This window comes from Pseudooceanicola marinus, from assembly GCF_002786295.1.
Taxonomy (GTDB): domain Bacteria; phylum Pseudomonadota; class Alphaproteobacteria; order Rhodobacterales; family Rhodobacteraceae; genus Pseudooceanicola; species Pseudooceanicola marinus.
Window position 1 is genome coordinate 167,240 of record NZ_PGTC01000029.1, and the last position, 56,017, is coordinate 223,256.

Annotated in this window: 52 protein-coding genes (2 of these 52 cut by a window edge); 20 read left to right on the top strand and 32 right to left on the bottom strand. The window is 67.8% G+C overall.

The genetic code is table 11. The features are described 5' to 3' along the window. The 7 genes from CVM50_RS20185 to CVM50_RS20210 all read right to left on the bottom strand — a co-directional run. On the bottom strand, positions 1-34 hold the 5' portion of the coding sequence (locus CVM50_RS20185; protein WP_085887190.1) for a type I secretion system permease/ATPase. 2,102 nt of this gene lie to the left of the window's left edge; only the first 34 of its 2,136 coding nucleotides appear in the window; the start codon lies at positions 32-34; its stop codon lies beyond the left edge, outside the window. Between the two features lie 37 nt (positions 35-71). Continuing rightward, positions 72-1,244, bottom strand: coding sequence for a TolC family protein (locus CVM50_RS20190; RefSeq protein ID WP_232618324.1), 1,173 nt, complete (start codon positions 1,242-1,244; stop codon positions 72-74). A 1,008-nt stretch (positions 1,245-2,252) separates the two neighbouring features. Next, a complete protein-coding gene (locus CVM50_RS20195) occupies positions 2,253-3,827 on the bottom strand; it encodes a hypothetical protein (RefSeq protein ID WP_157792251.1) in 1,575 nt (524 codons plus the stop codon). Between the two features lie 515 nt (positions 3,828-4,342). Further along, positions 4,343-4,510, bottom strand: coding sequence for a hypothetical protein (locus CVM50_RS21850; RefSeq protein WP_198431954.1), 168 nt, complete (start codon positions 4,508-4,510; stop codon positions 4,343-4,345). Beyond that, on the bottom strand, positions 4,507-5,631 hold the full coding sequence (locus CVM50_RS20200; protein ID WP_085887192.1) for a YeeE/YedE family protein: 1,125 nt from the start codon (positions 5,629-5,631) through the stop codon (positions 4,507-4,509). The genes CVM50_RS21850 and CVM50_RS20200 overlap by 4 nt, the downstream gene beginning before the upstream one ends. Next, positions 5,628-6,536 (bottom strand): sulfurtransferase, encoded by a 909-nt coding sequence (locus tag CVM50_RS20205; protein WP_085887193.1) that lies wholly within the window; start codon positions 6,534-6,536, stop codon positions 5,628-5,630. The genes CVM50_RS20200 and CVM50_RS20205 overlap by 4 nt, the downstream gene beginning before the upstream one ends. Positions 6,537-6,853: 317 nt before the next feature. Further along, positions 6,854-8,302 carry an aldehyde dehydrogenase gene (locus CVM50_RS20210; protein WP_085887194.1) on the bottom strand — a complete coding sequence of 483 codons (1,449 nt, stop codon included), beginning with the start codon at positions 8,300-8,302 and terminating at the stop codon, positions 6,854-6,856. 256 nt (positions 8,303-8,558) lie between these two features. On the opposite strand from CVM50_RS20210, the gene CVM50_RS20215 reads away from it, so the two are divergent. The 6 genes from CVM50_RS20215 to CVM50_RS20240 all read left to right on the top strand — a co-directional run bounded on the left by CVM50_RS20215 (position 8,559) and on the right by CVM50_RS20240 (position 17,785). Further along, positions 8,559-9,017 (top strand): response regulator, encoded by a 459-nt coding sequence (locus tag CVM50_RS20215; RefSeq protein ID WP_157792252.1) that lies wholly within the window; start codon positions 8,559-8,561, stop codon positions 9,015-9,017. 3 nt (positions 9,018-9,020) lie between these two features. Beyond that, complete coding sequence (locus CVM50_RS20220) at positions 9,021-10,985, top strand: sensor histidine kinase (RefSeq protein WP_085887196.1); 1,965 nt, start codon at positions 9,021-9,023, stop codon at positions 10,983-10,985. A 122-nt stretch (positions 10,986-11,107) separates the two neighbouring features. After that, positions 11,108-11,398 (top strand): hypothetical protein, encoded by a 291-nt coding sequence (locus tag CVM50_RS20225; protein WP_085887197.1) that lies wholly within the window; start codon positions 11,108-11,110, stop codon positions 11,396-11,398. 284 nt (positions 11,399-11,682) lie between these two features. Next, complete coding sequence (locus CVM50_RS20230; RefSeq protein WP_085887198.1) at positions 11,683-12,678, top strand: hypothetical protein; 996 nt, start codon at positions 11,683-11,685, stop codon at positions 12,676-12,678. A 191-nt stretch (positions 12,679-12,869) separates the two neighbouring features. Further along, positions 12,870-15,704 carry a hypothetical protein gene (locus tag CVM50_RS20235; RefSeq protein WP_157792253.1) on the top strand — a complete coding sequence of 945 codons (2,835 nt, stop codon included), beginning with the start codon at positions 12,870-12,872 and terminating at the stop codon, positions 15,702-15,704. A 203-nt stretch (positions 15,705-15,907) separates the two neighbouring features. Beyond that, a complete protein-coding gene (locus CVM50_RS20240) occupies positions 15,908-17,785 on the top strand; it encodes a monovalent cation:proton antiporter-2 (CPA2) family protein (RefSeq protein WP_085887200.1) in 1,878 nt (625 codons plus the stop codon). Between the two features lie 90 nt (positions 17,786-17,875). Here the strand turns inward: CVM50_RS20240 and cobT are convergent, their stop codons facing one another. Further along, positions 17,876-18,886, bottom strand: a complete 1,011-nt coding sequence (cobT, locus tag CVM50_RS20245; protein ID WP_085887201.1) for a nicotinate-nucleotide--dimethylbenzimidazole phosphoribosyltransferase — start codon at positions 18,884-18,886, stop codon at positions 17,876-17,878. A gap of 61 nt (positions 18,887-18,947) precedes the next feature. Here cobT and cobS point away from each other — a divergent pair, with 61 nt between their 5' ends. Then, entirely contained in the window at positions 18,948-19,691 is a 744-nt protein-coding gene (cobS, locus tag CVM50_RS20250) for an adenosylcobinamide-GDP ribazoletransferase (RefSeq protein ID WP_085887202.1), read from the top strand. A gap of 74 nt (positions 19,692-19,765) precedes the next feature. Here cobS and CVM50_RS20255 read toward each other — a convergent pair whose 3' ends face one another. The 5 genes from CVM50_RS20255 to CVM50_RS20275 all read right to left on the bottom strand — a co-directional run bounded on the left by CVM50_RS20255 (position 19,766) and on the right by CVM50_RS20275 (position 24,816). Beyond that, entirely contained in the window at positions 19,766-20,275 is a 510-nt protein-coding gene (locus CVM50_RS20255; protein ID WP_085887203.1) for a CarD family transcriptional regulator, read from the bottom strand. A 265-nt stretch (positions 20,276-20,540) separates the two neighbouring features. Continuing rightward, a complete protein-coding gene (fdxA, locus tag CVM50_RS20260; RefSeq protein WP_085887204.1) occupies positions 20,541-20,879 on the bottom strand; it encodes a ferredoxin FdxA in 339 nt (112 codons plus the stop codon). 50 nt (positions 20,880-20,929) lie between these two features. Further along, entirely contained in the window at positions 20,930-21,295 is a 366-nt protein-coding gene (locus CVM50_RS20265; RefSeq protein WP_085887205.1) for an RNA-binding S4 domain-containing protein, read from the bottom strand. A 24-nt stretch (positions 21,296-21,319) separates the two neighbouring features. After that, positions 21,320-24,223, bottom strand: coding sequence for a helicase-related protein (locus CVM50_RS20270; protein WP_085887206.1), 2,904 nt, complete (start codon positions 24,221-24,223; stop codon positions 21,320-21,322). 29 nt (positions 24,224-24,252) lie between these two features. Further along, entirely contained in the window at positions 24,253-24,816 is a 564-nt protein-coding gene (locus CVM50_RS20275; protein ID WP_085887207.1) for a tetratricopeptide repeat protein, read from the bottom strand. Between the two features lie 71 nt (positions 24,817-24,887). On the opposite strand from CVM50_RS20275, the gene CVM50_RS20280 reads away from it, so the two are divergent. The 5 genes from CVM50_RS20280 to CVM50_RS20300 all read left to right on the top strand — a co-directional run bounded on the left by CVM50_RS20280 (position 24,888) and on the right by CVM50_RS20300 (position 29,736). After that, complete coding sequence (locus CVM50_RS20280) at positions 24,888-25,184, top strand: SCP2 sterol-binding domain-containing protein (RefSeq protein ID WP_085887208.1); 297 nt, start codon at positions 24,888-24,890, stop codon at positions 25,182-25,184. Positions 25,185-25,341: 157 nt separating this feature from the next. Beyond that, positions 25,342-26,301 carry an alpha/beta fold hydrolase gene (locus CVM50_RS20285; RefSeq protein ID WP_085887209.1) on the top strand — a complete coding sequence of 320 codons (960 nt, stop codon included), beginning with the start codon at positions 25,342-25,344 and terminating at the stop codon, positions 26,299-26,301. Between the two features lie 93 nt (positions 26,302-26,394). Next, the gene (locus CVM50_RS20290) at positions 26,395-28,245 is read left to right on the top strand and encodes a M3 family oligoendopeptidase (protein WP_085887210.1); all 1,851 of its coding nucleotides are present in this window, start codon (positions 26,395-26,397) and stop codon (positions 28,243-28,245) included. 31 nt (positions 28,246-28,276) lie between these two features. Further along, complete coding sequence (locus CVM50_RS20295; RefSeq protein ID WP_232618325.1) at positions 28,277-28,477, top strand: hypothetical protein; 201 nt, start codon at positions 28,277-28,279, stop codon at positions 28,475-28,477. A gap of 71 nt (positions 28,478-28,548) precedes the next feature. Then, positions 28,549-29,736 (top strand): dipeptidase, encoded by a 1,188-nt coding sequence (locus CVM50_RS20300; protein WP_085887212.1) that lies wholly within the window; start codon positions 28,549-28,551, stop codon positions 29,734-29,736. Positions 29,737-29,851: 115 nt separating this feature from the next. Here CVM50_RS20300 and rpoH read toward each other — a convergent pair whose 3' ends face one another. Further along, complete coding sequence (rpoH, locus tag CVM50_RS20305; RefSeq protein ID WP_085887213.1) at positions 29,852-30,748, bottom strand: RNA polymerase sigma factor RpoH; 897 nt, start codon at positions 30,746-30,748, stop codon at positions 29,852-29,854. Positions 30,749-31,041: 293 nt separating this feature from the next. Then, a complete protein-coding gene (locus tag CVM50_RS20310) occupies positions 31,042-32,106 on the bottom strand; it encodes an RluA family pseudouridine synthase (protein ID WP_100148562.1) in 1,065 nt (354 codons plus the stop codon). Between CVM50_RS20310 and CVM50_RS20315 the strand changes: the two genes are divergently transcribed. Then, the gene (locus CVM50_RS20315; protein WP_085887214.1) at positions 32,105-32,419 is read left to right on the top strand and encodes a DUF6476 family protein; all 315 of its coding nucleotides are present in this window, start codon (positions 32,105-32,107) and stop codon (positions 32,417-32,419) included. The genes CVM50_RS20310 and CVM50_RS20315 overlap by 2 nt on opposite strands. 149 nt (positions 32,420-32,568) lie before the next feature. Here CVM50_RS20315 and sthA read toward each other — a convergent pair whose 3' ends face one another. From sthA to CVM50_RS20325, 3 genes are all read right to left on the bottom strand, one after another. Further along, positions 32,569-33,960 (bottom strand): Si-specific NAD(P)(+) transhydrogenase, encoded by a 1,392-nt coding sequence (gene sthA, locus CVM50_RS20320; RefSeq protein ID WP_085887215.1) that lies wholly within the window; start codon positions 33,958-33,960, stop codon positions 32,569-32,571. Positions 33,961-34,152: 192 nt separating this feature from the next. Beyond that, on the bottom strand, positions 34,153-34,296 hold the full coding sequence (locus CVM50_RS21635; RefSeq protein ID WP_157792254.1) for a hypothetical protein: 144 nt from the start codon (positions 34,294-34,296) through the stop codon (positions 34,153-34,155). A 30-nt stretch (positions 34,297-34,326) separates the two neighbouring features. Next, positions 34,327-34,863, bottom strand: a complete 537-nt coding sequence (locus CVM50_RS20325) for a helix-turn-helix domain-containing protein (RefSeq protein ID WP_085887216.1) — start codon at positions 34,861-34,863, stop codon at positions 34,327-34,329. Between the two features lie 138 nt (positions 34,864-35,001). Between CVM50_RS20325 and CVM50_RS20330 the strand changes: the two genes are divergently transcribed. Further along, on the top strand, positions 35,002-36,177 hold the full coding sequence (locus tag CVM50_RS20330) for a benzoate/H(+) symporter BenE family transporter (RefSeq protein ID WP_085887217.1): 1,176 nt from the start codon (positions 35,002-35,004) through the stop codon (positions 36,175-36,177). A 37-nt stretch (positions 36,178-36,214) separates the two neighbouring features. Here CVM50_RS20330 and CVM50_RS20335 read toward each other — a convergent pair whose 3' ends face one another. From CVM50_RS20335 to CVM50_RS20345, 3 genes are read right to left on the bottom strand one after another with little or no spacing between them, the layout of a single operon-like run. Continuing rightward, positions 36,215-37,087 (bottom strand): isocitrate lyase/PEP mutase family protein, encoded by an 873-nt coding sequence (locus CVM50_RS20335; protein ID WP_085887218.1) that lies wholly within the window; start codon positions 37,085-37,087, stop codon positions 36,215-36,217. A gap of 22 nt (positions 37,088-37,109) precedes the next feature. Next, a complete protein-coding gene (locus CVM50_RS20340) occupies positions 37,110-38,267 on the bottom strand; it encodes a PrpF domain-containing protein (protein WP_085887219.1) in 1,158 nt (385 codons plus the stop codon). Further along, entirely contained in the window at positions 38,264-38,953 is a 690-nt protein-coding gene (locus tag CVM50_RS20345; RefSeq protein ID WP_085887220.1) for a GntR family transcriptional regulator, read from the bottom strand. The genes CVM50_RS20340 and CVM50_RS20345 overlap by 4 nt, the downstream gene beginning before the upstream one ends. 208 nt (positions 38,954-39,161) lie before the next feature. On the opposite strand from CVM50_RS20345, the gene CVM50_RS20350 reads away from it, so the two are divergent. From CVM50_RS20350 to CVM50_RS20365, 4 genes are all read left to right on the top strand, one after another. Further along, positions 39,162-40,154 carry a Bug family tripartite tricarboxylate transporter substrate binding protein gene (locus CVM50_RS20350; RefSeq protein WP_085887221.1) on the top strand — a complete coding sequence of 331 codons (993 nt, stop codon included), beginning with the start codon at positions 39,162-39,164 and terminating at the stop codon, positions 40,152-40,154. 132 nt (positions 40,155-40,286) lie between these two features. Beyond that, a complete protein-coding gene (locus tag CVM50_RS20355; protein ID WP_085887222.1) occupies positions 40,287-40,751 on the top strand; it encodes a tripartite tricarboxylate transporter TctB family protein in 465 nt (154 codons plus the stop codon). Between the two features lies 1 nt (position 40,752). Beyond that, a complete protein-coding gene (locus tag CVM50_RS20360) occupies positions 40,753-42,267 on the top strand; it encodes a tripartite tricarboxylate transporter permease (protein WP_085887223.1) in 1,515 nt (504 codons plus the stop codon). 5 nt (positions 42,268-42,272) lie between these two features. Continuing rightward, positions 42,273-43,343, top strand: a complete 1,071-nt coding sequence (locus CVM50_RS20365) for an AbrB family transcriptional regulator (RefSeq protein ID WP_085887224.1) — start codon at positions 42,273-42,275, stop codon at positions 43,341-43,343. 21 nt (positions 43,344-43,364) lie between these two features. On the opposite strand, the gene CVM50_RS20370 is transcribed toward CVM50_RS20365, so the two are convergent. From CVM50_RS20370 to CVM50_RS20395, 6 genes are all read right to left on the bottom strand, one after another. Continuing rightward, positions 43,365-44,264 (bottom strand): 2-hydroxyacid dehydrogenase, encoded by a 900-nt coding sequence (locus tag CVM50_RS20370; RefSeq protein WP_085887225.1) that lies wholly within the window; start codon positions 44,262-44,264, stop codon positions 43,365-43,367. Then, positions 44,261-45,868 (bottom strand): ABC transporter ATP-binding protein, encoded by a 1,608-nt coding sequence (locus CVM50_RS20375; protein ID WP_085887226.1) that lies wholly within the window; start codon positions 45,866-45,868, stop codon positions 44,261-44,263. Before CVM50_RS20375 ends, CVM50_RS20370 begins: the two co-directional genes overlap by 4 nt. Continuing rightward, complete coding sequence (locus CVM50_RS20380) at positions 45,865-46,704, bottom strand: ABC transporter permease (protein WP_085887227.1); 840 nt, start codon at positions 46,702-46,704, stop codon at positions 45,865-45,867. The genes CVM50_RS20375 and CVM50_RS20380 overlap by 4 nt, the downstream gene beginning before the upstream one ends. A 2-nt stretch (positions 46,705-46,706) precedes the next feature. Further along, a complete protein-coding gene (locus CVM50_RS20385) occupies positions 46,707-47,684 on the bottom strand; it encodes an ABC transporter permease (RefSeq protein ID WP_085887228.1) in 978 nt (325 codons plus the stop codon). Positions 47,685-47,748: 64 nt separating this feature from the next. Beyond that, positions 47,749-49,293, bottom strand: coding sequence for an ABC transporter substrate-binding protein (locus CVM50_RS20390; RefSeq protein WP_085887229.1), 1,545 nt, complete (start codon positions 49,291-49,293; stop codon positions 47,749-47,751). 61 nt (positions 49,294-49,354) lie between these two features. Beyond that, positions 49,355-50,143: a class II aldolase/adducin family protein gene (locus CVM50_RS20395; protein ID WP_085887297.1), complete on the bottom strand. Its 789-nt coding sequence runs from the start codon at positions 50,141-50,143 to the stop codon at positions 49,355-49,357. Positions 50,144-50,323: 180 nt separating this feature from the next. Here CVM50_RS20395 and CVM50_RS20400 point away from each other — a divergent pair, with 180 nt between their 5' ends. After that, positions 50,324-51,040 carry a GntR family transcriptional regulator gene (locus CVM50_RS20400; RefSeq protein WP_085887230.1) on the top strand — a complete coding sequence of 239 codons (717 nt, stop codon included), beginning with the start codon at positions 50,324-50,326 and terminating at the stop codon, positions 51,038-51,040. Further along, positions 51,037-52,071: a histone deacetylase family protein gene (locus CVM50_RS20405; protein WP_085887231.1), complete on the top strand. Its 1,035-nt coding sequence runs from the start codon at positions 51,037-51,039 to the stop codon at positions 52,069-52,071. The genes CVM50_RS20400 and CVM50_RS20405 overlap by 4 nt, the downstream gene beginning before the upstream one ends. Positions 52,072-52,146: 75 nt before the next feature. On the opposite strand, the gene CVM50_RS20410 is transcribed toward CVM50_RS20405, so the two are convergent. The 5 genes in view from CVM50_RS20410 to CVM50_RS20430 are tightly spaced (at most 8 nt apart) and all read right to left on the bottom strand, a layout consistent with a single transcriptional unit that may run on beyond the window. Beyond that, positions 52,147-52,647: a GAF domain-containing protein gene (locus CVM50_RS20410; RefSeq protein WP_085887232.1), complete on the bottom strand. Its 501-nt coding sequence runs from the start codon at positions 52,645-52,647 to the stop codon at positions 52,147-52,149. 8 nt (positions 52,648-52,655) lie between these two features. Then, on the bottom strand, positions 52,656-53,432 hold the full coding sequence (locus CVM50_RS20415; RefSeq protein ID WP_085887233.1) for an ABC transporter ATP-binding protein: 777 nt from the start codon (positions 53,430-53,432) through the stop codon (positions 52,656-52,658). Then, positions 53,429-54,277, bottom strand: coding sequence for an ABC transporter ATP-binding protein (locus CVM50_RS20420; protein WP_085887234.1), 849 nt, complete (start codon positions 54,275-54,277; stop codon positions 53,429-53,431). Before CVM50_RS20420 ends, CVM50_RS20415 begins: the two co-directional genes overlap by 4 nt. Next, the gene (nikC, locus tag CVM50_RS20425; RefSeq protein WP_198431955.1) at positions 54,274-55,176 is read right to left on the bottom strand and encodes a nickel transporter permease; all 903 of its coding nucleotides are present in this window, start codon (positions 55,174-55,176) and stop codon (positions 54,274-54,276) included. Before nikC ends, CVM50_RS20420 begins: the two co-directional genes overlap by 4 nt. Next, positions 55,176-56,017 carry the 3' portion of an ABC transporter permease gene (locus tag CVM50_RS20430; protein ID WP_408634080.1) on the bottom strand. Its footprint extends 127 nt past the window's final position, so the window shows 842 of its 969 coding nt (coding positions 128-969); its start codon lies off the right edge, out of view; it ends in the stop codon at positions 55,176-55,178. The genes nikC and CVM50_RS20430 overlap by 1 nt, the downstream gene beginning before the upstream one ends.

Genomic DNA, 56,017 nt, shown 5'->3' on the forward strand with positions numbered 1-56,017 from the left:
GCACCAGGTGGTCTTGCGGAATGTCATCCTTCATCGGTCGCTCCCCTTCAGGTCGCTGCAATCCCTGCGCATCATTGGTTCGGTGCCGTGGCGACGATCAGCGCGCCCAGCACGCCCAGATCCCGCGCCGCCTGGTATTCGGTGCCCTTGCGTTCATCCCGAGTGTCGATCGCGTCGATCTGCGCGTCGTAAAGATCGCGCCCCGTGCTCAGCAGGTCGATCAGCTCTCGCTGGCCGGCTGAGAACTGGTTCTCATACGTTTCCAGGACCTTCTCGGATTCCACGAGTTGACGCTCCCGGCTGGCCTCGCTGCGGGCCAGGATGCGCAGCTGATCCAGCGCGGTCGACACCGCGTTGCCCAGGTCGCGTTCCGTGGCGCGCAGGGTGTTGCGCGCGGCCTCCGCCTCCATCGTGGCGGACTGGATCTGCCGCTGGCCGAACCCGCTGGAGCTGAGATTGACGCCGGCGGAAATCCCGATGGAGGTGCTGGAACGCCCCCCGTTCAGATCCTGCCGCCCCTCGGCGGCCAGCTCGATCGTCGGAAGGCGACGAGCCTTGGCGGTCCGAATGCCGGCCTCGGCCTCGTCCGCCTCGGCGCGGGCGCGGATGTAGTCGGGCGCCAGGCGCACCGCGGTCCGCACCCGCCCCGCATCTGCATAGCGGCCGGCAAAATTCAGGCTCGGTGGCGGGCGAACCGCGCTGACGGGCTGCCCCACCAGGAAGGCGATCTGCGACAGGGCGAGACTGCGGGTGGCGCGCAGTTGCGACAATTCATCCTCGGCCCGGGCGATTTCCAGCCGGGCGCGCGCCACCTCCGCGTTGTCCCCCACGCCAGCGCGCGCGCGATCCTCGGCCTGACCAGCAATGCGGCGGGCGAAGCGCATGTAGCTTTCGGTTCGCGCCAGCTTCAGGTTCATCGTCTCGACCTGCAGGAAGAACTCCGCCACCTCCAGCGTCACGTCCTCGATCGCCAGCTTCAGCTCGGCCACGGCCTGGGCGCGCACATGGGTCGCGGCCTCGATCCGGCTGCGGGTCAGGCCCCAGTCATAGAGTAGTTGCGTGACGCTGAGCGTCAGATCGGACCCGTCGCTTTCGCTGCTGCCTTCGCCCGACAGGCCGATGCTGGGATACCAGGCCTCTTTCTCCGCCTCGATGTCAATCGCGCGGCCCAGCACCTGCTGGCGCAGGGCCAGGACGCCCGGGTCGATCTGGGTGGATTGCAGGACGGCCTGCTGCAGGGACATTTGCGCGCTGACAGGCGCCGACAGGAGAAAGGTCCCGACGGCTGCAAGCAATAGTGGCCGTACCCCGCCCCCGCCACCAGGGCACGAAAATTTAAAACGGTGATTTAATGCAGGCACGCGACAGGCGGAAATTCGCCGCTTACGGATCATCTTTCCCATTCCACCGAGACGCCCGAAGGATCCGGTGTTCTTGCGTCCGGCATTTGACCCGCGGATCAAATTCAGCGACGCGGAAAATCTCTTAACAAGGGGATCGGGTTTCGTCTCCACTGGCCCACACACTCTAATCACAGCCCGAAGCCGTTCAGCGCGCCTGATTGGAAACGTGAAGCCCTCCCCTTTACCTGGGAGTCCGTGCCACGAGAACATTACAAAACAGCGCAGCCGAGAAAGGCCAGGGCGAAAGTCTCCTTCAAACCAGCGGTCGCGCCGACCATCGACACATCCGCACTCCTTACCAAGTACCTGATCGCTGGACAGCCGCCCCTTGCAAGTCCTTCACCGCAAGAAAGAAGGCACCAAAGCCCGACCTTCCCTGCAATTGAAGCCTCGCCAGCCACCTCACAACCCCACATGACCGGACGCCCCTGCACAGGGGGGCGAAGACGGCCAACCATAACGCACTCATCAAAACTACCACAGTCGCCCCACCAGCGGACCTAAAAAACTGCCTCTCAGGCTGGTGGCTTCCACGGAATCCCAGAAATTGGACCATGCAACCTCAGCGTCAGACACTCGACACGCCGGAAGCATATCCATGCGGACTTCACGTTGGAAACACGACCCTCCCAAATGTCAATGAAGAGCTCACAAACCGACCCCTTCCATAAAACCATACCATGCCGTTTGATAGTTGCAAACTAGAGTTACCTTTTCCTCAGAGCGGGCAAATCCCATCGGCTCTCGCCCCGGTGCGGTGATCCGAAAACGGCTGGAAAAACCATGCCATTTTTGCTCACGCCCGCCCGTCCTTCACCAGGGCACGACAAAGTAACGTTGCCTCTAGGGTCACACGGCATCATCCTCCCCCGCCCCCGGCAGCAGCCCGTCGATCAGCGTCCCGCCAAGATCCTCGACCGACCCGAAGAGCGTCCCAATTGCATTGTCGATGGCCGTATCCCCGAGAAGGCCGCCCTCTTCGCCCGCTTCGGACGGCGGGCCCTCCGGCGCCGCCGCCTCGCCCAGAAGCGCATCGAAGGCTGCGGATCCCCCCAGGATCTCGCTCGTGCCATCGCCCAGCAGATCGTTCAGCAAGGTGTCGATCTCCGGATCGGAGTCCTCTCCCTCACCGCCCACCAGGGTTTCCACGATCCCGTTTGTGACAAGGCTGCCGCTCAGGGAGCCGAGGCCATCGAGGCCCGCGAAGATGTCGCCAAGGGCCTCCTGAGGCGCGCCCGCATCTATGCCGAACACGTCCTCTTCGCCCAGCAGGCCATCCAACAGGTCCGGGGCCAGGCCCAGGCCATCCTCGTTCCCGCCGGAAACCAGCGTGTCGACGAATGCGTCGATCTCATCGACCACCGCCTCCCCGGCCGCCTCATCCTCCGCGGCCCCGCCCAGAAGTCCGCCGGTGCCCGCCAAAAGACCCGTGCCACCGAGCAGCCCGCCCAGCGGGCCCTCGTCGCCGACGAGACCGCCCAGCAGGCCGTTTTCACCGACGACGCCGTCCAGAAGGGAGCCGACAAGGCCATCTTCGCCCAACACGCCATCCACGACGGAGCCGACCAGGCCATCCTCCCCAAAAACACCGCCGACGACGCCCTCGACCACGCCAGTTTCACCGCTCAGCACATCCGAGACGGAATCCAGCAGGCCGCCGCCGCCTGCAAGGCCGTCGAGCAGCCCGTCCACCAGACCATTGTCACCGACGAGACCATCGAGAAGCCCCTCTGTCACGCTGACCACCAGACTGTCGTCACCGTAGATCAGGCCGAGAAGCCCGTTGTCGCCCACGACCACTTCGACCACACTGCCCAAGGCACTGTCGTAGTCGATGATACCGTCGAGCAGCCCGCCGGCCCCCAGCAAGCCATCGACGAGCCCGCCGTCGCCCAGAACGCCGGTGATGACGCCCTGAACCGCTCCGCCCTCTCCGAGCAGGTCATCCAGCAGGTCGTCGACCAGACCATCTTCGCCCAGCAGATCATCGACCACTCCGCCGTCACCGATCAGCCCGCCGACAAGGCCGGACGACGGCGCATCGGTCTCCGGCCCGTGCGCGGCGTCCTCCCCCCAGGATCCGGGCTCGGTCGCCGGCTGGATCCGCGTGTCCTCCGTCACACCGAGCGAACCGCTCGCCACGGGCAGGCTGCCCAGGGAGGTCACGGCACCGCCGTAGCCCTGAACGAAGGTACCGACGGCCTCGGCCACGGCTTCGGCGGCCTCATCAGCCGCGTCTTCCGGTTCGGAGACAGAAATATCCGTGTCGACAGGGGCCGCGTCCGGCCCGGCATCCTCCGGGGACGCAGAGGCGTCGGAGGGTACGGGCGCGGCATCACCCTGTTTGCCGTCCAGCGAGAGATCAGACGTGGCTGCGAAGGCGGCCATCCCATCGCCCGCCCCGCTCTGCATCGCCAAGTCCATGCCAATGGCCCCGGCCGCCGCCGCGGACACCGCAGAACTGGCCGGACGCGGCGCGTCACGCTCAACGCGGGCCGACCCTGTCACCCCGCTCGGCGATGCATCTGCGGCGCGCGCCGAGACGTCACTGCCCTTGATGTCAGTCTGCTTCGCCAAATGGGCCTCCGCGGAACGCCGACCAGCATGACTCACGGCTGACCGTCGACTGAATAGAAGAAGCGCTCGCAGAATCGAATTCTGTCAAACGCGTAAATTACATTCTATAGTATGTAACCCAGCCAACCAAGGCCGGCAATAGAGTAAAACACCCCCAAAGGTCTGGATCCAGACCACCGGCGCTCTCCGCTGGGGGGGGCTGCACCGCAATGGGGCTGAAAATAGCTGGATCGGCAGCGACCTCACGACAACGGCCCTCCGGCGCAGGCCGGAGGTTGCAGATTTGCTGCATTGTCGGGAGGGTCAACAGAAAGCCGGCCCGCCCGGTCCCGCCTACAGGACCGGACAGGCCGTGGGTCGTCTCAGTTCGGCAGAGCGCCGCAGAAGCCGCCCGTGGCCGCCTCGCCAGAGCCGAGGCCGAAGGCCGGCGGCGCCTGGTAGGGGTTCAGGTCCGAGGTCGCCTGGTCGAAGACCAGCAGCGCCGCCACGAAGACCAGCGACAGGGTCGCGGTGAAGGCACGGGTTCTCATTTCGCCTCCAGTCCGACCAGGGGCCGGATCTTGATGCCCACGAAGGCGCCCCCGAAGGCCGCGATGAACCAGGCCCAGCCGTGGAAGCTGCCGGTGGCGATGCCGGAGAAGAAGGCCCCCACGTTGCAGCCGAAAGCCAGACGCGAGGAATAGCCCAGCAGGAGGCCCGCCACGACGGTCGCCACCCATGCCCGCGCCGGGTAGGACGGCAGCGGCGAGGACAGCGCCCCGCGCCGCCAGGCCGCCACGAGGAAGGCCCCGGCGATGATGCCGATGTCGGTCAGCGAGGTGTAGTCGGTCAGGATCGAGGACTGCAGCCGATCCATGGAGCCGGGCGCGCTGAAGAAGGCCGAACCGGACAGGTCGCCACCAAGCGCGCTGACCCCCTTCGCGGCCCAGAGGCCCAGGCCGTAGACCACGCCCCAGGGCTGGCCCGCGATCGCCAGGTTCGCCAGCGCCAGCACGGCCAGCAACACGGCCGCGATCACGTAGCGGCGCGGCAGGGCCCGGCTGCCCTTCTTGCCGAGGAAGAAGAACAGTGCCGCTGCCAGAGCCAGCAACACCAGTGTCATCACCGTGCCGCTGAGGCCCTGGAAGGACAGGATCGGCAGCGCGCCGAGGTTGGTCCACCAGATCAGGTGATAGGCCCCGGCGAAAGAGCCGATGGCGAAGAAGGGGAGCGCCAGCAGGCTGACCGGATTGCCGCTGCCGGCGTTGACCAGCGTGCCCGACCCGCAGCCCAGCACGATCTGCATGCAGGCGCCGAAGACGAAGGCGCCGCCGATCATGGCGAAGCTGATTGGCGCCTGGGCCCCGGTGATCTCGCCCGGGCGGGCGGCGATCAGCGGGATGGCGACGATGGTGACTAGGGCGATGGACAGAAGCTGTGCCAGCACGCCCGCGGGTTCCCGGAACAGGATCATCCGGCGCCACGGCCCGGCAAAGCCGAAGCGCAGCCCCTCCAGCACGATGCCAAAGCCCAGACCCACGGCCAGCAACAGCCCGTAGCGGGCCCCGGCCAGCAACATCACGGCGACAACGGCAACAAGCGCGGCAAGCAAAAGCCCGCCGCGCCGCGCCATCACGCCGCCGCCCGAAGGCAAAACGGCCGCGTCGCTCATTTGAACTGCCCCAGCAGGTTCTGGATCAGGCCGGGTTCGTTCAGCATGTCACCGTCGGTGGCGGCATATTCCACCATCGAACCAGGGTAGAGCGTCACGTTCGGCACGCCGCCCAGCTCGCTCAGGGCGAACCAGTTGGTCGCGGCCCAGTGGCCGGTGTTGCAGAAGGAAACGACCTCCTCACCGAGGGTCACGTCGAATTCCTCCAGCAGGGCGTCGACGTTGGAGGGCTGGCTGATCGCCGTGGCACCGGGCTGGAAGAACCGGGTGTATTCCAGGTTCTGCGCGCCGGGCAGCGTGCCCGGGCGGGCGGCGGCGCCATGGGATTGCTTGCCCTCGTAGAAGGCCTGCGGGCGGGCGTCGATCAGGGCCGCGCTGCGGTCGCCTGCGATCACCTCGTTCACCTCCGCCGTGTCGGCGGTCCAGGTGTCGTCCCAGGCGATGTCCAGCTCGGTCGGCTCGATCTCGGGCACGTCCTGGGTCACCGGCAGGCCGGCATTGACCCAAGCCTGGGCGCCGCCGTTGAGGATCGACAGCTCGGTGAAACCGCTGCTTTTCAGCGTCCAGTAGACCCGCGCTGCCGCGCCGAAGTCGCTGTCGTTGGCACCTTGGGACACGATGACGACCGGCTCATCCGGGCTGAGGCCGAGGGATTCATAGGTCGTCTCCAGCTCTTCGACGGGGACCAGCTGGCCGGGGTTGTCCGCCGGGCCGCGGAACAGACCGTAGGGCGCGTCCAGAGCGCCGTCGATGTGGCCCTGGTCATAGGCGTCGCCGCGGATGTCCAGGACGGTGACCTCGGCCCCGTCCAGCTCGGCCGGGGTCACGAGCGGGCCGAGATCGGCGGCGAAGGCCGGCGAGGTCAGGGCGATGAAGACGGTGGATGCAAGAAGGGCACGAGGCATGGGGAAGCTCCGTCAAAAGGGAATTTACCGCTTCATGTCGCGCATGTGGCTGGAACTTCAAGGTCTTCCCCCTGTGCCGCCACGCCGCCTCCAAGACGAACGTTTCGCCCGGAGGGCCCTTGTCGGAACAAGGGTTTCGCCGCGCCCGCGCCATGGAACGAAGCCCGCTCTGACGGCGCGGACACGGGCGAGTGTTCTTTTTGCCGGGGAAGGCCATCCGACCGGCCAGACGGCAGGAAGGCGGCCATGCGAAGATGGCCGCCTTCCCTTTCGCAACAGGCCCCGCCGGGACCTGCCGCCCGCAGATCGGACCTGTGTCAGATCGGATAGTGGATGTCCCCGTCCTGCATGGTGATCCAGCGCAGGTCGGTGAACTCGGCGATGCCCCAGTTGCCGCCGAAGCGCCCGTAGCCCGAGCCCTTCACCCCGCCGAAGGGCATCTGCGCCTCGTCATGCACCGTGGGGCCGTTGATGTGGCAGATGCCGCTCTCGATCCGCTTGGCCACCGCCAGGGCCGCCAGGGTGTCGCGGCTGAAGACGGCCGCGGACAGGCCGAATTCGCTTTCGTTGGCGATGCGCACGGCCTCGTCCACCGTTTCGGCACGGATGATCGCCACCACGGGGCCGAAACTTTCCTCGCTGTAGATCCGCATGTCGGAGGTCACGTTGTCCAGCGCCGCGGCGTTCAGGATGGTGCCTTCGCCGCCACCGGCAATCAGGGTCGCGCCCTTCTCGGTGGCATCGGCGATCAGCTCCTCGATATGGCTGGCGGCGGCGCCGTTCACCACCGAGCCCAGCGGAGCGTCACCATCGCGCGGATCCCCGGCGACAAGGCTTTCGACCTTGGCGGTGAAGGCCTCGACGAAGCGGTCGCCGGCCTCGCCCACCACGATGATCCGCTCGGTGGACATGCAGATCTGCCCCTGGTTCATGAAGGCACCGAAGCCGGCGGCGGCGACGGTGGCGTCGATGTCGGCGTCCTCCATCACGATCATCGGGGCCTTGCCGCCCAGTTCCAGCAGCGCGGGCTTCAGGTTGCGCCCGGCGATTTCGCTGATGATCCGGCCGACCCGGGTGGAGCCGGTGAAGTTCACCCGCCGGATCGCCGGATGTTCGATCAGTTCCTTCACCACCTGCGGCGCGTCCTCGGGATCGTTGGAGATGGCGTTCAGCACCCCCGCCGGGAAGCCGGCCTCGGCCACCGCTTCGATGATCAGGGCATGGACGCGCGGGCACAGTTCGGAGGTCTTCATCACCACCGTGTTGCCGCAGGCCAGCGGCGTGGCGATCGACCGCACGCCCAGGATCACCGGCGCATTCCACGGCGCCATGGCCAGCACGACGCCCGCCGGCTGGCGGATCGCCATGGCGGTGGAGCCGGGGCGGTTCGAGGGGATGATCTCCCCCTTGATCTGGGTGGTCAGCGCGGCGGCCTCGACCAGCATGTCGGACGCCAGCATGACATTGAACCGCGCCCAGGCCTCGGTCGCGCCGATCTCTTCCTTCATGGCGGCCACGATGTCATCGCCCCGCGCCTTCAGGTTCTCGGCGGCCGCCAGCAGCATCTTGCGCCGCTCGCCCGGGCCGGTGGCGGACCAGCCGTCGAAGGCCGCGGCGGCAGCCTCGACCGCCTTCGCCACATCCGCCGATCCGGCGGCGGCGGCCTCGGTCACCACGTCGCCGGTCACCGGGTTCGCACGGGTAAACACCCTGTCGCCGTCCGCCGGAACATGATCGCCGCCGATGTAGAGGTTGAGCTTCTGCATGAGGTTCTCCTTCACTTCACCCCGGGGCCCGCCGCCGTGTCGCGACGAATTGCCCGGACAGGTCGCCCCCAACAGATAGCAACCAAGACACAAAATCAAAGCACAGCGGCGCGACGTCACCGCACACCCCGCCCAACGGCTCTGCCGTGCCAACCGTACAAATTGCCTCGAATGCGATCTTTGCCACCGTGCCGCCCTAACGAAGCCTTCAGCATTCTTGCCTCTTTTTATGTCCAACCGTGAATGGAGGACAGCGATGGCAGAGGGTCACGAGACACCAAGCGTCCTTCTGGTCGATGACAGCCGCATAGACGTGAAGATCTTCGAGCGCGCCGCGCAGTCGGTCGCCCTGAGGGCCCGGATCGAGGTTGCCTCCGACGGGCTGGAAGCGCTGGACCGGCTGCGCCGCCTGCAACGGGGGCAGGACCCGGGGCCGCGCCCGGCGCTGATCGTGCTGGACCTGAACATGCCCAACATGACCGGGTTCGAACTGCTGGAGGCCATGCGCAAGGACGAGACGCTGCGCGATCATCTGGTCTTCGTGATGACCACCTCCGCCGCCTCCGCCGACGTGCAGCGCGCCTATGAGCTGAACGTGGCGGGCTACATGACCAAGACCTCGGATTTCCGCGATTTCCGGCCGAAGCTGAAATTGCTGAACGATTTCCTCGCCCAGGTCGACCTGCCGCATCAGTCGCAATCGGCACGGGTCTGACCCATGAGGCTCGCCACCCGTGCCCAGCTCATCACGGTCGGCGCCCTGATCGTTGTCACGCTGCTCCTGGTGGGGTTCATTGGCGCCAACCATCGCGACCTGCTGCGCCAGCACCTGCAGGAAACGCTGTCAGCCCAGGTTGCAACCAACGTCAGCGCCATCCGCACGCGGATCGAGGCCTCGCAGCACCTGCTCCGGCGCCTGGCGGGCGGGCCGGCGATGCACCGCTTCCTCGACGCAGGTGTGGCGAAGGATCTGACGGACCGCTTTGCGGTCCTGGCCGCCAACCACCCGCAAATCCTCCAGGTAAGGTTCCTCGACCCCGGCGGCCAGGAAAGGCTGCGCGTCGACCGCGTGGCGGGACAGGCCCGGATCATCCCCCTGGCCGATCTTCAGGACAAATCGGGCCGCGCCTACTTGCGGCAGGCCCTCACCCTTGCGCCCGGCGAGGTCGGCCTGTCGACGCTGGAGCCGAACCGCGAATTTGGCGAGATCCAGTATCCGCTGACCCCCACCCTGCGGCTGATGATGTCGGTCTTCGACAGCCGGGGACAGCGCGTCGGCCTGCTGGTTCTGAACCTAGACGGAACGGAGATCCTGCCCGCCGCGCGCGCCGGCGAGACCGATCTGCGCATCATGCGGCCCGACGGGACCTACCTCCTGCACCCCGACCCGGACCAGACCTTCGGCCTGGAACGGGGCACCGGGGCCGGCGCCCGGGCCGAGTTCGGCCTGACGCCCGCCACCCTGTCCGCCAGCCCCGGATTTCTGCATCTGGCCGCGCGGAGCGCGCCCGGGGCGCCCCCCGCCTTGGCCGCCTATCAATGGGTGTCACTGGGGGAAACCGCCAGCCAGAGATGGCTGGTCATGGCCAGCGTGCCCGAAAGCCTGCTGGCCGCCCTGCTGCGCCGGGACTTCCTGACCCTGGCCGGCACCGCCGGGCTGATCGCGGCCCTGGCCTGCGCCCTGATCTGGGCGGCGCTGAACCGGATCGCCCGCCGCCTGGATCGCATCACCGAGGCGGCGCGCAGCATCAGCGCCGGCGATCGCGGCGTCACCGTCACGACCGAGGGAGACGACGAACTGGCGATCCTCGGGAAGGCCTTCAACGGCATGACCCGGGACCTGGAGGTTGCGCTGGAGCGGGAACAGAGGGCGCGCGCCGACCTAGAGGACACCAACACCGAGCTGCAGCGCTCGAACGCCGATCTGGAAAGCTTTGCCCGTGCCGCGGCTCATGACCTGAAGACACCACTGCGGGCCCTGCGCATCCTGCCCACCTTCATCGAGGAGGACACCCCGGATCTTGGCCCCGACCTCTGCGATCACCTGCACGAGATCACCAACCAGGCCGAGCGGCTGGAGGATCTGGTCGACGGGCTGCTGAGATATTCCCTGCTGGGTCGCGACCGCATCATGCCCGAGAGCTTCGCCCCCGGCGACGTGGTCGACCGGGTGCTGCAGACCTGCACCCTGCCCGAGGGGTTCACCCTGCGGCAGGAGATCGACCTGGCCGTGATCCACTGCGTCATGGTCGAGTTCGAGATCGCCCTGCGCAATATGCTGCAGAATGCGATCCGTCACCATGACCGGCGCACCGGCTCCCTGGTGATCCGAGTCACCCGCGATGACAGCCTGTTCCGGATCGAGGTCCAGGACGACGGCCCCGGGATCCCCGACACCATGAAGCCCAAGGTCCTGCTGCCATTGCGCACGGGCAAGACCCGCGAGCAGGGCGGCGGCACCGGGCTGGGCCTGGCGTTCATCGCCAAAATTGCCGACCGCCGCGGCGGCCAGCTGGAACTGCTGGATGCGCCCGGGCGCGGGTTGATTGTGCGACTGACCCTGCCCGTGACCCCACCGGGGGACAAACCGGCCGACCGGCGCGACGGGCTGCCCGCGGCCCCGCCGTCCGCGCTGTCCGAGAGGGCAGCGGCCCGGCGCCCGACCGCCGGGCGGTTGCACTGACCGAGGCAGGTGCGCGATGCCACTCCCCGGCCCGCCCACGTCTCAGCGCACCATCAGCCCCCGGCAGCCCGCTGGGCGAGAAGCCGGCCTTCGGCATCCTGGCCCAGGCGGTATCGGGGGCAATGAGCGTGAACCGCGAAACCGGCCAGCCGACCAACCGGCTGGGCCTTCCGCTGGGCGGCATGGCGAGAAGCATCCTCCCCCTCTTCCGGCTGCTGGCGGCGCTGCAGGAACGCAATGTCAGGCGCCAAGCGCCAGCACGTGGAGCTCGCCATGCCGGGGACTGCCTGATTGCGATGCCGTGCGACCTGTCGCGGATCTATTTCCTGACCGGGCAAAGCCCCGAACACGTGGGCACCCGCCCCCAGCATCGTGCCCTGCGGCGCCCTCCCGACCTTCCGGCGGCCATGTGATCGTCGCCCTCCGCGCCAGGGGGGCTGGCCGGGCCCTGAATGCCTCACGCCCTTACCAGCGCAACCGAGGTGCAGACTTCCCACCCCGCGTCCAGCGCAAGCTACCTGCGGCGACAATTCGGGCAAGCTTCCGCCGCGGCAGATTGCCCGGCGCCCGCGCGCCGGGCAGCCTGCGGCATCCCATCGCCCAGGACGCAACCGGGCCTTCCGACCCGTGGCCGCCCTGTCTATAGTCCGGCCCAGATCCCCCACGGCCCCCGGGCCGCCAAGACAGAGCGGTAGGCATGACGCAGCAGGCACGTCCCTTCAACATCGTCATCGTCGGCCAGTCCGGCCGGCTGCAATACGAAGCCGTGCTCTTTGCCGCATCGTTGCGCGCCCGCAGCCCGGGATTCGCCGGGCGCCTCTTCGTCGCGGAACCCCAGCCCGGCGCCCTCTGGCCGGGCGATCCGCGCCTCACCAACCCACAGGTGCGCGAGGCGCTGCACGCCCTGGGCGCCGAGATCCTGCCCTTCGAGAGCCGCCATTTCGGCGCCGACTACCCCTACGGCAACAAGATCGAATGCCTGGCCGCCCTGCCGGCGGGCGAACCCTTCGTCTTCTTCGACAGCGACACCCTAGTGCTGGACGAGCTGACCGAGGTGCCCTTCGACTTCGCCCGCCCCTCGGCCTCGCTGCGCTGCGAGGGCACCTGGCCGCAGATCGAGCTGTACGGGCCGGGCTATACCGAGACCTGGCGCAGCCTCTACGACAAGTTCGGGCTGGATTTCGAAAGCTCCCTCGATCCCGCCTGGCCAGAGGAGTTCTGGCGCCACTACCTCTATTTCAATGCCGGGTTCTTCTATCACGAGGATCCGCAGGCCTTCGGGCAACGCTTCCTCGACTACGCCCTGGCGATCCGCGACGACGCCCCAGAGGCGCTGGTCTGCCAGAGCCTCGATCCCTGGCTGGACCAGGTGGCCCTGCCCCTGGTCATTCATTCCTTCGGCGGCGGGCGCGACGCCCTGCCCGAGGGCTGGCTGGACGGGAAGACGACCTGCCACTACCGCCTCTTCCCGCTGCTCTATGCGCGCGAGGACGACCGGGTGGTCGAGGTGCTGGAGGCGGTCGCGGCGCCCAACAAGATCAAGAAGGTGCTGAAGCAGTACGAACCGATGAAGCGGATGATCTACCAGGGGCGCGGCGCCAAGGTGCGCGCGCTCTTCGAGGGCCAGCCGCTGCCGCGGAAGGAACAGGCCCTGCGCAATCGCCTGAAACGCGAAGGTTTCTGGATGCGCTAACCCTGGCCGGGCGCGCGCCCCGGCGACTGCGACGTTTTCCCGCCGACGCGTCGCGCCCCCCTTTGCCTGCGCCTCTCCCTGCGTTAATGTCCCCGTGAAAAATCGGGAGGTTACACCTCCTTCTTATAGCAGCCGCCATTTTCGGCCCCGCCTGACGCAGATCCGTGGGACACATGCGACCGAATTTTGCCTTGAATATCCTGGCCGACGGGCTCCACCTGCTTCACCGCGCCTCACCGGGCTGGGAGCACGTCGGAGAGGTCTCCTTCGAGGAGGATCTGGCCGCGGGCCTGGACCGGCTTCGCCGCCTGGGCGAGGCGCTGGATCCCGCGCCGATGCGCACCAAGCTGATCCTGCCCAACGAACAGATCCGATACATGTCGGTCTTCACCGGCGCCACGACCGAAGACGATCGGCGCGCACTGGTGATGTCGGAACTGGACGGCGCCACGCCCTATGCGCTGAAGGACCTGGCGTTCTGCTGGTCGGTGTCGGGCACCACCACCCATGTCGCCGCCGTGGCCCGCGAAACGCTGGAGGAGGCGGAGAGATTTGCCGCCGAACACGGGCTGAACCCGGTCAGCTTCGTCGCCATCCCGGGCGAAGCCAGCTACCTGGGCGAGCCCTTCTTCGGCCCGACGCGCCTGGCCGACAGCCTGCTGAAGGGCGAGACGCTGGAACGCGACGCCGTGCAGGTCCATGTGGTCGGCAAGGCGAAGCTGCCTCATCTGCCCGCCACAGCGCCAGAGGCGGTCACCCGCCCGGCGGACGCCCCGGCACAGGCGCCGAGACAGGCAGGCACCGCCGCAACGCCGCCCGCCCCGGACGCGCCCCCCTCTCCGTCGCCCGCGGCGGAAGCCCCCGCGCCGGAGGTCCCTCGCGAAACGCTCCTCACAACCCCTGACACGGCAAGCGACGCGCCGACGAAGCCTGCAAAACCGGCGCGCCAGGCCCCGGCGACACCGAATACGGCCAGCGATGCTCCGACGAAACCGGCCACGGCAGCCGCGCCGGCCACGCCCCCCACGGCACCGACCGCCTCGCCAGAGGCGGAGGCGGCCGATGACGGTCCGCCGCTGACCTTCCGCGCGCGGCGAGACCTCTTCGACCGCCACGAAGCGGTGCAGAAGGCCCGCCCCACCCCCCGTCCGGCGCCCACAAGGCGGACCCCGTCAGGCAATGCCCAGAAGGGCAAGGATGCCGGCAGCGCGACGCCCGGCGGTTTCGTCTCCATCCGGGCGGACCGAGGCGACACGCCACCGCCCCCTCCGACCAAGGACACGGCCCGTCCGACCAAGGCGCCCGCCAGTCCGAAAGAGGCACCGGCGACGGAGCCTGTGGCCTCGAAACCCTCAGCCGCGCCCCAGGGCAAGGCATCGCCCCCGGCGCCCGCGACCCCACAGGCGGCCGCCGCCGATGCCAAGGCATCCACAGAGCCAACGCCCGTCGCGGCAAGGAAGACCGCCCCGCCTGCGCCGACGGAGGCGCCTGCCGCGCCACGCGCCACGCGCAGGGCCTCGGACGCGGAGCAACAGCGCGCGCAAGAGGCGGAGCAGCTGACCGTCTTCGGCGCCCGCCCGTCGCAACAGGACGTTCCCCCGAGGGAAGGACGCCGCCTGCCACGGCTGGCCCTGGCCGCCGCCGGGGTGGCCGTGGTCGCCCTGGGCGCCTGGGCCTTCCTTGGGGGACGTGAGGAAACCGTCGTCCCGCAGGACACGACCAGCGAGATCGCCGAGGCCGAAACGCCTCAGGCGCAGCCCCCGCAGGACAACACCACGGCGGGCGAGAGCCAGCAGGCCGCCCTGGCCCCGGACCCAGAGGTCCTTCCCGAACCGACCCCGCCCGCAGAGGTTGCGGTCGAAGAGGCCGCCCCCGCAGAACCGGCGCCCGCAGCGCCCGAGGAGAGCCGGGAAGCCGCAGCCCCTGCGCCGCCTGAGACGCCGATGGACGTCCGCCCGGCACCCGCCACCCCGGCCGAAGCGGCCGCACGCTATGCCGCCACCGGCATCTGGCAGCGCGCGCCCCAGGCCCCAGTCCCCCCCGTCGCCACGCCCCTGGGCGAGATCGAGGTGGCCGCCATGGCCCCCGCCGACCGGGTCGAAGATGTGACGGGTCTCGCCGACACCAGCCAGTCCAGCCCGCTTGTCAGCTTCAGCAGCCCACCGAACCCGCCGCTGCCTTCGCAACGCTTCGACCTCGACGCCCGCGGGCTGGTCGCCGGCACCGAGGACGGCGCCCGGACGCCCGAGGGTCACCTGGTCTTTGCCGGCCCGCCGCCGGTGGTGCCGCCCAGCCGGCCCGAGGCCACGCGGGTCCCCGGCGACAGCGCCGCCGACCTGCTGCCCGCCGCCCTGACCCCGCCCGCGACGGAGGCCCCCGAGGCAACCGCCCCCCAGGCCACGGAAGAGAGCGAGGCGGCGATCGCCCCCGACTCCGTGGAAGAGCCCGACCCCGTGGAAGAGATCGCGGCGGACATCGTCGATGAGATCGTCACCGCGCCGGAGGATCAGCTGCGCCCGCGTCTGCGCCCGGAGGGCTTGGCCCCCGAAGCCGAGTCAGACCCCGAGGCGGAGGCGGAGACCACCGACGGCGCGGCGGAAGAAGGCGCCGAGGACACCCAGCCGGAGCTGGAAGACACCGGCACCGACCTGGCCACCGCTCTGGCGCTGCGTCCCCGCCCCCGTCCCGACGGGTTCGAGGCGCTGGTCGCGGCCGCACAGGCGGCGGCCGTCGTTCCGCCCACCGTCAGCATCCCCAGCCCCACGGTCAGCCCCTCCGCGCCCAGTCAGCCCTCCGTCGCGCGACAGGCCACGGTCGAGAACGCGATCAACCTGAACAAGGTCAACCTGATCGGCGTCACCGGCAGCCCGTCGGAGCGCACCGCCCTGGTGCGCCTGCCCGACGGGCGTATCCGCAACGTTCAGGTCGGCGACCGGCTGGACGGCGGTCGCGTGGCCGCCATCGGCGACACCGCCCTGCGCTACGTGAAGGGCAATCGCAACCTGCTGCTGGAAATGCCCGACTGATCCACCGCCCGCGATCTGCGCAGTGCCCCGTCCGGTGCCCCCGCACCGGGGACGCGCAGGAGGCTTGCGCGCCATGCGCGCCGCATGGCTGTTGCCCCCGGGCCGGGTCGCTCTCTATCATTGGCCCGGGTGTCGCCCCGACGCCCGCAGCGCCCTGCCCGTGACCGGCGACCTGTCCCCGCCGGCCCCCTCAAGGAGATGACATGGAAGGCTTTCTCTACCAGGCCACGATCTACCTCTGCGCCGCGGTGATCGCCGTCCCCCTGTCGGCCCGCCTGGGGCTGGGGTCGGTGCTGGGCTACCTGGCCGCCGGGATCATGATCGGCCCGGTGCTGCACCTGATCGGCCATGACACCCACGACCTGCAGCATTTCGCGGAGTTCGGCGTGGTGATGATGCTGTTCCTGATCGGCCTGGAACTGGAACCGCGAGCGCTTTGGGACATGCGGCACAAGTTGCTGGGGCTGGGCGGTCTGCAGGTCGTTCTGACCATGCTGGCGGTGATGGCGGCCGGCATCGCCTTCGGGCTGGAATGGCAGCCGGCGCTGGCCGTGGGGATGATCCTGGCGCTGTCCTCGACGGCCATCGTCTTGCAGACCCTCTCGGAAAAGGGGCTGATGCAGACCCAGGGCGGGCGATCCACCTTCGCCGTGCTGCTGACCCAGGATATCGCGGTGATCCCGATGATCGCGGCCCTGCCCCTGCTGGCGGTGCCGACGCTGATGCAGCTGTCGCCCGACGGATCCATCACCGTCGGCGGCGCCGAGGAGGCCGCGCATGACGGCATGTCCCTGGTCGAGGGGTTGCCGGGCTGGGGTGTCACCCTTGTCACCCTGGGCGCCGTGGTCGCCGTCATCCTGATCGGCATCTACCTGATCCGCCCCGTCTTCCGCTTTATCCACGCCGCGCACCTGCCGGAGATGTACACCGCGCTCTCCCTGGCCATCGTCATCGGCATCGCCTTCCTGATGAACCTGGTTGGCCTTTCGCCCGCGCTTGGCACCTTCCTGGCAGGCGTGGTCCTGGCCAACAGCGAGTTTCGGCACGAGTTGGAAAGCGACATCCAGCCCTTCAAGGGCCTGCTGCTCGGGCTCTTCTTTATCACCGTCGGGGCAGGCATCAACTTCGACACCTTCCTCGATGCGCCGCTGAAGATCTTCGGAATTGCCGTGGGTGTCATGGCGCTGAAATGGGTGATCCTGTTGGTCCTCGGCCTGCTGTTCAAGCTGCGCAAACGCAACCTGATGCTGTTCACCCTCGGCCTGGCGCAGGCGGGCGAGTTCGGTTTCGTGCTGATCTCCTTCTCTCGCCAGGTGAACGTGCTGCCGGGCACCCTGGCCGAACAGCTGCTGCTGTCGATCACCCTGACGATGCTGCTGACGCCGCTGTTCTTCATCGCCTACGACCTGCTGTCGCGCCGGATGCACGACGACGGCGGCGTCGAGGAGCCCGACGAGATCGCGGAGGACGGGCCGGTCATCATCGCGGGCATCGGCCGCTTCGGCCAGATCGTGAACCGGATGGTGCAGAGCTCCGGCTGCAAGACGATCGTGCTCGACAACTCCATGGCGACGATCGAGCTGATGCGGCGCTTCGGCTTCAAGGGCTATTTCGGCGATCCGACCCGGCCCGACATCCTGCATGCGGCGGGCCTCGACAAGGCACGGGTGCTGGTGGCGGCGATGGACGACAACAAGGCGGTGACGCAGCTGGTGGCCTATGCCCGGGCGCAACGACCCGACCTGCACATCATCGCCCGCGCCTATGACCGCACCCATGTCTACCAGCTGTACCGCGCGGGCGCCGATGACATCGTGCGCGAAACCTTCGACAGCTCCCTGCGGGCCGGGCGCTACGTGCTGGAAAACATCGGGCTGAGCGATTTTGAGGCGGCGGAGGCCGAGAAGATCTTCTTCCACCATGACCGCGACGCGATCCGCGAACTGGCCGAACTGTGGGATCCGAACATCCCCACGGGCCAGAACGAGGCCTATATCGCCCGCTCGCGCGAGCTGGCCAAGGGGCTGGAAGCGGCGCTGCTGTCGCAGCTGTCGGACGAGGAGGATGACGAGCGGAGCTGACCCCTCCCTCGCCGCCTGTATCGCCCGCCTGAACGCCGCGCCCAGCGATGCCTCCGGCATGGATATGTCCGGCAAGGAGAAGAGCTGGGGTCAGTCCTCCGACACGCCGGCCTCGGCGAAGGTGGCCATGCCGGAATGGCAGGCCACAGCCGCCTTCAGGATGTTGATCGCCAGGGCCGCGCCCGACCCCTCGCCCAGGCGCAACCCCAGATCCAGCAGGGGCGCCTTGCCCAGCTTTTCCAGCAAGGCGCGATGCGCGCCCTCGGCGCTGACATGACCCGCGACACAGTGATCCAACGCTTCGGGCGCCTCCGCCGCCAGACAAGCGGCGGCGGCGCAGCAGATAAACCCGTCGAGGATCACCGGAATGCGCAGGGCCCGCGCCCGCGCGATGGCCCCGGCCATGGCGGCCACTTCGCGCCCGCCAAGGCAGCGCAGCGCCTCCAGCCCGGTCTTCGGCGCATGCAGCGCCACGGCACGGGCCACCACCTCGGCCTTGTGCGCCACGCCCTCGGGGTCCAGCCCGGTGCCACGCCCGGCCCAATTCGCTGCGGCGCCACCATATAGCGCATGAGCCAGGGCCGCGGCGGAGGTCGTGTTGCCGATGCCCATCTCGCCTGTCACCAGCAGGTCGGCCTGCGGGTCGACGGCCTGCCAGCCCGCGTTCAGCGCCGCCAACAGCTCCGCCTCGGTCATCGCCGGCGCCGTGCTGAAGTCCGCCGTGGGCCTGTCGAGGTCCAGGGCCACGATCTTCATCTGCGCGCCCGCGACCTGCGACAGCTGGTTCACGGCCGCGCCACCGGCCTCGAAATTCGCCACCATCTGCGCCGTCACCTCCGCCGGGAAGGCGGAGATGCCCTGGGCCGTGACACCGTGGTTGCCGGCGAAAATTACCACCTGCGGCGCCTCCAGCCGGGGCCGCGCGTCCCCGCGCCAGCCCGCGTACCAGATCGCCAGATCCTCCAGTCGGCCAAGCGCGCCCGGCGGCTTGGTCAGCATGCCGTTGCGCGCCATCGCAGCGTCGCGCGCCTGCGGGTCGGCCAGGGGGGCGGCGGCCAGGGCCGCGCGGAAGGCGTCGAGGGAGGGAAGACTGTCAGTCATGTCGGATCCGTTGTATGTCGCCACTACCTCCTGTCTATTCCCTGCGCCTGCCGGAGCAACCATGAAGATGGACCTGACCCGCCCCTGGACCGACCTTCTATCGGCGCTCGGCCTGCTGAGCCGCCTGCCCCTGCCCGCCCACGAAGGGCGCGGCGCCCCTGCTGCCTGGGCCTATCCGCTGGCCGGCGCAGTGCTGGGCGGGCCGGCGGCGCTGGCGGGGCTGCTGGCGCTGGCCCTGTCACTGCCGCCGCAGCTGGCGGCGCTGATCTGTCTCGGCACCTCGGTCATGGTGACCGGCGCGCTGCACGAAGACGGGCTGGCGGATGTGGCCGATGGGGTCTGGGGCGGCTTTGATCGCGCCCGGCGGCTGGAAATCATGAAGGACAGCCGCATCGGCGCCTATGGGGTGATCGCGCTGGTGCTGTCCCTGCTGGCGCGATGGAGCGCGCTGTCACTGCTATTTGCCACCCCCGGCGCCGCCTGGGCCGTGATCGCCGCCGCCGCCCTGTCCCGCGCCGCGATGCCCGCGCTGATGGCCGCCCTGCCCCATGCCCGCGACACAGGCCTGTCGCGGGCAGTCGGACGATGTTCAGTCCCCGTGGCGGCGCTGGCAGCCTTCATCGGGGCCGTCCTGGCACTGATCCTGCTGGGCTGGATCGCCCTGCCCGCCCTTCTGGTCGCGGCGCTGGTGACACTGGCACTGGCACGAATCGCAAGTGCGAAGCTCGGCGGTCAGACCGGCGATGTCCTGGGCGCGGCGCAGCAACTGGCGGAAATCGCGGTGCTGTTGGTGCTGATCGCCTGAGGCCACGAAAAAAGGGCCGCCCCGGCGGGACGGCCCTTCGATCATTCGCATTGGCCCGAAACAGGGCGTCCAGATCAGGCGGCGCGGCTCACCAGAACCTCGTCCACCTGCTTGGCGGCGGCCACTTCGTCGCCACCGGAAACGGCGGCCACTTCGCGGGTCAGCCGTTCCAGCGCCGCTTCGTACAGCTGGCGTTCGGAATAGGACTGTTCCCGCTGGTCATCGCTGCGGTGCAGGTCGCGCACCACTTCGGCGATGGCGATCAGGTCGCCCGAGTTGATCTTCTGTTCGTATTCCTGGGCACGACGCGACCACATGGCGCGCTTCACCTTGGCCTTGCCCTTCAGGGTCTTCATCGCCTGGCTGACCACATCGGGGGTCGACAGCGACCGCATGCCGATCTCGGTCGCCTTGTGCGTGGGCACGCGCAGGGTCATCTTGTCCTTCTCGAAGGAGATGACGAAGAGCTCCAGCTGGATACCGGCGATCTCCTGGCTCTCGATGGAGACAATCTGCCCCACACCATGAGCCGGGTAGACGACGTAGTCATTCGGGCTGAACTCGGGTTTCTTGGTCTTGGTCATAGAGCATCTTCCTCACCTGCCCGTCCATCAGAGGGCACGAAAACGTCCGGCGCCGGCCTGCGGCACCAAACGTGCATTTCCAACTCTTCAGATCACGGATTCACGGTCAGCAGCGCCCGGAATCCCGGATGGGGCAGTATCTGTCATGTGTAAAGACAGTATATACCACAGAATCACCGCGAATCAAAGCGGCGCCTTATTCCTGTGCAAAACCGGTCAGGCCCGGCGCGGGGGCCGGGGTGAAGCCGGTCGGTTTTCGCCTGGCTCAGCCGCCCTCGCCCGGCGCCTCGGAGAAGTACTTCTCCATCTTGCCCTCTTCCCCGTCGCGCTCGTCCGCGTCGGGCATCGGGTCCTTCTTCGAGATGATGACCGGCCACAACTCGGAGTATTTCCGGTTGAACTCGACCCACTTGTCCATGTCCGGCTCGGTATCGGGGCGGATCGCATCGGCGGGGCACTCGGGCTCGCAGACGCCGCAGTCGATACATTCGTCGGGATGGATCACCAGAGTGTTCTCGCCCTCGTAGAAACAATCCACCGGACAGACTTCGACGCAGTCGGTGTACTTGCAGGCGATACAGTTTTCGGTGACGACGTAGGTCATGGCTTACTCTCGAAGTGCGGTCAGAGGTTTAGCTAATCCAGTGTCCGGGATCATTCAAGCGGTCCACGGCGATCAAGATCGAGTTTCCTGCGGTCACGCTTCGTCGGGCGAGAATTGCCTTCGATCCGGGCAATCGGCGGAACGGGTTTCCGCTCCTGCTCATCGGGTGGGGACAGGTCTTCGTAAAGGGCCTGCGCCTCTGGCGCAGGGCCGCGCCGGGTGCCGAGCGCCACGATCTTCACCACGCGGATCAGACGCCCTTGGGGGAAGGTCAGAACGTCGCCCGGACCCACGGCGGCCGAGGCCTTGGCGGCCCGGTTGCCGTTGACGCGCAGATGCCCCCCGGTGACGCAGCCGGCGGCGAGGCTGCGGCTCTTGAAGAACCGCGCCTGCCACAGCCATTTGTCCACGCGCATGCGGGGGGCAGCAGGTTCCAAGGATCAATCCTTGGTCTTCAGGCCCATGAGCGCCGCAGCGAAGGGGTTGTCCGGATCGATCCGGTCCTTCTTCTTCGGCGGAGCGGATTCGAAGGTCTTGGCCTTCTGACCGCCCTTGCCCTCGGGCTTGCGTCCCTTGCCGGGCTTGCCGCCCTTGCCACGGTCGCCGCGCGGACCGCCCTTGCCCTGACGATCACCCTGCGGACGGTCGCCACGGGGACGACCACGCTGGCCGTCACGGTTCTGGCGCGCGGCCCGACCGGCCCAGGTGAAGGTGAAGAAGACCTCCGCCTCGGGCGTGCCATCCTCGCCCAGCACCGGCACCATCTCGGCGGCGGGGGCCTCTGCGGGCGCCTCGGCGCTGGTATCGGCCGGTGCATCGGCGGATGCCTCGGTCGGTGCTTCTGCCGGAGCTTCTGCCTCGGGGGTGGGCTCTGCCGGGGTCTCCGTGCTGTCGGCGGCAGGCGTTTCAGCCGGCGTGCCGCCGGCCTCCGCGGCAGTCGCCTCGGCCGCCGGGGCCTCGGCGGGCTTCATCTTGGTCCGTTCGCCCTTCTCGGCCTTGTAGCCCAGGCCCTGCATCAGGTCGGCGAACTGTTCCAGCGTCATGCCGGTGATCGACAGCATGTCGGCCTTGGCCTCGAACCCGCCACGGCTGTCTTCGCCACGCAGCATGTCGGCCAGGCGTTCCAGCATGTCGATGCGGATGGCGCGGTCCCCGGCGGCGCGATAGCCGGCCATGGCGAAATAGCCCTGCGGCAGGCCGTTGTCGGCCGGCACGGTCACCAGGCCCGGCGGCGGCGCCTCGGGAAACTCCTGCAGGTCCTTGGACAGCGACCACAGCACCAGGCGCAGGCGCGTCGGCGCGGGTTTCAGCAGCGCTGGCATGAAGATGGTGTACTGGCCAAAACGGATGCCATGCTTGCGCAGCGCACCGCGAGCCTCCTGGTCCAGCTGCTTCACCTCGTCGGCCACTTCGCCGCGCGGGATGATCCCCAGGTTCTCGACCATGCGGAAGCCGAAGCCACGGGCCAGGCCCGTCAGGGTCTCGTCGCGCTGCAGGTTCATCAGCGGCTCGAACAGGGCCGCGACCTTGCGGTCGATGAAATGCTGCAGACGGCGTTGCACCTTCTGCGCGACGTCCGGGCCGGCTTCCTCGTCGACGAAGGCCACGACCTGCGGCTTCATCGGCTCGGATCCCGCGGCCAGCTTGCCCACGGCCTGCTCGCCCCACATCAGCCCACCTTGCTCGGTGAAGTCGATCTCGGTGTCCGGCGCGTTGTAGAAACGATCCGCACGCAGGTTGAAATGGGGGATCAGCGCCTGGAGGCTGGCCTGGCGAATGGTCTTCGCCTCCTGCCCCTCGGCCTCCTTGTCAGCGCGGAAGCGGAAACCTTCCAGCCGTCCCACGAATTCGCCTTCGACGGTCACTTCGCCGGTATCACTCACTTCGGCCAAGAGGGCCTCCTTCTGCTTGAGCCGGCGCATCAATACGCTGGTGCGCCGGTCCACAAATCTCTGGGTCAGGCGCGCGTGGAGCGCGTCCGACAAGCGGTCTTCTACAGCGCGAGTCTCCCCGCGCCAATGACTTTCGTCGTTCACCCAGCCATTGCGCTGCGCGACGTAGGTCCACGTCCGGATGAAGGACAGCCGTTTGGACAGCGCGTCGATGTCGCCGTCGGTTTTGTCGATGCGGCGGATCTGGCTGGCCAGCCAATCGTCGGGCACCCGGCCCTTCTCATGCAGGAAGCCGAAGATGCGGGTCAGCAGGCCGGCATGTTCATTGTGGCTGATTCCCCGGAAATCGGGGATCCGGCAGACGTCCCACAGCAGACGCACCGAGGCGGTGTCGGAGGCGCGCGCACGGACCTCGGCATCGCTCGACATGCTCTTCAGCGCGATCTGGTCATCCGCCTCGCGGGCGCGCAGCAGGCGGTCATCCTTGGGCGCGACCTCCAGCGAGGCGATCAGCGGCTCGATCCCGGCGAAGTTCATCTGCGGATTGCGCCACTGCAACTTGCGCACCGGAGCAAAGCGGTGCTCCATGATCGCCTCGGCCAGCTCGGGCGGCAGCGGCCCGGCCTCGCCCGTCACCCCGAAGGTGCCATCGGACATGCCGCGCCCGGCCCGCCCCGCAATCTGGCCCATCTCGTGCGGGAACAGTTCCCGCATCCGGCGACCGTCGAATTTCATCGTGGCCGAGAAGGCCACGTGTTTCACATCGAGGTTCAGGCCCATGCCGATGGCGTCGGTGGCCACAAGGTAATCCACGTCGCCGTTCTGGTAGAGCTCCACCTGGGCATTGCGGGTGCGCGGGGAGAGCGCCCCCATGACGACCGCCGCGCCGCCCTTCTGGCGGCGGATAAGCTCCGCCATCGCATAGATATTATCGACCGAGAAGCCCACCACGGCAGACCGCGACGGCAGGCGCGAGATCTTCCGGTCTCCGGCATAGGTCAGCTGCGACATGCGTTCACGCCGGATGAACTGCGCCTCGGGCAGCAGGTCGGCGATGACGCCACGCATGGAATGGGAGCCGAGGAACATCGTCTCGGTCAGGCCCCGCGCGCGCAGCAGCCGGTCGGTGAAGACATGGCCGCGCTCGGGATCGGCACAGAGCTGGATCTCGTCCACGGCGAGGAAGTCGCAGCCCATCCCCTCGGGCATCGCCTCGACCGTGCAGACCCAGTATTTCGTGCGCGGCGGCACGATGCGTTCCTCGCCGGTGACCAGCGCCACGACCGACGGCCCCCGCGCGGCGACGATCCGGTCGTAGACCTCTCGCGCCAGCAATCGCAGCGGCAGGCCGATGATGCCTGTCCGATGCCCCAGCATCCGTTCGATGGCGTAATGGGTCTTGCCGGTATTCGTCGGCCCGAGGACCGCGGTGATCCTGCCCTTTTGGGACATTCCCTGCCCTCGCTTCCGTTCTTACGGGGTCAGGTATCGCTGCCCGATACGAGAGGTGCAAGCCGATCACGTCCGGCCTGGGCCTGTTCATGGGCCGGGTAGACCGACAGCACGGCGCGGTAGCCGTCGTAGGCCGCGTCGATCCGGCCCGTCTGTTCCATCAGCGCGGCCAGTCCGAAGGCGGCCTGAAAATGCTGCGGGTTCAGCGCCAGCGCCTGCATCAGGTCCGACTGGGCCTGGCCGAATTCCTCCAGCTGGTAGAAGGCCGATGCCCGGATATGCCACCCTTCGGCGAAATCGGGCGCATGGTCGATCAGCGCCGACAGGTGGCCGATGGCCGCCTGCGGATCACCGCCCTGCAGCGCGTCGCGCCCCTTGCGCAGCAGCAGATCCATCGAGGAGGAGCCGGAGCGCGACCAGATCAGCTCCAGCTCGCGCTCGATCTGCTTCGCCTCCGCCGGTTCCGCCTGCCCCAGACCGTCCAGCAGGCGCGTGACCGAATCGTCGGCCCGCCCTACAGTCGGGACTGTGAGGAATAACGCTGCGGCACTCGCCGTCAGAACGAATTTGAGATGTCGATTGAAAGCGCGCATGACGCTTATAAGTGTAACGCGAGGAGAGGGCTTTGATAGCCCCGATCATGTAAAATTGAAGGAAGCGCGACATGAGCGAAGTGATTACCACGGCAGTGGCAGCACTGAACGAGAAGCTGGCCGGCGAAACCATTGATTTCACGGCCAAGTTCGTGATCGAGGGCGAGGGTGAGATTTTCGTCGATGACAAGGGCGCCCGCGCCGCCGAAGAGGGCGACGAAGCCGACGTCACCATGACCGCCGAGGCCGACACCTTCCAGGACATGCTGTCGGGCGATCTCAACCCCACCTCCGCCTTCATGACCGGCAAACTGAGCGTCGATGGCGACATGGGCACGGCAATGAAGCTGGGCTCGCTGCTGGCCTGATCCGCAAGGGCGGGCGGACCGCGGTCCGCCGCCCTCACCGCGCTGCGGCGCGGTACGGCCCAGACTTGCCCGGTCGGGCCGGTTTCCTCAAGACGCCTACATGCCGGCCTGCCGCGCCATCTGCGCGGCGCCCTGCGATAGAAGACACGGTGACCCCATGACCGACGCCACCACAGCGCCCCTGTTCGACGAGGTGGCCGACGGCCCCGAGGGCGGCATCGCCCGCTGGATCAGCACCTCCGACGGGGTGCGCCTGCGCGTGGTCCACTGGCCGCTGGAAGGCGCCAAGGGCACCGTGCTGCTGTTCACCGGCCGCACGGAATATGCCGAGAAATATGGCCGGGCCGCCGCGGACTTCGCCGCCCGCGGCTATGCCACCGTCACGCTGGACTGGCGCGGCCAGGGGCTGGCCGACCGGGTGTCGGGAGATCCCGCCCTGGGCCATGTGGCGGAATTCTCCGACTACCAGAAGGACGTCGCGGCCCTGATGGAGGCCCTGCCGGGTCTCGGCGTCGAAGGTCCGCTGTTCCTGCTGGCCCATTCCATGGGCGGCGCCATCGGTCTGCGCGCCCTGCACGACGGCCTGCCGGTGGCCGCCGCCGCCTTCTCGGCGCCGATGTGGGGCATCGGCATGCCCGGCCCGCTGCGCCCGATCGCCTGGCTGCTGACCGGCACGTCGCACCTTCTGGGCATGGTGGAGGCGATCACCCCCGGCACCAAGTCGGAAACCTACGTTCTCTATGAGCCCTTCGAGCGGAACAAACTGACCCATGACCGCGAGATGTACGATCACATGCGTCGCCAGGCGCAGGCGCATCCCGCGCTGATGATCGGCGGGCCGACGATGAAATGGCTCAACGAGGCCCTGCGCGAAACCCGCCGGCTGGCCCGCATGCCCTCGCCCGCCGTGCCCTGCCTGACCTTCCTTGGCAGCGACGAGGCCATCGTCGACACCGCCCGGATCCGCGCCCGCATGGCTGCCTGGCCAAACGGACGGCTGCAGATGATCGAGGGCGGCCACCACGAGGTGATGATGGAGGGCCCGGCCATACGCGCGCAGGTCTTCGATGCCTGCGCCGCCCATTTCGACGCCCATCTGTCCGCCCCCACGTCCTGAGGCGCGCGCGCCCGCGCGCCCCGCATCCCGGCGGCCTTGTCCTGCTGCCCCCGGCGGCCTATGTCGAGGGTCCGGAACCAAACTGGAGGATCCATGCGCCCGCTCCCCTTTGCCGCCCCGTTTCACGCCCCCCTGCCCCCGCGCGACGCCAATGCCAGCGCCGGTGACGAGGCGGCCCCCTTCGGCAACCTGCCGGAATGGGACCTGAGCGACCTCTACGCCTCCCCCGATGCGCCCGAGCTGAAGCGCGACCTGGACTGGCTGGAAGACGCCTGCGCCCGCTTCGCCGAGGATTTCGAGGGCAAGCTGGCCGAGCTGGACGCCGAAGGGTTCCTCGACTGCGTGCTGCGCAACGAACGCATCCAGGCGGTGTCGGGGCGCATCATGTCCTACGCCGGCCTGCGCTACTATCAGCTGACCACCGCGGGCGACCGGGTGAAGTTCATGTCCGATATGCAGGACAAGCTGACCAATTTCACCACGCCGCTGGTCTTCTTCACGCTGGAGATCAACCGCCTGCCGGACGATCACCTGAACGGTCTGTTCGACGAAAACGCCGAGCTGGCCCGCTACAAGCCGATCTTCGACCGCATCCGCGCGATGAAGCCCTACCAGCTGTCCGACGAGCTGGAGAAATTCCTGCACGACCTGGGCGTCGTGGGCGATGCCTGGGAGAAGCTCTTCGATGAGACCATCGCCGGGCTGACCTTCATGATCGACGGCGAGGAACTGGGCATCGAGGGCACGCTGACCCTGCTGACCGATCACGACCGGTCCAAGCGCGAGGCCGCAGCCCGCGAACTGGCCGCCGTGCTGGGCGAGAACATCCGCACCTTTTCGCGCGTGCACAACACGACCGCCAAGGAGAAGGAGGTCATCGACCGCTGGCGCGGCATGCCCAACCCGCAGACCGGCCGCCACCTGTCGAACCACGTCGAACCCGAGGTGGTCGAGGCGCTGCGCAATGCCGTCGTCGATGCCTACCCGCGCCTGTCGCACCGTTATTACGAGCTGAAGCGAAAGTGGTTGGGCCTCGACCGCATGCAGGTCTGGGACCGCAACGCGCCCCTGCCCACCGAGGAACCGAAGCTGGTCAACTGGGACGAGGCCCAAAAGACGGTGATGGAGGCCTACGCCGGCTTCTCCCCCCGCATGGCCGAGATTGCCGAACCCTTCTTCGACAAGGGCTGGATCGACGCGGGCGTGAAGCCCGGCAAGGCCCCCGGTGCCTTCGCCCACCCCACCGTGACCGACGTGCACCCCTACGTGATGCTGAACTACCTGGGCAAACCGCGTGACGTGATGACCCTGGCGCATGAGCTGGGCCATGGCGTCCACCAGGTGCTGGCCGCCGGCCAGGGCGAGATGCTGTCCTCGACGCCCCTGACCCTGGCCGAAACGGCCTCCGTCTTCGGCGAGATGCTGACCTTCCGCGCCATGCTCTCCAAGGCCGAAACCAAGGAGCAGAAGAAGACCCTTCTGGCCGGCAAGGTCGAGGACATGATCAACACGGTCGTGCGCCAGATCGCCTTCTACGACTTCGAGTGCAAGCTGCACGAGGCCCGTCGCCACGGCGAGCTGACGCCCGAGGACATCAACGCGCTGTGGATGTCGGTGCAGGCCGAAAGCCTCGGCCCGGCGTTCGACTTCATGGAAGGCTACGAGACCTATTGGGCCTATGTCCCCCACTTTGTCCACTCGCCCTTCTACGTCTACGCCTATGCCTTCGGCGACGGGCTGGTGAACGCCCTTTACGCCGTCTACGAAGAGGCGCCCGAGGGCTTCCAGGAGAAATACTTCGAGATGCTGAAGGCCGGCGGGTCGAAGCACCACAAGGAACTGCTGGCGCCCTTCGGCCTCGATGCCTCGGACCCGGCGTTCTGGGACAAGGGCCTGTCGATGATCGAAGGCTTCATCGACGAGCTGGAGGCGATGGAGGACTGAGATGTCCTCCATGCCCAAAAGGCGTGAGAGATTGAGACGCTGGTCGCGGCGGGCGCTGGTCCGCATCCGCCGCACCCTGCCCCCCGGCACCCGCCTGCCTGTCGGCCTTTTGCTGATGGTGGGCGGGATCCTGGGCTTCCTGCCCATCGTCGGCTTCTGGATGCTGCCCCTCGGCGTGGCCGTCGCGGCGCTGGACGCGGGCCCGCTGATCCGCCGCCTGCGCGGGCGCTAGGGCCACTTGCCGTCACGTCCTGCTAGGCGCGTCGACCGCCTCCTCCTAGGCTGCGCGCGAGGGAGGACATCATGAAACTCATCCGCAATACCATCCTGGGCCTCGTGGTCCTGGCCGCCATCGCCCTGGCGGTGATCCTGATCTTCGTGCCCGGCTACATCGAGCAAAGCCGCAACCCAGTGGCGGAGCACCCCGCCTACCCGGTCTCGGACGCGGCGCTGGCGCTGCACGAGGACCTTCTGATTGGTGACTGGCACGCCGACAGCCTGCTGTGGAAACGCGACCTGACCGAACGCGGCAGCCGCGGCCAGATCGATTTCCCGCGCATGCGCGAGGGCAATGCCGCGATCCAGGTCTTCACCACCGTCACCAAAAGCCCGAAGGGCCAGAACTACGAGGAGAACTCGGCCGATGCGGCGGACAACATCACGCTGCTCTCCATGGTCTCCCTCTGGCCGCCGCGCACCTGGGACGACCTGACGGAACGCGCCCTCTATCAGGCCGAAAAGCTGGAAGGCTTCATCCGTCACGACGGCGAGGTGACCCTGATCCGCAGCGTGGCCGACCTGGACGCGGTGCTGGCGGCGCGGGCCGAGGGGCGGCCGCACCTGGGCGCCCTGCTGGGCATCGAAGGGGCCCATGCGCTGGAGGGGGATCTCGCGAACCTCGACCGGCTGGAGGCCGCGGGCTTCCGCGTCATCGGGTTGCACCATTTCTTCGACAACGCGCTCGGCGGGTCGCTGCATGGCCATTCGGAGGCCGGGCTGAACGACTTCGGCCGCGCGGTGGTCGACCAGGTGGTGGCACGCGGGATGGTTCTGGACCTCGCCCATTCCTCGCCGCAGGTCGTCGAGGAGGTGCTGGCGATGACCGACATCCCGCTGGTGGTCAGCCATGGCGGCTTTGCGGGGTATTGCGACGTGAAACGCAACATTCCGGTGGATCTGATGCGCCGCGTGGCCGAAAGCGGCGGCGTGGTCGGCATGGGCTACTGGGCCGATGTGACCTGCGGCGACGCCAGCCCTGCCAACGTGGCCGAGATGATCGCCGCCGCCGTCACTGAGCTGGGCGAGGATGCGGTGTCGCTGGGCTCGGACTTCGACGGGTCGGTCGCCACGGCCTTCGACATATCGGAGCTGCCCGCCCTGACCCAGGCGTTGATGGATGCGGGCCTGAACGAGGCCCAGATCGCCAAGGTCATGGGAGGCAACATGGAACGCGTGCTGCGCGCCCGCCTGCCCGCCCAGAGCCAGGACTAGCACCACCGCCAGGTCACAAAGGCAGAAGGCCGCCCCGAGGGGCGGCCTTTTCCGTGAGTGGGCGGGTCCGGGGGGATCGGACCCTGGGGGAACAGGGACGAGGATCCGGCGCGGATCAGGCCTCGGCCATCATTCCCTTCTCTTCAGCCAGCTCGCGCATGCGCGTCTGCAGCTTCTCGAAAGCGCGCACCTCGATCTGGCGAATCCGTTCGCGGCTGACGTCATACTTGGCCGACAGGTCTTCCAGCGTCACCGTCTCTTCCGACAGGCGGCGTTGCGTCAGGATGTCCTTCTCGCGGTCGTTCAGCACATCCATCGCCTCGGCCAGCATGGCCCGACGGGCGGTCAGCTCATCCCGCTCCTCGTAGTCGGTGGCCTGGTCGGCATCCTCGTCCTCCAGCCAGTCCTGCCACTGCATGGTGCTGTCGGCATCGGCGCCCACGGTCGCGTTCAGCGAGGCGTCCGAGCCCGCCATGCGGCGGTTCATCGAGGTCACCTCGGCCTCGGTCACGCCCAGATCGGTCGCGATCTGCTTCACGTGTTCGGGCCGCAGGTCACCATCCTCCAGCGCGCCGATACGCGCCTTGGCCTTGCGCAGGTTGAAGAACAGCTTCTTCTGCGCGCTGGTGGTGCCCAGCTTCACCAGGCTCCAGGACCGCAGGATATATTCCTGGATCGAGGCGCGAATCCACCACATGGCATAGGTCGCCAGGCGGAAGCCCTTTTCGGGGTCAAAGCGTTTCACGGCCTGCATCAGGCCCACGTTCGCCTCGGAAATCACCTCGGCCTGCGGCAGGCCGTAGCCGCGATAGCCCATTGCGATCTTGGCGGCCAGGCGCAGGTGGGACGTGACCATCTTGTGTGCGGCCGCAGTGTCCTCCTGCTCCACCCAGCGTTTGGCGAGCATGTATTCTTCCTCAGGCTCCAGCATGGGGAACTTGCGGATTTCCTGCATATAGCGGTTCAGACCGCCTTCCGGCGTCGGTGCCGGCAGATTGGCATAGTTACTCAAGTCTCTGTCCTTCCCAGGTTTCCCGCAAGGCCCATGTAAATGTCGTTAACATCCACATGGGGACATGGGGCCGCGGGTTCAAGCATTTGGCATGCAAACCCAAACGGGAGGTAAACGTTCCAAGGCCCCGATCACCTTCCGTTGAGGATGGCAGGGACCCGCTGTTGATGCGAGATTACCGCCTGCGCCCGGAGTCGCACAAGTTAAACCGGCCTCCCATGAACGCACAACTTCGTGCGCAAAACCGCATTGCGCGCGCTGAGGCACATGCAACCGCGCAACCGACCCGGCCTTCAATTGGCGGGCAGCACGTCCAGAAGGGCCTGCATGTCGGCCGGCAGCGGCGCCTCGAAGCGCAGCCACTCGCCGGTCACCGGATGCGCCACCCCCAGCACGGCGGCGTGCAGGGCCTGGCGCGGGAAGCGGGTCACGGCCTGGGCTCCGGCCACGCCCAGAGCCCGCTCCGACACCTTGCGCTTGCCGCCATAGACCGGATCCCCGACCAGCGCGTGGCCCGCATGGGCCATGTGCACGCGGATCTGGTGGGTACGCCCCGTCTCCAGCCGGCATTCCACCAAGGCGACGGCGGGCGGATTGCCGTAGGTACGCAGCAGCTTGGCCCGGGTGATCGCATGGCGGCCACGGTCGAAATAGACCGCCTGCTTCTGCCGGTCGCTGCGGTGGCGATCCAGCTGCGTGGTGATCTTCAGCACCCCGCCGGTCTCGAACGACGCGCCACGCACCCCGCGCAGGCGCGGGTCGGAGGGGTCCGGCACCCCGTGACACAGGGCCAGGTAGGCGCGTTCGGCGCTATGGGCCTCGAACTGCGCGGCCAGGGCGTGATGCGCCCGGTCCGACTTGGCCACCACCAGCAGGCCGGAGGTTTCCTTGTCGATCCGATGCACGATGCCGGGGCGCTTCTCGCCACCGATGCCCGACAGGCTGTCGCCGCAATGGGCCAGCAGCGCGTTGACCAGCGTCCCGTCAGGCGATCCGGGGGCGGGATGCACCACCATGCCGGCGGGCTTGTTGACGATCACCATCTCCTCGTCCTCGTAGACGATATCAAGGGGGATCACCTGCGGCTGCGCCTCGACCTCCACCGCCTGCGGCAGCACGATCTCCAGCACGTCGCCCTCGGCCACCTTGGCCTTGGGATCGGTCAGCGCCACGCCGTCGCGGCTGACCTGCCCCTCGGCGATCAGCCGCGCCAGACGGGTCCGCGACAGGGCGGCCTCCTCTGGCACATCGCGGGAAAGCGCCTTATCAAGGCGACCGGGCGGATTGGCACCGATCTGCACCGACAGACGCGCGCCGGAGGAGATCTCGGAGATGGGCCCGGACAAGGACTCGGACATGGAAAAGGACCTTCCTGAGGCGGCGGACGGCGCGGAACCGGCCAGCCTGCGTCTGTTGCGCCGCCTGGTGACGACGCTTCTGGTGGTGATGATCTTGGGGCTGATAACGCTGGTGGGACTGGTTGTCATCCGTTTTGCGCACCCGCCCGCCCCGGCGATGCCCGCAGAGATCACCCTACCCGCAGGCGCCCGCGCCGAGGCCGTCACCCGAGGCCGTGGCTGGACCGCCGTGGTCACCGCCGATCAGCAGATCCTGATCTTCGACGCCACCGGAAAGCTGCGCCAGACCGTCCCCATCACCCTGGACGACTGACCCCCACCGGGCCCCGGACGTTTGCCAGGGGCGGGTCCGACGCCTGACACGGGCGCCGCAGGTCCCGCCGCGCCCTGCGCCCCTGCTTCACCTTGTTCCAAATACTCCGGCGCGACGCAGCCCAAGGGCGCGCCGTCCGGCCAACGCGCCTACCCCGCCCCCATCCGGTTCCAGGCGTCCAGCCCGGCCACCTTGTAGGCCTCCGCCAGCGTCGGATAGTTGAAGGTGTTCTCGACGAAGAAATCCACCGTGCCCTGCAGGTTGATGACGGCCTGGCCGATGTGGATCAGCTCAGTCGCCCCCTCACCCACGATATGCGCTCCCAGCAGGCGGCGGGTCTTCAGCGAGAAGATCAGCTTCAGGAAGCCGGTGTTCACGCCCATGATATGCCCGCGCGAGGTCTCGCGAAACCGCGCGATGCCGCATTCATAGGGCTCGCCACTGGCCTTCACCTCTTCCTCGGATTGGCCGACGGTGGAAATCTCGGGCACGGCGTAGATGCCATAGGGGAAGGTTTCGGGCGGCGGCGGGGGCGACACGCCGAAGGCATGGCAGGCGGCCACCCGCCCCTGTTCCATCGAGGTGGAGGCCAGCGCCGGAAATCCGATCACGTCGCCCGCGGCATAGATGTTGGCGGCCTCGGTCTGGAAGGTCAGCGGATCGACCTTCAGTCGCCCGCGGCTGTCGGGCTCCAGCCCCACGGCCGACAGGTTCAGCCGTTCCACGTTGCCCGCCCGCCCCGCGGCAAACAGCAGCGTGTCGGACCGGATGCGCCGCCCATCCGTCAGTTCGACGTCCACTCCGCTGGCCCCCGTGGTGACCTGTTTCACCTGCGAGCCGAGGCGGATGGTCATGCCCCGGTCGCGCATCTGGTGGAGGAAGTCGTCGACGATCTCGCGGTCGACGAAATTCAGGATCTCGTCACGTGCCTCGATCAGCGTGACCGGCACGTCGAGGGCCGAAAAGATCGTGGCGTACTCCACCCCGATCACCCCGCCGCCGATCACCGTCATGCTGCGCGGGATACGCTCCAGCTCCAAGATCTCGTCGCTGTCGAAGACGCGGGTACGGTCGAAGGGGATATGCGGGGGGCGGTAGGGATGGGTGCCGGTGGCCACCAGGGCCTTGTCGAACTCCACCAGGGTGCAGTCGCCGGTCTCTGTACGCACCTCTGCGGTGTTGGGGTCCAGAAACCGCACCTCGCCGAAGACAGAGCGGACCATGTTGCGCATGAACTGGTGCTGCAGCACCTCAACCTCGTGATCCAGCGTCTTGTGCAACCGCTGCATCAGGTCGATGGCGCCGATGTCCTGCTTCACCCGGTAGCCCTGTCCGTAGAACCCGCGCTCACGCCAGCCCGAGAGGTTCAGCACCGTCTCGCGCAGGGTCTTCGACGGGATGGTGCCGGTGTGCACCGACACACCGCCCAGCCGGCGCCCCTTGTCCACCACCAGCACGGATTTGCCCAGCTTCGCAGATTGCACCGCCGCCCGCCGCCCGGCGGGGCCGGAGCCGATCACCAGCATGTCGATCCTGTCCATGGCCTCGCACCTCTCCCTGTCTCGATCCCCGTCCTGCGCGCCCGGAGGCAAGCGGCTTTGGCGCTGCCGGGCGCCCGTGCAGCCGGGCCGGACCGGCCCTGCCCTGCCCTCAATGGGACCGGAGGTGTTAGGAACGGGTTACATCCCGCGCAGGGGAACTGGGCAATTCGACGCGCTGCTCAGGACAGGCCGCTACCGTTGCCGCCCGCCCAGCAGGTGGCGCCGCGCCATCCCGGCGGTTTCGGCGATCACCTCGTCCCCGGACAGCGGCCCCAGGTACTCATTGCCGGCGTCCTCGCACAGCTGCCGCCAGACCAGGCCATGGACCATGGGCAAGACCATCTCATGCCACGCCGGACACGGCCCCTAGGGCAGGGTTGGATAGTGCATGACGTTCAGGAACTGCGCCGGCTCCGCCGTGTCGTTGCGGTAGCCATGCAGCTGATCCGCGGCAAAACGCAGGCCCTTGGCGGGCGGGCAGACCGCCCAGGCATCCCCCTGACGCACCTCGATCTGGCCAGCTGTCACCACCACGTCCTCGACCACCCCCGGCGCATGGGGCTGCGAGACATGCGCCTGTCCCGGCTCCAGCGTGATCAGGAAGGTCTCCGACCCGTAGAGCGGATCGAAGGGAAAGACGGTCTGCACGGTGATCTCGCCGGGGAAGCTGACCGGCACGGGCGGCTGGCCGTCCTGCGGCGCGAGATGCAGGAAGGCGCTCAACGGCTGGCGAAAGCCCTTGGACAGCTTCCACAGGGTCGCGATGGTCGGGCTGGATTCCCCGCGTTCGATCTGGCCCAGCATGGCCTTGCTGACGCCCGTGCGTTCGGCCGCCTGCGCCAGGCTGAGGCCCGCCTGGACGCGCACCGCCTTGAGGCGGATCTGTAGGGTCGTGTCGCTCATCCGGTCTTTCCGATTGCAGGGCGGCAGGCTCGTGCGTTATGACGTCCGTGCGCTATAGCGTCCGACCGTTATAACGCCCGGGGTGCAGCATGTCATCGCCCTACCCTATCCCCTGCCGACCCGAAAGGCACCTGACGCATGACCGGCCTGAAACTCTCGCACCTGGTGACCGCGCTGATCGCGGTCCTGCTGGGCTATACCAGCAGCGCCGCCATCATCTTCCAGGCCATCGACGCGGTCGGCGCCAGCCCGGCGGAGGCAACGTCGTGGATGCTGGCGCTTGGCCTCGGCACCGGGCTGAGCTGCCTGATCCTGTCGCTGCGCTACCGGATGCCGATCCTGACGGCCTGGTCGACGCCGGGCGCGGCGCTGCTGGCCGTGGGCCTGCAGGGGATGTCACTGCCCGAGGCCACCGGCGCCTTCCTCTTCTGCGCGGCGCTGCTGACCCTGACGGGGATCACCGGCTGGTTCGAACGCGTGTCGCACCTCATCCCCGAGGCCCTGGGCAGCGCCCTTTTGGCCGGGATCCTCTTCCGCTTCGGGCTGGAGATCTTCGCCTCGATGGAGGAGGATCTGCCGATGGTGGCGGTGATGTGCGTGACCTACCTCGTCGCGCGCCGCGCCCTGCCCCGCTACGCGATCCCGCTGGTGCTGGTGGCGGGCTGCGCCATGGCCTGGGGCACCGGCGCCTTCGAGCTGTCCGGCACGGGCGGGATCGACTGGACCATGGCGCGGCCGGTCTTCACCTGGCCCGAGTTCACCCTGACCGGCCTGATCGGCGTGGGCCTGCCCCTCTATATCGTCACCATGTCGTCGCAGAACGTGCCGGGCGTCGTCACCCTGCGTGCCGCCGGATACCGGGTGCCGGTTTCGGCCAGCATCTCCGTCACCGGCCTGATCTCGCTGCTGATGGCCCCCTTCGGCGGCTTCGCCTTCAACCTGGCGGCCATCACCGCCGCGATCTGCGCCGGTCCGGAAGCGGATGAAGACCCGACGGGCCGCTACAAGGCGGCGGCGCTGGCGGGCGTCTTCTATTCCGTCGTGGGCCTGATGGGGGGCGCCATCATCGGCCTCTTCCTGGTGGCCCCCCAGGCGCTGATCGCCACGATCGCCGGGCTGGCCCTGCTGAACACCATCGGCAGCAGCCTGACGGCGGCCATGGACCGGCCCGATCAGCGCGAGGCGGCGCTGGTCACCTTCATGGCCACCGTCTCGGGCGTCGGTTTCCTGGGGATCGGCGCGCCGCTCTGGGCGCTGGTCTTCGGCGGCGCCACGCTGCTGGTGCTGCGCTGGCGCCGGCCGGCGGCGATCTGAAAGGCCCCTCGCCGTGCAACACGGCAAGGGATCCGGGTCAGTAGGCGTACCGCTTGTCCAGCTCGTCGAACAGGTCCTTGCGCACCACGCGCTGCCGTTCAAGGAAGCCGGCCAGCGGGCCATCCTCGTCCATCTGGCCCTGCTCCTTCAGCTGGGACAGCGCGGTCTGCATGCCGTAAAGCGCCGATTGCAGCGCCACGTTGGCGTAAAGCACCAGCGAGAAGCCCATCTCGGTGAATTCGTCCACCGACAGGATCGGGGTCTTGCCCCCCACAACCAGGTTCACCAGCTGCGGCGTGCCCTGCAGCGCGGCGGGGATCGAGCGCAGGTCGTCCTCCGTCTGCGGTGCCTCGACGAAGGTGATGTCGGCGCCGTCCTCGATGAAGGCCGCGGCACGATCCAGTGCCTCAGACATGCCATCGGTCGCCGCCGCATCGGTGCGGGCCACGATCATCGTGTTCTCGTCCTGGCGGGCATCCACCGCCGCCTTGATGCGCGAACGGGCCTCGGCCAGGGGCACGACCTCCTTGCCGGAGAAGTGTCCGCAGCGTTTCGGCGTCTTCTGGTCTTCCAGCTGGATCGCCGAGGCGCCGGCGCGTTCCAGCGTGCGGATGGTGTGGCGCACGTTCAGGCCATTGCCGAAACCGTTGTCGGCATCGACGACGATGGGCAGATCGGTGGCGTCACGAATGGTGGCGGTATGCTGGGCGATCTCCGGCAGGGAGATGAAGGCCAGGTCGGGCATGCCGAGGTAGGTGTTGGTCAGGCCCGCGCCCGAGAGGTAGACCGCCTCATAGCCCAGGTCCTCGATGACCCGCGCCGCCAGGGCATTGGCCGCACCGGGCAGCAGCATGGCCCCGCCCCCGGCGATCCGCGCCTTGAACCGCTTGTTCACTTCATGATTCAGCATGGGATGCCTCGTTTCTTTCGTGTCATGTCTGGGAAAGTTTGCCGCGCGGCACGTAGACCTTGCCGTCCATCAGGCGGCGTTGCGTGCGCAGGATCTTGGCGGCGGTGATGTCGCCGGTGTCGAGGTCCAGCCGCGCGCCGACGGTGACGATTCCGGAGGGCGTGCCGATCCGCAGGGTCTGTGGATCACTGCCGGACGCGATCTGGCGCTGCACGACGGAGCCGTCGATGGCCGCGGCGCAGGCCAGGGCCAGGGCGCCGGTGACAGGAACCGCGCGGTGTGCCTGGCCGGCGGAAATCATGCGGATCTGCAGGTCCTGACCGTCAGCCGGATGCACCACCCCCGCCAGGTCCTCGTAATCCGACGGTGCACCGACCATCGCGACCTTGGGCGTGGCGATGCGGGCGCGGGCGGCGGCAAGATCGGGCGTCAGCTGCATCGCGACCGAGGCCTGGCAGCGGATCTCTTCCAGCCGGTCCATCAGGGCCCGGTCGACGTCGATCTTGGCCGGGTGGGTCCGGCTGTCGCCCGCCACCTGCCCCGCCTCGACGAAGACGGAAGGTACGGCGCCGTCGATCATCGTCACCTCGACCTCGCGCCCGTCCGACAGGGTCAGCCGGTCGACGCGGTTGCCGGTCGGCAGGGCGCCGTGACCGGCGGTGTCGGTGGGGTCGAGAAATTCCAGCGCGACCGCCGCCCCGGTGCCTTCGACGCCCGGGATGGACAGATCCCCTTCCACCTCCGCCAAACCGTCGCGGACGGGGAAGCGGGCGGCGATCACCTTGCCGGAGTTGGTGTTGTGGATGCGCACCAGGGCCTCGCCGTCGCGCGGGCCCTCCACCAGCCCCTCGTCATAGGCATAGGGACCCATGGCGGAGCTCATGTTGCCGCAATTGCCGGAGAAATCGACGCTGTCGTCGATCACGCCGACCTGGGCGAAGGTATAGTCGATGTCGGCATCAGGGCGCGTCGACGGGCCGATCACGCAGATCTTCGACAGCGAGGAAATCCCCCCGCCCATGCCGTCGAGCTGGCGCAGGTTCGGATCGGGCGAGCCCAGCATGGCGGCGAAGAGCGCGGGCCAGGTGGCCTCGTCCTGCGGCAGATCGCGGCGCTGCAAGACCAGCGCCTTGGAGGTGCCTCCCCGGATGAAGGCGGCGGGAACGGCAATCTGGCTCATGCCTCGGACTCCTCGGACGGGGCCGCCAGCTGCGCCTCCAGCGCCTCCCAGCTGGCCCGGATATGACGGCGCATCAGCAGCGCGGCGACCTCGCCGTCGCCGCAGGCGATGGCCTCGGCGATGCGGCGGTGTTCCAGCAGCGCAGCCTGGCCGCGCCCGGTGACATTGCGGTGCTTCACCCGCAGCAGCGACAGCTGCGGGTAGAGCTCGCGCGTGAGATAGCGCAGGATCAGCGGGTTCCCCGAGAGGCGGGCGATCACGATATGAAAGTCCCGGTCGCCCGGCCCCTGCAGGTAGGCGCCCTGCGGATGGGAGGACACCTCCTGCGCGTGCTGGCCCAGAAGCTGCGTCAGCGTCTCACCGCTGCGCGCATCGGCCTGGCCGGCGGCCAGCCGGGCGGCCTCCGCCTCCAGCGCGGCGCGCACCTCGTAAAGCGCGCGGGCGTCCTCGCGCCCCATCTCGCGCACGCGGGCGCCACTGTTGGGCACGATGGTGACGATGCCGGCATCGGCAAGCTGGTTCAGCGCCGAACGCACCGGGCCACGGCTGACCTCGAACCGTTCCGCCAGGGCAACTTCGCCCAGGCGCGAGCCCGGCGCCAGGCGCCCGGCCAGGATCTCTTCCTGCAGTGCCAGGGCGACTCGCTCCGCCGCGACGCCCCGGCTCTCCTCCGATTTTGTTAACAATATATCGGCCTCCCTATGGCCCGCAGCCGCCAACAGAACGGCGCAAAACTTGGAATTCATACATGTAAATCGCTATATATATGAGAAATGTCAACGGAACTTGATGACTTGACAGCAATCACACCACGGGCCTACATCTTGGCAATCGACCTTATTGTTCTACAATACAGCACGAGTCGATCAAATTGAGACATGAGGGGAGGACTCTATGAATCTCACCAAACGCGCTTTCACCGCGGTCACCCTGGGCACTGCCCTGGCCGCTGCCGTATCCCCGCTGGCCGTCTCGGCCGCGGAGAACTGGCCGCCGCGCCAGATCACCTTCGTCGTAGCCCTCGGCCCGGGCGGCTCCGCTGACCGTACCGCGCGCGCTCTGGCGCAGCGCCTGCAGGAAGAGCTGGACACCCCGATCAGCGTGATCAACCAGCAGGGCGGCGGCGGCCACGTCGGCCACACCTACTTCATGAACATGCCCGACGACGGCAGCTACTTCCTGGCGACGTCGATCCACCCCTATATCTCCAACGCGATCCTGAACTACGACGCGGATTACACGTTGGAGGACTTCGCCTTCATCAACGGGCAGTGGAACGACTTCGACATCTTCGCCGCCAACGCCGAGACGCCCTATGAATCGCTGGCCGATTTCATGGCCGCGGCCAAGGAGAACCCCGGCGAGCTGAGCGTGTCGGTCGTCCCGAATTCCTCCGGCGCGATCAACCTCAGCCTGGCGCTGGAGGCCTTCGGCCTGACCGAGGATGACGTGAACGTCGTGACCTACGAATCCGGTGGCGCGGCACGGACCGCCGTGGCCGGGGGCCAGGTCGACATGACCGTGCTGGCCGCCGACGGCACCCTGTCGATCGCCGAATACGTCCGTCCGCTGGCCTATGCCGCCGACGAACGCTCGGACGACTGGGATGCACCGACCCTGGACGAGGCGCTGGAAGCCTCCGGCCATGAGCCGGTGACCACCCTCGCGGGTTCCATGCGCGGCCTTGCGGCCCATGCCACCTTCAAGGAAAAGCACCCCGAGGCCTTCCAGGAACTGGTGGACGCCTACCATAACGTCATGATGGACGAGGAATTCGTCGCCTCCCTCGAAGCCCAGGACATGGGTGCCGAATGGCTCGGGCCGGAGCGCACGACCGAGATCATCATGTCGAACTACGAGATCCTGACCCGCTTCGCCGGGGAGTGATCGCCGACAGGTTCCCGGGGCGGGGGCATCTTTCCCCCGCCCCGGATCCGGGCCGCCCCTGCCCCGCCCCATAGCGGGGCTGCGGAGAGGCGGCCGGTTTCATTTCCGAAGACATCTGCGGGAGGTCACCAGGTGACAGGCAAGTTCTACGCCACCCACGCCGCGCTGATCGGCATCATCCTGGCCATATCCGGCTTCATCACCTGGAGCGCGGTGGACGCGCGCGCCAGTCTCGACAACCTGGTCGTGGTCGCCCCGGTCGCGAGTGTCATCGCCCTGCTGGCCGTGATCCTGGTGGCGGTGACCCTGCTGAAACCCGCCCCTACCCCCGCCGAGGGTGAGGCGGGCGAGGCCCAGGCGAAGGATCCGGGCATCTGGGGCGACATGCTGATGCTCGCAGGATTCGGCGTCTTCTGCTACGCGCTGACCAAGGTGGGCTTCGACCTGGCCACCTTCCTCTTCGTCTGGGCCGGTGTCGTCATGAGTGGTGGCAAGGGCTGGTGGCAGCCGCCCCTCTATGCCGCGATCTTCACCGCGGCGCTGGTCTACGGCTTCGGCTCGCTCTTCCCCTATCCCATGCTTACGCTGGTGCTGTGACATGATCGACCAATTTGCCCTGTCGCAGGCGCTGGACCTGCTGTTCTCCAGTTTCACCCCCTGGCTCTGGGTCATTCCCGGCCTGCTGATCGGCCTGGTCTTCGGCTCGATCCCCGGGTTGCAGATCTCCATGGCGATGGCCGTCTTCCTGCCGGTCACCTTCTCCATGGACTTCCTGCAGGCCATGCTGTTTCTCACCTCGATCTTCACCGGCGGCGCCTATGGCGGTGGGGTGACGGCGATCCTGATGAACATTCCCGGCTCGTCCAGCTCCATCGCCACGGCCTTCGACGGCTACCCGATGGCCCGCCAGGGCAAGCACAACGAGGCCCTGGGCCTGGGTCTTGCCGCCTCGGTCGTCGGCGCCTTCGTGGGCTACATCCTGCTGATGCTGCTGATCCAGCCGCTGGCCGCCTTCGTGTTGAAGATCGGCCCGCTGGAGATGGTCGTCGTGGTCCTCTGGGGGCTGACCCTGATCGCCACGCTGAACGACAGCTCGATGGCCAAGGGCCTGCTGGCCGGGTTCTTCGGCCTGATGCTCAGCCAGATCGGCATGTCCACGACGGGCGTCATGCGCACCTCCGTCGGCATGCCCTACCTGATCGACGGCCTACCCGTGGTGCCCGCGATGATCGGCATTTTCGCCGCCGCGGAACTGCTGCGCCTGCGCGGGGAAACCTACCTGGTGCAGAACGAGGCACAGCGCGACATTTCCTTCGGGCGCATCCTGAAGGGCGCGGGCGAGACGTTCAAATACCCGGGCGTGCTGATCCGCGGCAGCCTTCTGGGCGCGGTCATCGGGGCCATCCCCGGCGTCGGCTCCTCGGTGGCCAACCTGGTGTCCTACGGCGAGGCGAAACGCACCTCGAAGACACCCGAACGCTTCGGCAAGGGCGCCCCCGAAGGCGTGGTGGCAGCCGAAAGTGCCAACTCCTCCTCCGAGGGCGGATCGATGACGGCGCTTCTGGCGCTCGGCATTCCGGGCGGGGCGGCCACGGCCGTGCTGCTGGCCGCGTTTTCCTTCCACAACATCATCGGCGGCCCCAGCTTCATCCGCAACCAGACCGACGTGGTCTATTCGATCATCCTCGGCAACCTGGGCCAGGTTCTGCTGCTGGCGGTTCTGGGTCTTCTCAGCCTGCGTCTGCTGGGCCTCGTGGTGCGGGTGCCGCTGTCCTACCTGGTGCCCTCGGTCCTGGCGATGTGCGCCTGGGGCGGCTACGGCATCACCGGCACCATCGCCGGACCGCTGACCGTGGCGGGCTTTGCCGCCCTCGGCTGGCTGATGCGGCGCAACAACTACCCCGTCGCCGCCACCGTGATCGGCCTCCTGCTGGGCCGGATGATGGAAGGCGAGCTGGTGCGCACCATGCAGATCTCTGGCGGCAACCCGCTGCGCTACATGCTGGAGCGGCCCATTGCGCTGGTGCTGTTCATCATCATGCTGCTGGTCCTGGTGGGCGCGCCCGCGCTTAAGGCGCTGAAGCGCCGGCGCCAGGCGCGGGCAGAGGTCTGAGCCAAATGACCCTGACGACCAACCCGGCGCTGCGCGGCCTGATGACCCTGGCCATCGGCGCCGGGGGCGGGCTGCTGTTCTTCTGGCTCAACCTGCCCCTGCCCTGGGTGCTGGGATCGATGTTCGCCAATGCGCTGCTGGCGCAGGCGACGCCCTTTCAGCCCAAACTGCCCCCCGCCTGGCGCGGCTATGCGATGATCGCCATCGGCACCATGCTGGGCACCGGCTTCACCCATGACGTAATCGTACGCGCCCACAGCTGGATCCCCAGCCTGATCGCCATGTGCCTGTTGTCGCTGATCTTCTGCCTGGGCGCCTACTGGGTCTTCAAACGCTGGGGCCAGATGGACCGCTCCACCGCGCTCTTCGCCGCCATGCCAGGCGGGCTGTCGGTGGTCACCATGCTGGCCGAGGAACACAAGACCGAGGTTAACCGCGTGGTCCTGTGCCACACCGCCCGCATCGTGGTGCTGCTGGTGACGGCGCCGATCCTGATCCAGATGATTTCCGGCATCGACCTGACGGAGGCGAACCGCGCCAGCTTTGCCGAGGCCGAGCCGCTGGATCCGCTGCGCCACGGCGCCATGGCCGCCGTCGCCGTGGCCTGCTGGTGGCTGGGGCAACGCTTCCGCTTCCCCTCCGCGCAGCTGCTGATCCCGCTCTTTGCCTCCGCCGCGCTGCACATGACCGGCGTGCTGACGGTCCATGTGCCCCCGCTGCTGTCGGCCGCGGCGCAAATCGTCATCGGCGGTTCGGTGGGGGCGCGGTTCGCCAGCTACACCCTGCGCCAGATCACCCGCGACGGCGGCCTGGCCGCCGGGGTGGGCGTGGTGCTGGCGCTCGGCTCGCTGGCCGGGGCCTATGCGGTCGCGCCGCTGATCGACGCCCCGGCCGCGCCCCTGTTCCTGGCCTACCTGCCCGGTGGCGCGCCGGAACTGGGCGTCGTCGCCCTGGCCCTGGCCATTGATCCGGCGATGGTCGCGGCGCATCACGTGCTGCGGGTCTTCCTGATCGTTGCCGCCCTGCCCTTCGCCGCCTCCTGGATCAAGCCAAAAGAGCAAGCGGAGGAGGGCTGATCCCTTCCCCGCGCCTGCGCGTCAATCCAGCGAGGCCATTCCGCGCTTGACGTTTGCCACCACTGCCTCGGGCCGGGGCGTGCTGGCGACATGGGGGGTCAGCACCAGCTTCGGATGCGTCCAAAGCGGGCTGCCTGCCGGCAGCGGCTCGGTCTCGAAGACATCCAGAGAGGCGCCCGACAACTGGCCGCTGTCCAGCGCCGCCAGCAGGTCCGCCTCCACCAGATGCGCGCCGCGCCCCAGCTGGATCAGCGCCGCGCCCTCGGGCAGCGCGGTAAAGGTGCCGGCGTTGAGGATGCCTTGCGTCGCGGGCGTCAGGGGCAGCACGTTGATCAGGATATCCGTCTCCGCCAGGAAGGCCTCCAGCCGGTCGTCGGTCATGTGCCGCGCGCCCTGCAGCGGGTCGCGCGGGGTCGTGCGCGACAGCACCGTCACCGGATAGCCCAGGGCCACCAGCCCCGCCGCGATCGCCCGGCCCATCAGGCCGAAACCCATGACGCCGATGCGGCGCAGGGTCGGGCTCTGGTCGCCCACCCGACGCTCCCAGGCGCCCCGGGCCTGGGCGGCCAGGAACTCTCCCATCCGCCGGTGATGCCACAGGACGTGGAAGGCGGCGAAGCCCGCCATCTGCTGTGCCTGGTCCGGATCCTCGACCCGGAAGACCGGCACGTCCGGGCGCGACTGGCAGGCGTCGATGCCATCCGTACCCGCGCCGACCGAGAAGATCGCCCGGAGGTTGGGATAGAGCGCGAAGGCCCCCTCCCCTGGAACGAAGGTCAGGGCGAAATCCACCGCCGCCGGATCCTCGACCTCTTCGGGCAGCAGCAGGCGCACCTCCGGGGCGAAAGCCCGGTAAGGCCCGCCCTGGAACCGCGTCATATCAAGCATCGTGCAGGTGGCAACGCCGGTCCAGCGGCTCATTCCGCCGCCTGCCCCCAGCCCCCGCCGGGCACGGCGTCGAGCAGGGTCCGCGTGTAGTCGTGCTGCGGGTTCAGGAAGACCTCGGACACCGGGCCGATCTCCACCAGCTTGCCCCTCTGCATCACCGCGATGCGGTCACACAGCTGGGCCGCGACCCGCAGGTCATGGGTGATGAAGAGGATCGACAGATCGAAGCGTTGCCGCAGGTCGCGCAGCAGGTCCAGCACCTGGGCCTGGATCGACACGTCGAGCGCCGAGACGGCCTCGTCCGCGATAATCAGCTCGGGGTCCATGGCCAGGGCGCGGGCAATACCGATCCGCTGGCGCTGCCCGCCGGAAAACTCATGCGGGAATCGGTCGACCGCATCGGCACCCAGCCCCACGGTTTCCATCAGCTCCCGCGCGCGGTCGCGGGCCTGCGCCTTGGGCACGCCCTTGGCAATCGGCCCGTCGGTCAGCGCGCGCATCACGCGATGGCGCGGGTTGAGCGAGGCATAGGGATCCTGGAAGACCATCTGCACCTTGTGCCGCGCCGCGCGCAGCTCGCGGTCATTCAGCGCCGCCATGTCGGTGCCGCCCACCATGACCGACCCGGAATCCGGCGTCACCAACCGCACCACGGCGCGTCCCAGGGTGGATTTGCCCGACCCGGATTCCCCCACCAGGCCCAGCACCTCGCCGCGCGAGATGGTCAGCGACACGTCGTCGATGGCGCGCACCGCGCGGGCCTCGCGGAAGAGGCCGCCGCCGGTGTTGTAGGTCTTCTTCAGGTGCCGGATCTCCAGCGCGGGGGCCTTGGCGACCTCGACCGACTGCGGGACCATCCCCGTGGGGATCGCGTCCAGCAGGCGGCGGGTATAATCGTGCTGCGGGTTCTCCAGCACCTCCGTCGCCGTGCCGCGTTCAACGATCTCGCCGTAGCGCATGACGATGACCCGATCCGCAATCTCGGCCACGACGCCGAAATCATGGGTGATGAACATCACCGCCATGCCGTGCTTTTCGCGCAGATCGAGGATCAGCTTCAGGATCTGCGCCTGGGTGGTCACGTCGAGCGCGGTGGTCGGCTCATCCGCGATCAGCAGCTCGGGCTCCAGTGCCAGGGCCATGGCGATCATCGCCCGCTGCCGCTGGCCCCCGGACAGCTGGAAGGGATAGGCGCGGATGATCTTTTCGGGATCGGGCAGTTGCACCTCGCGGATCAGCTCCAGTGCCTTCTCGCGCCGCTCCGCCGGGCGGTGGCGGCCGTGGGCCTCATAGACCTCGGCGATCTGGTCGCCGATCCGCATCAGCGGGTTCAGCGCCGTCATCGGTTCCTGGAAGATCATCGCGATGCGGTCGCCGCGCAGGGCGCGCTGTTCGGCCTCGCTGACGCGCAGGATGTCCTTGCCGCCGAACTCGGCCGTGCCGTGATCGACGCGCACCCCTTCCGGCAGCAGGCCCATCAGGGCATTGGCTGTCATCGATTTGCCCGAGCCGCTTTCGCCCACGACGCAGAGGATCTCCCCTGCACCGATCTCGTAGGAACATTGGCTCACCGCATGGTCCCGGTCGGCGCCCTTCGGCAGGGCGATGGACAGGTCGGAAATCTTCAGGACGCTCATGACCGGCCCTTTCGCGACAGGTGGGGGTTCAGGGCATCGTTGAGCCCCTCGCCGATCAGGTTCAGCGCCAGCACCGTCAGCACGATCGCCACCCCCGGGAAGAAGGACAGCCACCAGGCCGAGCGGATCACCGTGCGCGCCGCCCCGATCTGGAACCCCCAGGACATGATGTTGGGATCGCCCAGGCCGAGGAAGGACAGCGAGCTTTCCAAAAGGATCGCCGTGGCCACCATCAACGAGGCCATGACGATGATCGGCGAGACGGTGTTGGGCAGGACCTGACGCACCAGGATCGACAGGTTCGACAGCCCGGCCAGGCGGGCGGCGTCGACATATTCGCGTTTCGTCACCGACATCACCTCGGCCCGCACCAGGCGCGCCACCGGCGGCCAGGACACGATGGCGATGGCGATGGTGATCGAGGTCAGCGTGGGTTCCAGGATCGCCACCAGAACGATGGCCAGGGCGAAGTTGGGGATCGTCTGAAAGAACTCGGTGAAGCGCATCGCGCCTTCATCGACCCATTTGCCGTAAAAGCCCGCCAGCGCGCCAAGAGGCACGCCGATCAGCAGCGCCATCAGGGTGGAGACCAGCCCGACCAGCAGCGACACCCGGGCGCCGTAGACCAGCCCGGCCAGCACGTCGCGGCCCAGGGTATCGGTGCCAAGCGGCAGCCCGTCGGTGCTGAAGGGCACCAGGAAGGGCCGCTGCACCATGGCCCAGGGCCCGCGCGGATAAAGGACGGGCGCCAGCAGCGCCACGGCGATCACCGCGATCAGGATCGCCAGCCCCAGAAGGGCGCCGCGGTTCGTGAGGAAGCGTTTCCAGAGTGTCATGATTATGCCTTGTGTCCGATCCGCGGGTCGATCAGCCGGTAGACCAGGTCCGTCAGGATGTTGAAGACGATGACCATGGCGGCCGAGACGAGGAAGACCCCGAGGATGGTGTTGTAGTCACGCGCCGCGAGGCTTTCGAACATCAGCCGGCCGATGCCCGGCCAGGCGAAGACCGTCTCGGTCAGCACCGCGCCCCCGACCAGCTGCCCGGCCTGCAGGCCGGCCAGGGTGACGACGGGCAGCAACGCGTTGCGCAGGATGTGGCGGCGCCGGATGGTGGCCGGGTTCAGGCCCTTGGCGCGGGCGGTCTTCACGAAGTCCTGCTGCGCCACCTCCAGCATCGAGGCCCGGGTCATGCGCATGTAGACCGCCATGAAAAACAGCCCCAGCGTCAGCGCCGGCAGGATCAGGTGCTTCAGGATGTCCAGCGCCCGCGCCAGCCCGCCGAAACCGCTGCCGACGGTTTCGTAGCCAAAGCCGGGCAGCCAGCCGAGCTGCACCGAGAAGACCAGCACCGCCATCAGCGCGGCCCAGTACAAGGGCGTGGCGTAGAACAGCAGCGCCGTGCCGGTGATCAGGGTGTCGGTGAATTTCCCCACCCGTGCCGAGGCCGCGACGCCAAGCGCCACGCCCGCCACGAGGGAGATCCAGAAGGCCGTCAGCGTCAGGATCAGCGTCGCCGGCAGCCGTTCCAGGATCAGCTCCAGCACCGGCTGGCCCTGGCGGAAGGAATAGCCCAGGTCGAGGGTGACGATATTGCCGACATAGCGCGCCAGCTGGACGTAGAAGGGCTGATCCAGCCCGAACTGTGCCCGAAGATCCGCGATCATCTGTTCGTCCGCCGCGCCCGCTTCGCCCGCCAGCACCGCCGCCGGGTCACCGGGGGCCGCATGGACCAGGAAGAAGTTCAGGATCGCAATGGCAAGTAGTGTGATCGCCGCCTTCAGCAGACGCGACAAGATCGCTCCGGCAATGGCCATGGCCAGCCTCCCGTTTGGTCTTGGGGAGAGGCGACGGCAACGCCGCCCCTCCCGATATCAGGATTTACTCTTCGATCCAGGCGTCGCGCAGGCCGTCGTTCAGACCGATCCCCGTGGTGATCAGGTTCTTGACGTTGCAGCGATAGATCGTCGGGAACTCGATTTCGAGCAGCCAGGCGACGGGCACGTCTTCCACGATCTGCTGCTGGATCTCGGTGTAGAGCTCCTGGCGCTTCTCGTTGTCGGGCTCGACGGCGGCCTGTTCCCAAAGCTTGTCCATTTCGGGGTTCACGTAGCCCTCGACGTTGTTCCAGGGGCTGCCCTTCTGGATCTGGCTCTCGACGTAGTTGCGCGCCACGCCCAGGGCCGGATCGCCGTACTGGTAGAGATAGGTGAAGGCCATGTCGTAGTCCCAGTTGGCCGTCTTCTCGTTCCAGCCCGCGACATCGGCGCTGTCGATCTCGACCTCGATGCCGACCTCGCCCAGGTTCTGCTTCACCGCTTCGGCCCAGCGTTGCCAGGTCTCGCCATAGGGCAGCGGCAGCAGGCGGACGGGGGTGCCGTCATAGCCCATCTCGTCCAGCAGTTCCTTCGCCTTCTCGGGGTCGTAGGGGTACTGCGGCACGTCGTCGGTGTAGAAGTTGGTCTTCGACGACACGGGGCCCGTGGGCACGGTGCCGAAGCCGTTCCAGACCACGTCCTTCACGAACTCGCGGTCCATGGCGAACATGACGGCCTGGCGGAACCGCTTGTCGGCGGTCGGCCCTTCGCGGTTGTTCAGCCACATCCAGGCGTGGGGCGCGAAGAATTCCCAGCCCTTGGAGCTGGAGCAGACGTTGTCCATCTCGGTCAGCCGCGCCACATCCCAGTTTTCCACGGCACCGCCGGGCAGCACGTCGACCTCGCCGGTTTCGAAGGCCACGGCACGCGAAGCCGCATCGGGCACCACGCGGTAGTAGAGGTCATCGATATGCGGCAGCCCGTCGATGTAGTAGTCCTCGTTTTTCGTCAGGTGGATGTAGCTGCCCTTTTCCCACTCCACAAACTCATAGGGACCGGTGCCGATCGGCGTGGCATTCATCTCGTTCGTGGCATAGTCGGTGCCTTCGTAGATGTGCTTGGGCACGATGGGCATGGAGCCCGCCTCGAAGGCGTTGATGAAGGGGCCGTAGGGTTCCTTCATGTGGATGACGATGGTGTTGGCATCCGGCGCCTCGACGCTTTCCACATGGGAGAAGGCGCCGCGGAAGCGGGCGTGGTTGTCCTGCAGGAACTTGGTGGAGAAGATCACGTCCTCCGACGAGAAGGGCTCTCCGTCATGCCAGGATACGCCTTCGTTGAGGATGAAGGTATAGGTCATCCCGTCTTCCGAGATGCTCCATTCCTTCGCCAGCGAGGGCTGCGGCTCCAGGTCGGTGTTGTAGCGCAGCAGGCCTTCGTAGATCTGGCCGGCCACCATCTGGGTCGGCGCGTTCTGCACCAGGCCCAGCATCAGGCTGGGGGGCTCCGGCTGTACGATCAGGTCAAGCCGTCCGCCGTCCTGTTGCGCCACAGCGCCGGTCGCCATGGTGGCGGCGACGAGGAAAGTCGTTGCCTTCAGAAGTTTCATCTTGGTTTTCCCTGTTGGTTTGGGGTTAGTCGGACCCGGTTTGCCGGGCCTCGGTTTGAATTCAGGCGATGTAACCGGGGGCCTCCCGGTCCAGAAGCCGCAGGATCGACGCCCATTCGGGGTCCTGCCCCGAGGCCTCGATCTTGTCGTAGGCGCGGGCGTATTGCCCGGCCGTGTGGGCCGCGACCTCATCGGACAGCGGATCGGGCGTCAGCCCCATCGAAAGCGCCGCCACCTGGGCCTTGCACGACCGTTCCAGGTTCAGCGCCAGCTTCACCGCTTCGGCCACGGACCGGCCACAGACCAGCGTGCCGTGGTTGCGCAGCATCAGAACGTTGAGGCGGCCCAGGTCAGCTATGATGCGCTGCCGTTCTTCCAGGTTCAGCGCGATCCCCTCGTAATCGTGGTAGGCGATGGCGTCGTGGAACTGTGCCGACCACTGGTTCAGCGACATCAGCCCCTCGCGGACCGAACTGACGGCGACGCCTGCCACCGTGTGGGTATGCAGCACGCAGGCCGCATCGTGGCGTGCCATGTGGACGGCGGAATGGATGGTGAAGCCGGCGGCATTCACCCCGTGGCCATAGGGATCGTCGAGGATCGCGCCCTCTTCGTCCACCGTCACCAGGTTGCTGGCCGTCACCTCGTCGAACATCAGGCCGAAGGGGTTCAGCAGGAACCGTTTCTGTCCCTCGGGCCCGTCGGGCAGGCGGGCGGAAATATGGGTGTAGATCCCGTCGTCCATCCCCTTCAGCGCGATCACCCGATAGGCGGCGGCCAGATCGCGACGGATCTCGGCCTCGGTCTTCGGGCTCTGCGCGGCGGAGGGCTCCCCTCCCCCGAGCGACATGGATTCTTCGGGCATCGGCCTGGAAGGCGTGGTCATGGGCGGCTCTGCCTTTCGGATCAGCTTCGGATCGTCCGTTCTCGTAAAAGAGATTGCCTGACGGCGCTTGAGTCAAGAAGATTGTCGACAGCCGACAAAACGACAGATAGTCAGGTCCTGAGATGATTGAGATTTGGACGCCGCATGACCCGGGACACCAGCGCCGTGACTGAGGCCTACCCGTTCCTGCCCCTCAGCCGGGATGGCTTGGTCGACCGGGTCGCCCATTCGCTGGTCAATGCCATCCTGTCGGGCGCGATCCGCCCGGGCGAACGGCTGGCCGAATCCCAGATCGCCCGCCAGATGGACCTGTCGCGCGCCCCCGTTCGCGAGGCGCTGCGCCTGCTGGAAAGCTCGGGTCTGGTGGAATACCGCGCCAACCGCGGCTTCTTCGTCCACGTGATTTCAGCCACCTCGATCCGAGAGCTTTACGAGCTGCGCATCGTGATCGAGACGGCCGCCGTACGCGCCCTGACGGAGACGAACCCGGGCGCCCTGCCCGGCCTGCGCGCCCAGATGGCCGAACTGCACCGGCTGGCCGACGAAGGCGCCGAGATGATGGCCCATGTCTCGGCCGACATGCAGTTCCACCGGCTGATCTGCGAAGGCTCCGGCAACCGGCGCTTCCTGCAGGTCTTCGACCAGATTTCCAATGAGACGAAGCTGGGCCTGCTGGTGATCGGGCGTCTTTACGACGACGCGCACCGCATGGCCGAAACGCATGAGCCAATCATCGCGGCCATTGCCGCGGGCGATGCGGAGGCCGCCGCCGCCGCCATCGCCTATCACATCGGCGTCGCCAAGGATCTGGTGACGGCCCATATCGAAGCCCAGCAAAATCAGGAGGCCGGCAGGACATGAAATGCTATTACGCCAAGGCGACCGAGGCCCATGACCCGGTCTTCCGCATCTCCCTGGGCCGCATCGCCCGCAACGCCGAACAGGCCGAACGCGCGCGCCTTCTGCTGGCCGGGCTGGATCAGCTGGACCTGCCGGTGACCGAACCGGACCCCGCCCCGCGCGAGATCCTGGAGACAGTGCACACCAGGGAGCTCCTGAGCTTCCTCGAAACCGGCTGGGCCGAGTGGCAAACCCTGCCCGACGCCGGGCCGGAGGTGGTGCCCAATGTGCATGCGCTGAACAAGGAACGCACCTACCCCAAGCACATCATCGGCCGCGCCGGCTGGCACATGGGCGACACCTCCGCCCCGCTGGCCGAGCACAGCTGGGAGGCCACCCTGGGGGCCGTGGCCGCCGCCCATGCGGCCGCACGCGCCGTGCTGGAGGGCGACCGCAGCGCCTATGCGCTCTGCCGTCCGCCGGGGCACCACAGCTCCGCCGAGGTGGTGGCGGGGCACTGCATGCTGAACTGCGCCGCGGTGGCCGCCGAAACGCTGAAGACGCGGCACGAACGCGTCGCAGTGCTGGACATCGACGTGCACCACGGCAACGGCACCCAGGACATCTTCTATGAACGTGACGACGTGCTCTTCGTCTCCGTCCACGCCACACCGGAAACCTACTACCCCTTCTTCGTGGGGTACGCCCATGAAACCGGCGCGGGTGCGGGCGACGGGTTCAACCTGAACATCCCGCTGGCGCAAAGCACCGGCGACGACGGCTGGTGCGCGGCGCTGGAAACGGCGCTGGCGCGGGTGGCGGAGTTCGCGCCCGATGCGCTGGTCCTCAGCCTCGGCCTAGATGCCCATGAAAACGACCCGCTGAAGGGGCTTAAAGTGACCTTCGACGGCTTCACCCGCGCGGGCCGGATGATCGCCGATGCTGGGCTACCGACGGTTCTGGTGCAAGAAGGCGGCTACCTGTCGCCCGACCTGACCACCTCCCTCGTGGCCTTCATGAGCGGCTACATGGGACGCGACGCTGCGGCCTGAGCCAGCCCCCATCCACGCAAGAGGCGCCGCCGACAGCCCGTCGACGGCGCCTTTTTCATACGCAAGGTCAGTTGCTCAGCCCGCCAGCTGCATGGCCACGGCACAGGCGGCCAGGGCCGGCAAACGCAGCGTGTCGTGGATCTGCGCCACGCGCTCGGCCGTGTAGTAGCCTTCCTCGTGCAGGATGTTCATCGTGGCGATGACCTTGCCGCCCATGATGATCGGCAGGTTCACAACCGACCCGCAGCCCAGCTTGCCGATCAGCTCGGCATCCGGAAAGACCGTGTCGATGTCGGCCAGGGTGTTGGACACGAAGGCCTCCTGCCGGGTCAGCACCTGGTCGAACCAGCGGTTCATCTCGATCGGTTTCTCACCCGAGGTCGGGTAGTTCTCGGCGTCATCAGTATAGGCGCGCCGCGCCACCATCGCCTCGGTATCCGAGGTCATCACGGTGAACAGCTTCGCCCCCACCGTGGCCTTGGTCAGACGGCACAGCGCATCGAAGGCCGCCTCTTCGGTGGCGGCGCCGGTCAGTTCGGCGGTGAAGGCGTCAAGCGCCCGGGTCGTGTCAGTCATGGAAGTCCTCAGGTGTCGGATGCGGCCAGCGGCGCGGGCGCATCAGGGTTGCCGCCAGATGCGGCATACAGGTCGCGCGTGTAGGGGTCGGCGAAGCTGCCGTCGTACAGCGCGGTCTTGGGGGCGATCTCGACGATGCGGCCCTTGTTCATCACCGCCATGCGATCGCACATGAAGCTGACCACGGGCAGGTTGTGGGTGACCATCAGGTAGGTCAGCCCCTGCTCGCGGCGCAGGCGTTTCAGCAGGTTCAGGATCTCCGCCTGCACCGACACGTCCAGCGCCGAGGTCGGCTCATCCAGCAGCATTACTTTCGGCTCCAGCATAAGGGCGCGGGCGATGGCCACGCGCTGACGCTGCCCGCCCGAAAGCTGGTGCGGAAAGCGGAAACGGAAGCGCCGGTCGAGGCCCACGGCCGCCAGCATCTCGATCACCTTCGCGCTGCGGTTGCCGATGCCGTGGATGGCCAGCGGTTCGGACAGCACGGTGTCGATCGTCTTGCGCGGGTGGAGCGAGGCATAGGGATCCTGGAAGACCATCTGGCAGGTCTCGGAAAAGGCCCGGTCGGGGCCGTGTCCGCGCGGCTTGCCCAGGACCGAGATCGCCCCGGTCCACTGCGGCGCCAGTCCCGCGATGGCCTTCAGCACCGTCGACTTGCCCGACCCGCTTTCGCCCACCAGGGCAAAGCTTTCGCCCTCGGCCACGTCGAAGGTCACGTCACGGACGACCTTGGTGTCGCCGTAGGAAATATCCACGTCCTTGAGGGAAATCGCCGGCGCGGTCATGTGCTTTCTCCTGCGGTACGGTCGAGGACGGGCAACTCGTCCCGGGTTTCCTGCATCCGGGGCTGCGCCGCCAGCAGACCCTGGGTGTAGGGGTGCTGCGCCTTGTGCAGATCGGCGGCGGCGCAGCTTTCGACGACGCGGCCGGCGTTCATCACCAGGATGCGGTCGCAGTAGCGCGCCACCAGGTTCAGGTCGTGGGAGATCAGGATCAGCCCCATGCCGTTGCCGGTGACCAGTTCCTCGATCAGGTCCAGCACCTGGGCCTGGACCGAGACATCCAGCGCCGAGGTCGGCTCATCCGCGATCAAGAGCTGCGGGCGGGGGATCAGCATCATGGCGATCATCACCCGCTGGCCCATGCCGCCCGACACCTCATGCGGGTACATCTGCGCCACCCGTTCGGGATCGTTGATGCGCACCGAGGTCAGCATCTCGATCACCCGGGCCTGCAGGTCGCGGCGCGGCAGGCGTTCATGCACCTTCAGCGCCTCGGCGATCTGTTCGCCGATGGTCATCACCGGGTTCAGGGAGAACTTCGGATCCTGCATGATCATCGAGATCCGCGCGCCCCGGATGCCGCGCATCTGCCGCGCGCTCTGGGCCGCCAGCTCCAGCCCGTCGAAGCGCAGAACATCCGCCGTCTGGCGGCCCGGGGTGCGGATCAGGCGCAGGATGGCGCGGCCGGTCATCGACTTGCCCGAGCCGCTTTCGCCGACGATGCCCAGACGTTCCTCGCGACCCAGGGTGAAGGAGAGGCCTTTCACCACCTCTACCGGCCCCGTCGGCGTGGCGAAGCTGACGCGGAGGTTCTCGACCTCCAGCAATGGTGCCTGTTGATCGCTCATTTCGCGCCCCCCTGTTTCGGATCCAACACGTCGCGCAGCCCGTCGCCCAGGAAGCAGAAGCCCAGAGAGACGAGGATGATGGCAAAGCCCGGCATGGTGGCAACCCACCACTGGTCCAGGATGAAGGTCCGCCCGCGCGAGATCATCGCGCCCCATTCCGGCAAGGGCGGCTGCGCGCCGAGGCCGAGGAAGCCGAGGCCGGCGGCGGTCAGGATGATGCCCGCCATGTCCAGCGTGACCCGCACGATCATCGACGAGGTGCAGAGCGGCAGCACGTGGCGGAAGATGATCCGCCCGTGCGAACCGCCGACCAGACGCACCGCCTGGATGTACTCGGCATTGCGGAAGGTCAGGGTTTCGGCCCGCGCGATCCGCGCATAGGCGGGCCAGGCTGTGATCGCGATGGCAATGATCGCGTTCTCGATCCCCGGCCCCAGGGCGGCCACGAAGGCCAGCGCCAGGATCAGCTTCGGCAGCGACAGGAAGACATCGGTCAGCCCCATCAGGATGCGGTCGACCCAGCCACCGAAATAGCCCGCCACGGCGCCGATGATCAGGCCGAGGGGCGCCGAGATCACCGCCACCAGCGCCACGATCATCAGCGTGATGCGCGAGCCGTAGACGACCCGGCTGAAGATGTCGCGGCCCAGCTCATCAGTGCCCATCCAGTGATCGGCCGAAGGCGGCAGCAGGCGCGCCTGCAGGTTCTGACCCACGGGGCTTTCCGGCGCGATCCAGGGGGCGAACAGGGCCGTCGCCAGCAGCAGGAGGATGATGACCATCCCCGCCACCGCCAGCGGATTGCGCATCAGCGCGGTGAACATGCGCCAGGCGCGGCCCAGGTTGGCCTGGGTCAGCGTGGCGGGACTGTCGTCCAGAAGCCAGTCACGGGTGCTCATCAGCGGCTCCTCGGGTCGAGGACGCGGTAGAGCACGTCCGACACTTTGTTGATCAGGATGAAGACCGAGCCGATGACCAGCGTGGCCCCGAGCACGGCATTCATGTCGGCGTTCAGCAGGGCCACCGTCAGGTAGTTGCCGATGCCGGGCCAGCTGAAGACGGTCTCGATCATCACCGAACCTTCCAGCAGGGCCGCGTAGCTGAGGCCGATGACGGTGATCAGCGGCACGCGGATCGGCTTGAACCCATGCGACCAGATCACCCGCCATTCCGGCACGCCCTTCACGCGGGCGGTGGTGATGAACTCCTGCCCCAGCTGGTCGAGCATGAAGCTCCGGGTCATCCGCGCGATGAAGGCGAGGGAGAAGAACCCGAGGATGGAGGCGGGCAGCAGCAGGTGCGACAGGGCGTTCCAGAAGACCGTCCAGTCACCCGCGATGGCCGCGTCGATCAGCATCACGTTGGTCACCGGCGGCACCAGCCCTTCGTAGAAGATGTCCAGACGCCCCGGCCCCGCGACCCAGCCCAGCCCGGCGTAGAAGACCGCCAGCCCGACGAGGCCCAGCCAGAAGGCCGGCACCGAATAGCCCAGCAGGGCGAAGACGCGCATCACCTGGTCGACCCATTCGCCGCGCCGCGTGGCGGCCCAGACGCCCGCGGGCACGCCCAGCACGACACCGATGATGATGCCCAGCGTCGCCATTTCCAGCGTCGCCGGGAAGACCCGCGCCAGGTCTTCGGCCACGGGCCGGTTGGTCGAGATGGAGCGTCCGAGGTCGCCCTGCGCCACCGACCAGACGTAATCGAGGAACTGCACGATCATTGGCCGGTCCAGCCCCA

Excerpts from the sequence above, each read along its gene's own strand:
- CVM50_RS20190 (WP_232618324.1), bottom strand. The coding sequence starts at position 1,244 with ATGTCCCTGCAGCAGGCCGTCCTGCAATCCACCCAGATCGACCCGGGC.
- CVM50_RS20195 (WP_157792251.1), bottom strand. The coding sequence starts at position 3,827 with ATGGACTTGGCGATGCAGAGCGGGGCGGGCGATGGGATGGCCGCCTTC.
- CVM50_RS21850 (WP_198431954.1), bottom strand. The coding sequence starts at position 4,510 with ATGAGAACCCGTGCCTTCACCGCGACCCTGTCGCTGGTCTTCGTGGCG.
- CVM50_RS20200 (WP_085887192.1), bottom strand. The coding sequence starts at position 5,631 with ATGAGCGACGCGGCCGTTTTGCCTTCGGGCGGCGGCGTGATGGCGCGG.
- CVM50_RS20205 (WP_085887193.1), bottom strand. The coding sequence starts at position 6,536 with ATGCCTCGTGCCCTTCTTGCATCCACCGTCTTCATCGCCCTGACCTCG.
- CVM50_RS20210 (WP_085887194.1), bottom strand. The coding sequence starts at position 8,302 with ATGCAGAAGCTCAACCTCTACATCGGCGGCGATCATGTTCCGGCGGAC.
- CVM50_RS20215 (WP_157792252.1), top strand. The coding sequence starts at position 8,559 with ATGGCAGAGGGTCACGAGACACCAAGCGTCCTTCTGGTCGATGACAGC.
- CVM50_RS20220 (WP_085887196.1), top strand. The coding sequence starts at position 9,021 with ATGAGGCTCGCCACCCGTGCCCAGCTCATCACGGTCGGCGCCCTGATC.
- CVM50_RS20225 (WP_085887197.1), top strand. The coding sequence starts at position 11,108 with ATGAGCGTGAACCGCGAAACCGGCCAGCCGACCAACCGGCTGGGCCTT.
- CVM50_RS20230 (WP_085887198.1), top strand. The coding sequence starts at position 11,683 with ATGACGCAGCAGGCACGTCCCTTCAACATCGTCATCGTCGGCCAGTCC.
- CVM50_RS20240 (WP_085887200.1), top strand. The coding sequence starts at position 15,908 with ATGGAAGGCTTTCTCTACCAGGCCACGATCTACCTCTGCGCCGCGGTG.
- cobT (WP_085887201.1), bottom strand. The coding sequence starts at position 18,886 with ATGACTGACAGTCTTCCCTCCCTCGACGCCTTCCGCGCGGCCCTGGCC.
- cobS (WP_085887202.1), top strand. The coding sequence starts at position 18,948 with ATGAAGATGGACCTGACCCGCCCCTGGACCGACCTTCTATCGGCGCTC.
- CVM50_RS20255 (WP_085887203.1), bottom strand. The coding sequence starts at position 20,275 with ATGACCAAGACCAAGAAACCCGAGTTCAGCCCGAATGACTACGTCGTC.
- fdxA (WP_085887204.1), bottom strand. The coding sequence starts at position 20,879 with ATGACCTACGTCGTCACCGAAAACTGTATCGCCTGCAAGTACACCGAC.
- CVM50_RS20265 (WP_085887205.1), bottom strand. The coding sequence starts at position 21,295 with ATGCGCGTGGACAAATGGCTGTGGCAGGCGCGGTTCTTCAAGAGCCGC.
- CVM50_RS20270 (WP_085887206.1), bottom strand. The coding sequence starts at position 24,223 with ATGTCCCAAAAGGGCAGGATCACCGCGGTCCTCGGGCCGACGAATACC.
- CVM50_RS20275 (WP_085887207.1), bottom strand. The coding sequence starts at position 24,816 with ATGCGCGCTTTCAATCGACATCTCAAATTCGTTCTGACGGCGAGTGCC.
- CVM50_RS20280 (WP_085887208.1), top strand. The coding sequence starts at position 24,888 with ATGAGCGAAGTGATTACCACGGCAGTGGCAGCACTGAACGAGAAGCTG.
- CVM50_RS20285 (WP_085887209.1), top strand. The coding sequence starts at position 25,342 with ATGACCGACGCCACCACAGCGCCCCTGTTCGACGAGGTGGCCGACGGC.
- CVM50_RS20290 (WP_085887210.1), top strand. The coding sequence starts at position 26,395 with ATGCGCCCGCTCCCCTTTGCCGCCCCGTTTCACGCCCCCCTGCCCCCG.
- CVM50_RS20300 (WP_085887212.1), top strand. The coding sequence starts at position 28,549 with ATGAAACTCATCCGCAATACCATCCTGGGCCTCGTGGTCCTGGCCGCC.
- CVM50_RS20315 (WP_085887214.1), top strand. The coding sequence starts at position 32,105 with ATGGAAAAGGACCTTCCTGAGGCGGCGGACGGCGCGGAACCGGCCAGC.
- CVM50_RS20310 (WP_100148562.1), bottom strand. The coding sequence starts at position 32,106 with ATGTCCGAGTCCTTGTCCGGGCCCATCTCCGAGATCTCCTCCGGCGCG.
- sthA (WP_085887215.1), bottom strand. The coding sequence starts at position 33,960 with ATGGACAGGATCGACATGCTGGTGATCGGCTCCGGCCCCGCCGGGCGG.
- CVM50_RS20325 (WP_085887216.1), bottom strand. The coding sequence starts at position 34,863 with ATGAGCGACACGACCCTACAGATCCGCCTCAAGGCGGTGCGCGTCCAG.
- CVM50_RS20330 (WP_085887217.1), top strand. The coding sequence starts at position 35,002 with ATGACCGGCCTGAAACTCTCGCACCTGGTGACCGCGCTGATCGCGGTC.
- CVM50_RS20335 (WP_085887218.1), bottom strand. The coding sequence starts at position 37,087 with ATGCTGAATCATGAAGTGAACAAGCGGTTCAAGGCGCGGATCGCCGGG.
- CVM50_RS20340 (WP_085887219.1), bottom strand. The coding sequence starts at position 38,267 with ATGAGCCAGATTGCCGTTCCCGCCGCCTTCATCCGGGGAGGCACCTCC.
- CVM50_RS20350 (WP_085887221.1), top strand. The coding sequence starts at position 39,162 with ATGAATCTCACCAAACGCGCTTTCACCGCGGTCACCCTGGGCACTGCC.
- CVM50_RS20360 (WP_085887223.1), top strand. The coding sequence starts at position 40,753 with ATGATCGACCAATTTGCCCTGTCGCAGGCGCTGGACCTGCTGTTCTCC.
- CVM50_RS20365 (WP_085887224.1), top strand. The coding sequence starts at position 42,273 with ATGACCCTGACGACCAACCCGGCGCTGCGCGGCCTGATGACCCTGGCC.
- CVM50_RS20370 (WP_085887225.1), bottom strand. The coding sequence starts at position 44,264 with ATGAGCCGCTGGACCGGCGTTGCCACCTGCACGATGCTTGATATGACG.
- CVM50_RS20375 (WP_085887226.1), bottom strand. The coding sequence starts at position 45,868 with ATGAGCGTCCTGAAGATTTCCGACCTGTCCATCGCCCTGCCGAAGGGC.
- CVM50_RS20380 (WP_085887227.1), bottom strand. The coding sequence starts at position 46,704 with ATGACACTCTGGAAACGCTTCCTCACGAACCGCGGCGCCCTTCTGGGG.
- CVM50_RS20385 (WP_085887228.1), bottom strand. The coding sequence starts at position 47,684 with ATGGCCATTGCCGGAGCGATCTTGTCGCGTCTGCTGAAGGCGGCGATC.
- CVM50_RS20390 (WP_085887229.1), bottom strand. The coding sequence starts at position 49,293 with ATGAAACTTCTGAAGGCAACGACTTTCCTCGTCGCCGCCACCATGGCG.
- CVM50_RS20395 (WP_085887297.1), bottom strand. The coding sequence starts at position 50,143 with ATGTCGCTCGGGGGAGGGGAGCCCTCCGCCGCGCAGAGCCCGAAGACC.
- CVM50_RS20400 (WP_085887230.1), top strand. The coding sequence starts at position 50,324 with ATGACCCGGGACACCAGCGCCGTGACTGAGGCCTACCCGTTCCTGCCC.
- CVM50_RS20405 (WP_085887231.1), top strand. The coding sequence starts at position 51,037 with ATGAAATGCTATTACGCCAAGGCGACCGAGGCCCATGACCCGGTCTTC.
- CVM50_RS20410 (WP_085887232.1), bottom strand. The coding sequence starts at position 52,647 with ATGACTGACACGACCCGGGCGCTTGACGCCTTCACCGCCGAACTGACC.
- CVM50_RS20415 (WP_085887233.1), bottom strand. The coding sequence starts at position 53,432 with ATGACCGCGCCGGCGATTTCCCTCAAGGACGTGGATATTTCCTACGGC.
- CVM50_RS20420 (WP_085887234.1), bottom strand. The coding sequence starts at position 54,277 with ATGAGCGATCAACAGGCACCATTGCTGGAGGTCGAGAACCTCCGCGTC.
- nikC (WP_198431955.1), bottom strand. The coding sequence starts at position 55,176 with ATGAGCACCCGTGACTGGCTTCTGGACGACAGTCCCGCCACGCTGACC.